This window comes from Alteraurantiacibacter lauratis, assembly GCF_037154155.1.
GTDB lineage: Bacteria > Pseudomonadota > Alphaproteobacteria > Sphingomonadales > Sphingomonadaceae > Alteraurantiacibacter > Alteraurantiacibacter lauratis.
Window position 1 is genome coordinate 56,618 of record NZ_JBANRN010000010.1, and the last position, 54,094, is coordinate 110,711.

The window sequence follows — 54,094 nt, forward strand, 5'->3', positions numbered from 1 at the left end:
TTGGTCTTGCCATAGATGATCGCGCCCGCGCGGCGCAGCGCCGCCACCGCATCGGCATCTTCGGCAGGGCGATGATCGGCCAAAAAGGGAAAGCCGCAACAAGCAGGCATTCCTTCCGCCTCGTAACATTCCTTGATCGTGATCGGCAGCCCCGCCAGCGGAGGGAGCGCCTCACCCCGCGCGCGGGCAGCATCCACTCTTTGCGCCTCGCTCCGCGCCCGTTCCAGATCGAAGGCGACGACTGCGTTGAACCGGGGATTGAGCCGATCCAGCCGGGCCAACATGAGGTCGAGAAGACCTTCCGCGCGGATTGCCCCCGATTGCAGCAGCGCCAGTTGTTCGCCCGCCGAAAGCAGGGCCGTATCCGTGCCAGACATATTCTCTCTCCCCCGATTGCCGCCAATGCGGTCAACCGCACCTCTCAATCCATGTGCTTCAAACCCACCCGCAGATAATCCCAGCCGGTAATCACCGTCAGGATGGCGGCCAGCCACAGCGTGGTAAGGCCCACCGTGTGCGGCAGATTGATGACCTCGCCCCACAGCGCGATGTTCCAGCGCGGCAGGCCCTGCCCCAGAATGAGCGCGCCCAGCGAAACCAGCTGAAAGGTCGTCTTCCATTTGGCCAATTTGCTGACAGGGATCGACACTTGCAGCTGCCCCAGAAATTCGCGCAGACCCGATACCGCAATCTCGCGCATGACGATGATCATGCCGGCAATCACATGCATATCGCCCACATAGGGGCCGCGCAGCACGCCCATCGCCGCCAGCACCAGGATCACGGTGACCACCATGATCTTGTCTGCAATCGGATCGAGGAAGATGCCCAGCTTGCTGACCGCGCCGCTGCTTCGTGCCAGCATCCCGTCAAGGTAATCGGTAAAGCCCATCAGGCAGTAGAGCGCGAAGGCCAGCAGATAGCCTGCTTCCCATCCCGGCCACCACAACAACGCTGCCAGCAGCGGGATCATGGCGATGCGCGACAGGGTGAGGATGTTGGGCAGGCTCAGCATCGCACGCAGCCTTAGGGCACAATCCGCTGGCAAAAAAGCCCGCGGCGAAATTTTGCGCCGGTGCCACTTTTCCGCGCAGTGTTCCTTGTTTGACATGGCAATGCGTCTAAACGCATCAGACACAGGCAATCGCACAAGGCTTTGCACGGCTTTTCATGCTCACTTCCACCCATCTGCTGAAGCAGCGGCGCTTTGCCCCGCTGTTCGTGACCCAGCTGCTCAACGCCTTCAACGACAACCTCTACAAGAACGCGATGGTGCTGTTCGTCGTCTACTCGGTCTACAATTCGGCCGCAGCGGAAACGGTGTTCAGCGGCGTGGCGTCGGCGGTATTCATCCTGCCCTTCTTCCTGCTCTCGGCCATGTCGGGCCAACTGGCCGACATGCGCGACAAGGCACGGATCATCCGCATGGTGAAGGCGGCGGAAATCGGCATCATGACGGTGGGCGCAGCGGGGCTGCTGATGGCCTGGCAGGGGATGCTGACCGAAATGGTCGCGATCCCGCTGATGATGTTGGCGCTGCTGGCGATGGGGGTGCACTCGACCTTCTTCGGGCCGATCAAATACGCGATCCTGCCACAGCATCTGAAGCGCGAGGAAGTGCTGGCGGGCACCGGCCTTGTCGAAGCAGGCACCTATATCGCCATCATGGGCGGAACGATCGTGGCAGGATTCGTCTCGGTTCAGGTGGCCGCCCTGCTGGTGATCGGCATCGCCATCATCGGCTACCTCACCAGCCGGCATGTGCCCCCCGCCCCGCCTTTCGTGGAAGGGCAAGCGATGGATCGCCACATCATCCGCGCCTCGATCGCGCTGGTGCGTAACACGATGCACAACCGCGAAGTGTTCTATGCCATCCTCGCCATCAGCTTCTTCTGGACGATCGGCGCAGTGCTTTTCATCCAGTTCCCGCCGCTGGCCAAGAATGTCCTGATGGCGAGCAAGGAAGTCGCCAGCCTGTTCCTGGTAATCTTTTCCATCGGTGTCGCCATTGGATCGGTGGCGATCAACGCGCTGCTGAAAGGCGCGGTATCGGCGCGCTATTCACCGATGTCGGTGATCTTCATGGGGCTGTTTGTCGCCGCCTTCTACTGGGTGTGCCATCTGTGGGACGGCGTGCCGCATGGCAGCGAATTGATGGACGTCGCCACCTTCATCGCGCAGCCGCTGGCGCCGCTGGTGCTGTTCACCCTGCTGCTGATCGCGATTGCGGGCGGCATGTTCGTGGTGCCGCTCTATGCTTTCCTCACCACCAAGGTCGATCCCTCGCAGGCCAGCCGCGCGGTGGCGGCGAACAATATCGTCAATTCAGGCGCAATGGTGGGCGGTTCGGTGCTGGCGCTGGGTCTCAGCGCGGCAGGGGTGCCGCTGGTGGAGCAGGTGCTGCTGAGTGCGGCGATGTGCCTGATCTCCGCATGGCTTGGCTACCGGCTCTACGCGGCGGAAAAGCTGGCGGCGCTTCCTGCCGAATAGCTCAGGCGAAAAACACTGTCACCGCGAGGAAGCAGGCGACATAGGTGGCGAGAAACTGGCGCGCATCCTCGCCGTCGAGCCCGAAGAAGTTGAGGCGCCAACTGCGCTTGCTCTCCACCTCGTCCAGCATACGCCACAAGGGTGGAAGCGAGGCCCGGAACGGGTGGCGGGCCGATTCATCGGTCAGGACAAGTGCGCGTCTCATGGGGGACTTGTGTTAACCCTTTGCTAACCATCTTCCAGCCGCAAGGTTCCGCCTGTCCACAATCCGGACAGTGGAGAAGATCGCGATACCGCCAACGGCGATTGCGGGGTGCATGGCGAGCGGGTAGAGGATGATTTCATGAGCAACCAAGCCGCCGCCTTGCTGGTCGAATGCCTTGCCGTGCAAGGCTGCGACCGTGTGTTCACCGTGCCGGGGGAGAGCTTTCTTCCCGTGCTCGACGCGCTGAAAGATCATCCGCAGATCCAGACGGTTACGTGCCGGCAGGAAGGCGGCGTCACCTTCATGGCCTGCGCCGACGGGACGATGACAGGCAGGCCCGGCATCGCCTTCGTCACGCGCGGGCCCGGTGCCACCAATGCCAGCATCGGCGTGCATGTCGCGATGCAGGATTCGCAGCCGATGATCCTGTTCGTCGGCGATGTGGGCCGCGAAATGCGCGACCGCGAAGGCTTTCAGGAGGTCGATTTTCCTGCCTTCTTCGCCCCCATCTGCAAGTGGGCCGCGCGAATCGACCGCGCCGAACGGATTCCCGAATATATCGCCCGCGCCTATGCTACCGCGATTGGCGGCAGGCCCGGCCCGGTGGTGCTGGCCCTGCCCGAAGACATGCTGCACGAAAGCGGCGTGCAGGCGGCGGTGCGCCCCTTCGTGCACAAGCCCGCGCAGCCCCCCTGCCCCGATGCGCTGGAAGCGATGATGGCGCTGATCGCGGATGCTGCGGCACCGCTGGCGATCATTGGCGGCGCGGGCTGGCACGCCAAGGCGCGCGACCATTTCACCGCCTTTGCCGAGCGTCTGGGCCTGCCGGTCGCCACCGCATTCCGGCGGCAGGATGCGATATCGCCCGCCTCCCCCGTTTATGCGGGCAATCTGGGATACGGCCCCTCACCCGCCTTGGTGGAAGGCGTAAAGGCGGCCGATCTGCTGCTGGTGGTAGGTGCAAGGCTGGGGGAAGCGACGACCGATGGCTATACGCTCGTCACCCCCGATCACCCCGGCCAGACACTGATTCATGTGCACCCCGATCCGGCGGAGCTGAACCGCGTTTACCGTGCAGACCTTGCGATCTGCGCCGATCCCGATGAATTTGCCGAAAGCGCCGCCCTGTGGGACGATCACGCGATTATCTCCTTTGATGCAGGCGAGGAGGCGCACCGCGAATGGCTCGCATGGTCGACTCCGGGCGCGGCGGATTTCGCGCTCGACCTGAACCGGGTGATGGCAGCGATCCGTTCGCAGGTGCCCGCCAATGCCATCATTTGCAACGGCGCGGGAAATTTTGCGGGCTGGTGGCACCGCTTCTGGCATTACCACGGCGCGCCGGGCCAGCTTGCCCCCACCTGCGGGGCGATGGGTTATGGCATACCCGCAGCGGTGGCCGCCGCATTGCGTTACCCCGACCGCACAGTCATCGCAGCCGCGGGTGACGGCGATTTCCTGATGAACGCGCAGGAACTGGCAACCGCGGTGCAATATGGCGCGGATATGCTGGTGATCGTGTTCGACAATGCGGCCTATGGCACGATCCGGATGCATCAGGAGCGCGAATATCCCGGCCGCGTTTCCTCCACCGATCTGGCCAATCCGGATTTCGCGGCAATGGCCACCGCGTTTGGCGGCTGGGGCGCACGGGTAGAGACGCATGAAGCCTTTGCCGAAACGCTGGGCGACGCCTTGGCGCGAACGGGCGTGCGGCTGATTCACTGCCTGACCGACATTGAACAATTGAGCGCAGGCGGCGCGACGGTAAGCGGGTTGAGGCGCGGGTGATCCCCCATGCAAAAGGGCCACCCGCAAAGGTGGCCCTTGGCATTTTACGTATCCCAAACCGGCAGCCTTCAGATGTTGTTGCCAAGCTTGCCCTTGAGCTCGCCCTTCATCTGCTGGGCCTTGCCTTTCATTTCCTGCGCCGCGCCTTCGGCGCGCGTTTCAGGATCGTTGGAATGCTGCTTGGCCTTGCCGATAGCTTCGTTGATGTTGCCCTTGGCCTTGTCGATAAAATCGCCCATGTCGTGTCTCCTTGATTGTTTTCACGGATGGCGACGTGTTCGCCTTCCTTGCTGAGCCAATGGTTTAACGACCAGGCAGGTTCCCTCTCATCGCGCCGCCAGCGCCAGGATGTGCTCCCATTCGGACGGAGTGATCTCGGCCACGGAAAGGCGCGACAGGCGCACCAGTTCGATCCCTTCCAGCGCGGCATCGCCCTTGATCTCGGCCAGCGTGACGGGGCGTTCCAGCGCACGCACGGGCTTGACCATCACGGTCGCCCACTTGCCTTCGGGATCGGTCGGATCGATTAGGCCCGTGCGGCTTATTTCCACGATGCCGACAATCTCCTTGCCGGTGACCGAATGGTAGAAAAAGGCCTGATCGCCCACCTGCATCGCGCGCATATTGTTGCTGGCGCGGTGATTGCGCACGCCATCCCACACGGTTTCGCCGTCACGCAGCAGCGCGTCCCAGCCATACTTTTCCGGCTCCGACTTCATCAGCCAGTAGCGATGCATAACCCTGTCCCTTTGCCCTGAATGTGCGCGCAGCTGCGCAATTGTGGCCGATGCCGCGGCGGCATTAACCGAAAATTGATCATGCTTTCGCATATGTCGTTTGCACTTTTGGGGGGCAAGCCGTCTTGGCGAAAATCATGGGCCAGAATACGAGCCATAATGCGGGCCAGAATCCGGCCAAGACGGCCGACAACCGCAGCAGGCGGCACGACATCGTCGCCTTTGGTATTGCCGTGGCAGCCATTATCCAGTTCGTGGGCATCGCCGGCACGTTGATGCCGCAGGTTCTGCGCTCGTGGCTGACGGGCGGCGCTCCGCCCGATCCGCTGCTGGTCAACGCGTTGCTGCTCAATATTGCGCTCGTGCTGCTGGGCTGGCGCCGCTATTCCGAAATGCAGCGCGAAGTGGCCACCCGGCGCAAGACCGAGGAAGAGGCGCGCCTGTTGGCCAGTACCGACCCGCTGACCAAATGCCTCAACCGCCTCAGCAGCACCGCCGCGATCGAGGCCTTGCTCGAAACAGGGCGACAGGCGAAGCGCAGGGTCGCGGTGTTCATGATCGACCTCGACAATTTCAAGCAGATCAATGACCTGAACAGCCACCAGACGGGCGATCTGGTGCTGACCGTGGTGGCAGACCGGTTACGCATGCATTTCCCCGCTGGCAGCGTGATCGCCCGCGTGGGCGGCGATGAATTCGTATGCGCGATGATTGTGGATCCGGCGCTGCATAACGACCTTGACCACTTTGCCGCGCTGCTGATCGAACAGGTCGGCCAGCCCGTGGCCGATGGACGGGCGATGATCCTGCCGCGCATTTCCGCTGGCTATGCCCTGAGCGAGCCGCATACCAGCGACAGCGCGGCCTGTGATGCCGCCACGCTGGTGCATCGCGCCGATATTGCGATGTATCACGCCAAGAAGAACGGCCGAAACCGCCATGTAGCCTTCCTCCCCCTGTTGGAGGATGATCTGCGGCTGAAGCGGGATCTGGAAGCCGCTATCCGTGACGGCATTGCCAAGGGCGAGTTCGTGCCGTTCTACGAGCAGCAAGTCGATCTGCAAACAGGCAAGCTGGTGGGCTTCGAGATGCTGGCGCGCTGGCATTCGCCGCATTATGGCCTCGTCAGTCCCGAAGTGTTCATTCCCATTGCCGAGGAAATGGACCTGATTTCGGATCTTTCCGAAAACCTCATCCGGCAGGCGCTGGCCGATGCGCGCGAATGGGATCCGTCGCTGACGCTTTCGGTCAACATCTCGCCGGTGCAGTTTCGTGACGCGTGGTTTGCGCAAAAGCTGCTGCAATTGCTGGTGCAGGCGGGCTTTCCGCCCAGCCGGCTGGAAATCGAGATTACCGAAAGCACGCTGCACGAAAATGTGGGCGCGGTGCGTAATGCAATCAACAGCCTGAAAAACCAGGGCGTGCGCGTCTGCCTCGACGATTTCGGCACGGGCTATTCCAGCCTCAGCCAATTGCGTTCGCTGCCGTTCGACCGGATCAAGATCGACCGCAGCTTCGTGTCGGAAATCGGGCAAGATTCCAAATGTGACGATCTGGTCGCTGCGATCGTCTCGCTGGGGCGCGGGCTTGATCTGCCGGTGACGGCGGAAGGGATCGAAAGCCAACATGTGCGCGACGCGCTGCGCGAACTGGGCGGGATGAAAGGCCAGGGCTACCTGTTCGGAATGCCCGAAGATGCCAATGCGACTCGCGAGAGACTGGCCGGGATGCAGCTACTTTCCGGCGGCACAGGCCACGCCTCCAACCCTGCCGAAACGCCCGAACTGCTTGCCACTCAGAAAAGGCAGGCAAGCTGAGGCACAAAGGCTGACGCAGGCCAGCCGGAGCATCCGGCGAGCATTGCGTGAGCGGGCGCAAGCCTCTAACTGGCGCGGATGCGTGTCGATTTCACCAAAATGCACGGTCTCGGCAATGATTTTGTCGTGCTGGACACGCGCGCGCAGCCCTTGCCCGGCCCCCTGTCGCGGCAGATTGCCGCGGCGCTGGCGCACCGGCACACCGGGATTGGCTGCGACCAGCTGATCGTGCTGGAGCCGAGCGACATCGCCGATTTTGCCATGCGCATCTTCAATGCCGACGGGGGCGAGGTGGAGGCCTGCGGCAACGCCACGCGCGCGGTGGGCCTGCTGGCCGGCGGCGCGGCCCGCATCGCCACGGCCGCCGGGATTCTGGAAACGCAGGCCAGCGCCGGCGGCATTTCGGTCGATATGGGCGAGCCGCGTTTTGACTGGGATGCCATTCCGCTTGCCTATGCGATGGATACGCTGTCCATGCCGGTGGGATGGGAAAACCTCGAAAATCCCGCGGCGGTCAATGTGGGCAATCCCCATGCCGTGTTCTTCGTGCCCGATTGCGACGCGGTCGATCTGGAACGTCTTGGCCCGCTGATCGAGCATGATCCGCTGTTCCCCGCCCGCGTGAATGTGAATGTCGCCACCGTGACCGATCGGCGCCATATTCGCCTGCGCGTGTGGGAACGCGGCGTGGGACTGACGCTGGCCTGCGGCACGGGGGCCTGCGCCACCGCGATTGCCGCGATGCGCCGCAAGCTGGTGGAGCGCGAGGTGGAGGTGGCTCTCCCCGGCGGCACGCTTACCATCTCTTGGGGCGCGGACAACCGCATCACCATGACAGGGCCTGCGACGACAAGTTTTCGCGGGTCGTTCGAATGGGCAGATTACGCGTGAGCGCGGCGGCGCTTGCATCACCCCGCGTCATTTCGCTGGGCTGCCGGCTCAACATCGCCGAGAGCGAGCGCATCCGCGACCTTTTGGGCGACAGCGGCGATGTCGTCGTCATCAACTCGTGCGCAGTGACGGCCGAAGCGGTGCGCCAGACGCGGCAGGCAATCCGCCGCGCCCGCCGCGAACGGCCCGATGCCCGCCTGCTCGTCACCGGCTGCGCCGCCGAGGTGGAGCGCGCGGGGCTTTCCGCCATGGCCGAGGTGGATGGGCTGATCCCCAATGCCGCCAAGCTGGATGCGCGCGCGTGGAATGTGCCCGAACGCGCTGCGCCTTTGCCCCCGGCGCGCACCCGCGCCTTCATCGCGGTGCAGAACGGCTGCGATCATGCCTGCACCTTCTGCGTGATCCCGCAGGGGCGCGGGGCCAGCCGTTCGCTGCCCGTCGCCGCCGTGCTGGCAGAGGTGGAGCGCCATCTGGATCAGGGCGCGGCCGAAGTTGTGCTGACCGGGGTTGACCTCACCAGTTGGGGGCACGATCTGCCCGGCGCCCCGCGTCTGGGCGCGCTGGTGCAGGCGGTGCTCGATGCCTTCCCCATGCTCACGCGGCTGCGCCTCTCCTCGGTGGACGGGGTAGAGATCGACCCGCTGCTGTTCGATCTCGTGGCCGGGGAGGAGCGGGTGATGCCGCATCTTCACCTCTCGCTCCAGCACGGGGCCGACCTGATCCTCAAGCGGATGAAGCGCCGCCATCTGCGCCGCGATGCGCTGGATCTGGTGGCACGGTTAAAGGCGCGGCGGCCCGGCATCGCCGTCGGCGCGGACCTGATTGCAGGCTTTCCGACCGAAACGCCGGCGCACCATGCCGATAATCGCGCCGTCATTGCCGATCTTGCCATCGCGCACGGCCATATCTTTCCCTATTCGCCGCGCCCCGGCACCCCGGCTTCGCGGATGCCGCAGATCGACAAGGCCACCATCCGCCAACGCGCCGCCGAATTGCGGGCCGATGTAGCGCGCGAACACACAGCCTTCCTGCAATCGCTTGTGGGAAGGCCATTGCACGTGCTTACAGAACGGGATGGCAGTGGCTATTCCCCCGAATTCGCGCGGGTGGCCCTGCCCGCCAACACCCCTGCCGGAATGATCATGACCATCACCCCCACAAGCGTTACCGAAGGATTGCTGCAATGAGCGGGCCTAGCTGGACCGAGCGGCTGTTTGGGGGGTTCCGCAAGACCTCGGAACGGCTGACCGAAAACCTCACCGCCGTTGTCGGCACCGCCAAGCTGGATGATGCCACGCTGGACGAGGTCGAAGACGCGCTGATCATGTCCGACCTCGGCCCGCGCGCCGCGCGCCGCATCCGCGACAAGCTGGCCGAGAAGCGCTTTGGCCTGACGCTGACCGAGCGCGAATTGAAGGAGGCGGTGGCCGAGGAAATCGCCGAAATCCTGCGGCCCGTGGCAAAGCCGCTGGAAATCACCGCTTTCCCCCGCCCGCAGGTGATCCTGGTGATCGGCGTCAATGGCAGCGGCAAGACCACCACCATCGCCAAGCTGGCGCATCTGTTTCAGGAGGATGATTACGGCGTGATGCTGGCCGCGGGCGACACTTTCCGCGCCGCCGCCATCGGCCAGCTCAAGGTATGGGCCGATCGCATCGGCGTGCCCATCGTCACCGGTCCCGAAGGGGGCGATCCGGCATCCATTGTGTTCGACGCAGTCAAGCTGGCGACCGATCGAGGGATCGATGCGCTGGTGGTGGACACCGCCGGACGCCTGCAAAACAAGCGCGAACTGATGGACGAGCTGGCGAAAATCCGCCGCGTGCTGGGCCGCCTCAATCCGGAGGCACCGCATGACGTGGTGCTGGTGCTCGATGCCACCAACGGGCAGAACGCACTGGCGCAGATCGACGTGTTCCGCGAAGTGGCGGGCGTGACCGGCCTGATCATGACCAAGCTCGACGGCACCGCGCGCGGCGGTGTGCTGGTGGCCGCGGCCGAACAATACGGCCTGCCCATCCACGCGATCGGCGTGGGCGAGAAGATCGACGATCTGCGGCCCTTCGACCCCGATCTGGTCGCCAAAGTTATCGCAGGAGTGGCGTGATGGCCCCGGACAGCACAGAGAAGAAGCCCGCCAAGTCCGCATCGGGCTGGATCAATGTCGCGGTCGATTACGGCCCGCTGCTGGTGTTCTTCCTGACCTACAAATATTTCTCGCCGGACGAGGCAGGCGACACGGCGGGGGAGATCCTTGCCGTGATCAATGGCACCGGCGCCTTCATCGTCGCCGCTCTGGTGGCGCTGGCGGTATCGCGTATCCGGCTGGGAAAAGTGTCGCCCATGCTGTGGCTGTCCACCGTGCTGATCGTCGGCTTTGGCGGGCTGACGATCTACTTCCATGACGAACGTTTCATCCAGTGGAAGCCGACGATCATCTATGCCGGCTTTGCGGTGATGCTGATCGGCGGATGGTTCAAGGGCAAGGCATTGCTCAAATATCTGCTGGAGGCCGCGTTTGACGGGCTTTCGGACGAGGGATGGCTGAAGCTGTCGATCAACTGGGGCGTGTTCTTTGTGGTGCTGGCGGTGATCAACACCGTTATGATCTACACCATCAGTTTCGAGGCGTGGCTGGCGGCCAAGCTGTGGCTGTTCATGCCGCTGTCCTTCCTGTTCACCTTCACCCAGATCCCCATGCTGCTCAAGCACGGACTGAAGCTGGGCGAGGAGGAGAAGGTGGCACAGAACCCGCCGCACGAATAGGCCGCACCAGACCGGCGGAAGCACCCCGCCACGCGGCCCCCTTGCCCCTTGCGCCCGCTTGCTTCACACTCGCCCCTGTTCAAGAGAACAAGGGGGATAAGGGGATGACTAAATTTTTCGGCAATCTGCACGCCGTGCTGGGCGTGGGTCTGGTCGCGGCGATCGCACTGATCGCGGGCTTTACCGGCTGGACGGGCGAAGGGGGCAAGGAAATCGCCAACGATGCGATGCGCTGGCTGCACACCTTCTTTGGCATTCTGTGGATCGGGCTGCTGTATTACCTGAACTTTGTGCAGGTGCCCACCATGCCCGCCATTCCGGCGGAGATGAAGAAGGCGATCACCGGCCATATCGCGCCCAAGGTGTTCTTCTTCTTCCGGTGGGCCGCGCTGCTGACCGTGCTGACCGGACTCGCGGTAGCGGGGCATAACGGCTATCTCGCCGCCGCGCTGTCGCTGTCGGGCACGGGGGGCGTGCTGCTGATCGGCATCGGAATGTGGCTGGCGCTGATCATGGCTTTCAATGTCTGGTTCATCATCTGGCCTGCGCAGAAGAAGATCCTGGGCATTGTCGAGGCGAGCGACGAGGAAAAGGCCAAGGCGGCGCCGCGCGCGCTGATCGCCAGCCGCACCAACGCGCTGCTCTCGCTGCCGATGCTGTATGCGATGGTCAGCGCCAATCTGGGCTGATCAATTGGACAGGAAAGTAGGGGGGCGCTCTGGCAAAGGCCGGCGCGCCCCGTTCCTTTGTGTTCGCTAGATCTCGACCTGGCTGCCCAGTTCCACCACGCGGTTGGTGGGCAGGCGGAAGAATTCCATCGGCGTTGCCGCATTGCGCATCATCCAGGCAAACAGGCGCTCGCGCCAGATCGCCATGCCCGGCCGTGCGGCAGACAACAGCGTCTGTCGGCTGAGGAAGAAGCTGGTCTGCATCATGTCGAACTTGCCGCCGCAGATTTCGACCTTCTTCAGCGCGGCGGGCACATCGGTTTCCTGCATGAAGCCGTAATGCAGGATCACGCGATAGAAGCCCTCGCCCAGATCGTGCGTCTCGATCCGGTTGGCCTCGTCGACATAAGGCACATCCTCGATCTGCACCGTCAGCACCACCACGCGTTCGTGCAGCACCTTGTTGTGCTTGATATTGTGGAGCAGCGCCGAAGGCGTGCCCGACGAGCCCGAATTCATGAAGATGGCGGTGCCGGGCACGCGCTTGGACGAATTGTGCGCGCTCTTGGCAAAGATATCGAGCGGCAGGCCGATTTCGGTCATCCTCTCGCGCATCAGCTTGCGGCCCTTGGCCCATGTGGTCAGCAGCGTGAACGCCACCGCGCCGATCAGCAGCGGGAACCAGCCGCCATCGGCCACCTTGGTCAGGTTGGCGGCGAAATAGGCGCCATCGACAATCAGGAACAGCAGCACCACCGGCAGCGCGATCCACATCTTCCACTTCCACACGCTGACGAACAGCACGCCCATCAGCAGCGTGTCGAGCGTAACCGCACCTGTCACCGCGATGCCATAGGCGGCGGCAAGGTTCGACGAGTTCTGGAAGGTCAGCACCAGCACGATGACCGAGATCATCAGCGCCCAGTTGATGATGGGGATATAGATCTGGCCCGAATGTTCGCCGCTGGTATGGCGGATCGACAGGCGCGGGATGAAGCCGAGCTGGATCGCTTGATGGGTGATCGAGAACGCGCCCGAAATCACCGCCTGGCTGGCGATGAAGGTGGCCGCGGTGGCGAGGAACACCAGCGCCAGACGCAGGCTTTCGGGTGCCAGGAAGAAGAACGGGTTGTGGATCGCCACTTCGGCATCGGCATCGGGCAGGCCCATGATCATCGCGCCCTGCCCGAAATAGTTGATCAGCAGGCAGGGCATGACAAACCCGAACCACGAAAACCGCATCGGCCCGCGCCCGAAATGGCCCATGTCGGAATACAGCGCCTCTGACCCGGTCACCGCCAGCACCACGCTGCCCAGCGCGAGGAAGGCAAACCACTTGTCGGTGAGGAAGAAGTTCACCGCATACCAGGGGTTGAGGGCATAGAAAATCTGGGGCGTGTGGAAGATCTGCGTCGCACCCAGCACGGCAAGCGTGCAGAAATAGACCAGCATCACCGGGGCAAACAGATTACCCACCTTGGATGTGCCGCGTTTCTGGATAACGAACAGGCCCACCAGCAGGCCCAGCGCGATGGGGATGACGAGCGGACGAAGCCCTTCATTCACCACAGCGAGCCCTTCCACGGCCGACAGCACCGAAATCGCGGGCGTTATCATGCTGTCGCCATAGAACAACGCGGTCGCAAACACGCCCAGCAGCACGATCAGCCAGCTATGCCGCGACTTGCCGACATGGCGCGACAGCAGCGCGACCAGCGCCAGGCTGCCACCCTGCCCCTTGTTGTCGGCCTGCATCAGGATCGCGACATACTGGATCGAGACGACCAGCGTCATCGACCAGAAAATCAGGCTGACAACGCCCAGAATGTGCAGATCGTCGATCGGCAGGTGATGCGCGCCGCGGAAGGTTTCACGAAAGGCGTAAAGCGGGCTGGTGCCGATATCGCCAAAGACGACGCCGATGGCACCGAACGCCAGTTTCGCCTTGGCCGAAAGCGGCTTGTGGCCGGTTGCTGGTGCACTCATCGGGATTTACGCCCCTTGTCCCGCCTTCGCCCCGCCGGAGGCACTATAGCCGGGCGGGAAAGCGCGGCCTCTAGCAGCGCGCCGAAGTCGCCGCAATACGCCGACTCGGCCCGCCTATTCGCCCTGATCGGCCGCAGTTCCGGGCGAAGGCGGCAGCGCGCCCGCCTGCGCCAGCATCGTTTCCAGCCGCGCCACGCGTTCCGCCATGAAGCCTTGCGCGGGCGTGCCCTCCTCGCCCATCCGTTCCAGCGCGCCGCGCCAGATCTGATAGGCTTCCACCATCCGCCCCTGCCGGATCAGCGACAGGCCGAGGAAATAGGACGGTGCCGGATTGTCCGGCGCAATCGCACTTGCTTGCCGGTAAGCGAATAGCGAGGGCTGCGTCAACGCGCCGTCGGCCTGCTCGACCAGCGCATTGCCCAGCGCCAGCCACGCTTCGAAATCCTGCGCGTTTTCCCTGATCGCAATGTCGGCAAAGCCCACCGCATCGGTGAACTGCCCCCGCTGCGCAAAGGCATCGGAGGTGACGATGGCATTGCTGCGCGATTTCAGACTTTCACCCACCAGCAGCACGCGCGCATCGCGCATCTGCCACTCGTCGGTATAGCTGGTCGCCATGTTGGCGCGCGGCGCTCCGGGCAAGCCGGGGCTGGCCTGAAGCGTATATCCCGCAAGGCCGAACAGCAATGCAGCGGCCAGGCTGGTCCATGTGACGCGCGGCAGGCGGAAGGCCGAGACTGCCACGCCAAAGGATACCAGCGCCAGCACAATCACCATGATCCAGCTCATTGCGGCGTGCTCCCCGTATCATCGCCGCCCTTTGCCCGGCCCAGCCGCCCGCGCAATACGAAAACGACCAGCGCCAGCATCAGCAGCGGCAGGGCGAAAAGCGGCCAGGTGCTCGCGCCCAGCTTTGGTTCGTAACTCACATAATCGCCGTAGCGCTCCACCATCCACGCACGGATCTGTTCGGGGCTTTCGCCCGCCGCGATGCGCGTGCGCACCTGGTGACGCATATCGCCCGCCATTGGCGCATCGCTGTCGGCGATCGACTGGCTCTGGCATTTGAGACAGCGCAGCGTGTGCATCAGCGCGGTGGCTTGCGCTTCCTGCTCCGGATCGTCGAGCTGCTGATAGGCATAGGGCGCGGGCGGCAGGCTGTCCTGCGCCAGCGTGGGCGATGCCGCGAGCATGGCCAGCGCCAAGATGATTCCGGTGCTCCTCACGCCCCCGCCTCGCGCAGCTTGGCGAGGATATTCGGCACGTGTTCGGCCCGGATATCACCGATATGCTGATACACGATCACGCCCTTGCCATCGACCACGAAGGTTTCGGGCACTCCCGATGAGCCGAGCGACAACTGCACTTCGCTGATGTCGTCCGCGCCGATCCGGGTGAAGGGATTGCCATAGACCGCCAGAAACGCGGCCACATCCTCCGGCCGGTCGCGGATGGCAATGCCGACGATTTCCGCGCCCTGTTCGCGCAAGGCTTCCAGTTGCGGCGCTTCGGCCCGGCAGGGCAGGCACCAGCTGGCGAAGATATTGACAAGGCGCGGCTTGCCATCGGCCAGATCGGCACTCGAAAGCCCCGGTTGCCCCTCCACCGCCGGACGCAGATCAAAAGGCGGAATGGGTTTGCCCACCATCGCGCTCGCCACGAACTCATCCTTGGGCTGGCGCAGCTGATAGGCGAACAGGCCAAAGGCGAGCGCGGTGACGCCCACCAGCACCCACAGGAATATGCGCAGCCGCCTCATGCCGTCGTCCCCCGCTCCACCTGATCGGCGCGGCGTGCGGCAATCTTGCGCATCGCCACGCGGCGGCGAATATCGACCCACAGCCGCCCCAGCAGCGCCAGCGCGCCGCCGAGAGCGATCAGCAAGCCGCCATACCAGATCCAGGTCACGAACGGCTTCCACCACAGGCGCACCTGCCAGCGGCCATCCTCCGCCTGATTGCCCAGCGCGGCGTAAAGCTGCCCGTTCCAGCGCGTGACAAGCGCGACTTCGCTCGTCTCCGTAGGCGGCGACCAGAAGACGCGCGCCTGCGGATGCGTCATGGTGACGCGGCCCTGACCTTGGCGCACGGTGAGCGATGCCTCGATCGCCTGCCAGTTGGGGCCGGATACGGGCAGCACGCTTTCCAGCCGCGCGGTCCACGGGCCCACCTCGATCACATCGCCGACATTGGCAGCAACCAGCCGCTCCTGCTGGAAGGCGGTATCGGCCGCCATGCCGAACAGCGCCACCGCCACACCCAGATGCGCCATCACCATGCCCCACATGGCGAGCGGCACGCGGGCGAGCTTGCGCCCCTTGAGCGGCAGCACGCTGGCAACCGCCACCACCGCGGCAAGAGAAAGCCCCAGCAACGGCAGAATGCCGATATCGGTCGCCAGCCACACGCCGACAAGCACGCCCGCGCCGATGCCCGACAGGATCAGCACCGGGAGCCGGATGCGCGCGAAACTGTCCCGCCGCCAGTTGAGCAGCGGCCCCACCGCCAGCACCAGCAGCATGGGCAGGAAGAAGATCGCGGAGACCGGGTTGAAATAGGGCGGGCCGACCGACACGCGCACATCGAACGCCTCGGTCAGCAAGGGATACAGCGTGCCCAGAAGGACAATCCCCAAAATGGCGGACAGCGCGACATTGTTCACCACCAGCGCGCCTTCGCGGCTGAGCAGGGCAAAGCGCTCACCCTCCGCCACAGTCCCGGCGCGCAGGGCGAACAGCACCAGCGCCCCGCCGATATAGATCGCCAGTAGCGCCAGGATGAAGGTGCCCCTCTCCGGATCGACGGCGAAGGCGTGCACGCTGGTCAGAATACCCGATCGCACCAGGAATGTGCCCACCATGCTCATCGAAAAAGCCACCACGCCCAGCAGCACCGTCCAGGCGCGCAGCGCGTCGCGCGCGGCGAGAACGCTGGCCGAATGGAGCAGCGCGGTCGCCGCCAGCCACGGCATCAGCGCGGCGTTTTCCACCGGATCCCAGAACCACCAACCGCCCCAGCCCAGCTCGTAATAGGCCCAATAGGAACCGGCGGTAATGCCAATCGTCAGCAGCACCCACGCACCCAGAATCCACGGCCGCATCACGCGCGCAAATTCGGGCGTCACCTGCCGCGTCAGCAGCGCGCCGACGACAAAGCTGAACGCCACCGACAGGCCAACATAGCCGAAATAGAGCGTGGGCGGATGGAAGGCGAGGCCGATATCCTGCAACAGCGGGTTGAGGCCGCTTCCCTGTGCAGGCGCGGGGCTCAGCCGCTCAAACGGGTTCGACGACAGCAGCAGGAAGGCGTAAAAGCCAAGTGCGACAAAGGCCTGCGCGCCCAGCGTTGCCAGCATGGTGCGTTCGGGCAAGCGCTTCTCCACCGCCGCGATCAGCCCGCCCGCCAGCGCCATCACCGTGACCCACAGCAGCATCGAACCTTCGTGATTGCCGAAAGCGCCCGACAGCTTGAAGATCATCGGCTTATCGGAATGCGAATTGGTGGCGACCAGCTTCACCGACAAATCGGTGACCGCAAACAGATACAGCAGGACAAGGAAGGATAGGCCGCAAAGCAGCGCCTGCACCAGCGCGGCCGGACGGGCGAGCACGCCCACCGCCTCGTGCCCCGGACGCAGCGCCAAAAACCCGGCCAGCAATTGCAGGCCCGCCAGCGCAGCGGCCAGCCACAGCGCGGCAAGGCCGAGTTCGGCCATCATTGCAGCGTCGCCTCGATCTGCGCGCGCACATCGTCGGTGCTCATGCCTTCCAGCTCGCGCGGCATGTAATTTTCATCATGCTTGGCAAGCAGGTTGTCGGCAACGAAGACCCCGTCCGCGCCCATGCGCCCTTCCGCGACAACGCCCGACCCTTCGACGAACAGCGCCGGGGCTATCCCGGCAAAGGTCACGGGCACACGCGCGGTGCCATCGCTCACCACGAAGGTGATCGTCACGCCATCGGCCGCCGTCTGGATCGAACCGGTTTCCACCATGCCGCCCAGCCGCACCCCGCGATCGGGATCGGGCGCCTTGGCCACGATTTCGCTGGGCAGGTAGAAATAGCTCGCCTGGCTGCGCAGCGCCCACGCCGCGAGCAGGCCTGCGCCGACGAGCGCGACCAGCGCGATGACCAGCAGCACCAGCCGCTGGTGTTTGGGCTTTACCGACAGGCTCATTTCCCGCGCGTCTCCTCTCGCCGCTTCTCCGCGCGGCGCATCGCGATCCAGCTCCACACCACCATGATCAGCGTGGCCGCAATGCCCACGGCAAAGGCAGCATCGACAAAGGCCATCATATCGGGCGTTTCACGCATGGCCATCATAGCCCTTCTGCCACTTGCATCGCCTTGCGCCTGAGGCGCGCCTCGGCCTGCATGTCGGCCAATATGGTGCGCATCCGCGCCAGCACCACCCCGCCGAACAGCAGCGAGAAACCCGCCACCGCCACCAGCAGCGGCCACAGATAAACCGGATCGATCGCGGAATTGCCCATGGTGATGCTGGGCGGCTGGTGCAGCGAATTCCACCACACCACGCTGCGGTTGATGATGGGAATGTTGATCGCGCCGACAAGGCCGAAAATCGCGGCGATGCGGCTGCTCGCCCCTTCCCGCGCCAGCGCTCCGGACAACGCGATATAGCCGAAATAGAGGAACAGCAGCACCAGCATCGAGGTAAGCCGCCCGTCCCACACCCACCAGGTGCCCCAGGTGGGCCGTCCCCAGATCGAGCCGGTCGCAAGGCAGACAAAGGTGAACACCGCGCCCGGCACGGCAGCGGCACGCGCAGCGATGGCGGCCAGCGGATGCCGCCACACAAGTTCCACAAGACTGGCAATCGCAATCGTCGTCCACCCGCCCATGCCCAGCCACGCGGTGGCCACATGGAGCGGCAGGATCTTGACCGAATCGCCCATCAGCCGGTCGGGCGGCATATTGAAATAGGAATGGATGAGCGAACCGGCGACCAGCACCAGCCCCGCCAGCAGCATCAGCGGGGTGAGCCAGCGGGCAAGCCTCAGGAAACGGGCGGGATTGGCAAAGCCATGCATGGTTACAAAGGGTGGCCTGATGCCGAAAGTCTGCTCGCGAAATTGCGTTTGTCCCTTTGGCAGGTGCAGCGCCCAACCTCAAGCAGAACCGGTGTGAGGAGGCGGCCTGGGCCGCGCATTTTCGCGGGTTTTGGGCCGCTGTGTCGCGCTCAGCCCCTTTGTGTCTCAGCCGCGCCCGATCAGGATTTGCGCCATCCGGTCAGCCACCAGATCGGCGCCCAGCCCGGTCGCCTCGCTTTCCTGCCAGATGGCACGCAGCCGATCCGGAATGGCCGCGATCATCCGCTCGACCTCGGCCAGATCGCCCGACTCACCCTTTTGCCGCGCCAGATACTCGACGCTGACATTGATGATGCCGCCTGCGTTGATGACGTAATCGGGCGCATAGAGGATGCCGCGTTTCGCCAGCGCCACGCCATCTTCCGGCCGGGCGAGCTGGTTGTTCGCCCCGCCTGCCACGATCGCGCAATCGAGCATTTCCACGCCCTGCGCATCAAGCACGGCGCCCAGCGCATTGGGGCTGAAGACATCGCACGGCACCGCCATGACCTGCCGCGCATCCACGACCTGCGCGCCCAGTTCAGCGGCCAGCCGGTTGGCGCGCAAGGGATCGATATCCGCCAGCGTCAGCCGCGCGCCCTCTGCCGCCAGCAAACGGGCAAGACCACCGCCCACGCTGCCACAGCCCTGCAGCGCCACATGGACGCCGGCCAGACTGTCACGACCCAGCCGATGTTCCACCGCCGCCTTCAGACCCAGAAAGATGCCGCGCGCAGTAAACGGGCCGGGATCGCCGCCCGCAACGCCGGGTCCGACGGGAAGGCCACTGACATGGCCAGTGCGCCGGGCGATGGCGACCATGTCCGCCTCGCTCGCCCCCACATCCTCTGCGGTGACATAGCGGCCACCCAGCGCCTCGATCGCATCACCCAGCGCCGCCAGCATGGCCGGCGTGCGGCTGCGTTCGGCGTCGAGCAGCACCACGCCCTTGCCCCCGCCCATCGGCAGGCCCGCCATCGCGTTCTTGTAACTCATCCCGCGCGACAGCCGCAGCGCATCGGTCATCGCATCGGCCGGATCGGCGTAATGCCAGAATCGCACCCCGCCTGCACCGGGGCCGAGATGGGTGGAATGCACCGCGATAATCGCGGTGAGGCCCGATGCGCGGTCGTGCACCAGTTCGACGCGCTCGTGCTCATCCCAATCGGCGCTGGCCCAGAAAGCTGTCATGTCAGATGAAACTGCCGGTTTGCGCGAATCACGCGCGAAAAATCAGGGGGAGATGGGGCGACCAACGGGGTTCGAACCCGTGACCTCCGGTACCACAAACCGGCGCTCTAACCAGCTGAGCTATGATCGCCATATCCCAGCACGCATACCAGGATGCGCGGCTGATAAGCCGCTTTGGCACAAGGTCAAGCCCCTGCCGTGCGGGCGGCTGCCTGTTGCACAAGCCGCCCGCCTTGCAAAGCGAAAAGTGCGAACAAACCCGCCCGCCCTGCCGGAATCTTTCGCGCTTGCCTGCGTGGCCGCGCGGCGTATCAATCGGGCCATGCATTCCGTTCCGCCGAATCCGGGCGAGACATCCGCCGCCTTCCTGCTTGCCCGGCCGGGTGTCCGCCGCGTGCCGACTGACCGGCTGGAACTGTTCGACTGCCCCGGATTCCTGCCGCCTGCGCTGTGCGCCGACCTTGTCGCGTTGATCGAGCAGGAGCGCCGCCCCTCCACCCTGGCCGACAGCAACGGCGATTACGCCTTCCGCACCAGCGAAACCTGCGACCTTTCGCCCGATGCACCTGCGGTGAAAGCGCTGGAGGAACGGCTCGTTGCACTCAACGGCATCGATCCCGCTTACGGCGAGCCCGTGCAGGGCCAGCGTTACGCCGTGGGGCAGGAGTTCAAGGCGCATACCGATTATTTCGAGCCCGACTTCCCCGATTTCGCGCGCTTCTGCTCTGTCGCGGGCAACCGCACCTGGACGTTCATGATCTATCTGAACGAAGTGGACGCCGGCGGCGCCACCCGCTTCAAGGTGATCGGGAAGACCTTCCAGCCCGAAACGGGCAAGCTGGTATGCTGGAACAACAAGCGGCCCGACGGACGGCTCAACCCCAACACGCTGCACCACGGGATGAAGGTGCGCGCCGGGGTCAAATATGTCATCACCAAATGGTACCGCGAACGCCCCTGGGGCTGGGAGTAAACGCATGACAACACGGAGCGGCGGATGCCATTGCGGCGCGGTGCGTTACCGGGCCGAAGTGCCCGAACCCTTGCGTGCGGGTCGCTGCAACTGCTCGATCTGCGCGATGAAGGGCGTGGCGATGGTGCATATCGCGCAAAGCGATCTGGCGATCGAACAGGGGCGCGATGCGCTGGCCTGTTACCAGTTCAACACCCGCGTGGCCGAACACTGGTTCTGCCGCCAGTGCGGCATCCATGTCTATCACCGGCCGCGCTCTGACCCCACGATCTACACGCTCAACGCCGCCACGCTCGACGGAGTGCGCGTATACGAGGATTTTCCCGAAATCCGGGTGAATGACGGGGTGCACCACATGAAGGACCACGGCGGCAAAGCGCGGTTGGCCGGAACGCTGCGGTTCGAGCAGGCGCCAGAGGAACCGGCCGCGGAATAGGGCAGATACGAAAAGGGCGGCCCCGCGAAGAGCCGCCCACTTGGTGATTTCGCAGAAAGAAGGCTTACTTCTTCTTGAGGCTGAGCCCGCCGAAACGCTTGTTGAACTGCGCAACGCGGCCGCCCTGATCGACCTGACGCTGACCGCCGGTCCATGCCGGGTGGCTGGTGGGATCGATTTCCAGCGTCATCACATCGCCTTCCTTGCCCCAGGTGGAACGGGTACGGAATTCGGTGCCGTCGGTCATCTTGACGGTGATGAAGTGGTAATCGGGGTGAGTATCGGCCTTCATGGCGTGTATCCTTGTGCGCGCTGCCGGTTCCGACCGGCTTGCATGGGGTAAATCGGTAAGCGGCGGCCCATAACGGCGGCCCCTCGCAAGATCAAGAGCAAACGGCCAGACAGGCCGTGGGCGCGTGCGGGTCAGGCGGCGGGGGCGTCGGCGATCATGGCGGTGAACTGCACCTCGCAGGTCACCTTGCCATCCACGCTGGCTTTGCCCCAGAACTTGCACACGCGGCTGCGCTGCTGGAGGAAGCCCGCCTTCAGTTCAAGCAGCACGCCCGGTTCGACGGGAGCACGGAACTTCGCCTCCTCGATCGCCATGAAATAGACGAGCTTGCCAGAGCCGGCGAGATCGAGCGTTTCCACCGCCAGAATCCCCGCGGCCTGCGCCAGCGCCTCGATCTGAAGCACGCCTGGCATGATCGGGCGGCCGGGGAAATGGCCCTGAAAAAAGCCCTCGTTGAAGGTCACCGCCTTGATCGCGGTGATTTCCTCGCCCTTCTTCAATTCCGCCACCCTGTCGACCAGCAGCATCGGATAGCGATGCGGCAAGGCCTTAAGGATGCGCGGAATGTCGAAAGGTGCGTCAGCTTCGCTCATCGCCATTTGCCCCGATCAACTGCCGATCCCGCGAATAATCAGCGGCCTTCCACAGCCGGCTGGGCGGCTGCATTGCCAGCCGCCGCCTGCTGCTGCGCGCGGGCCATGGCAAAGACCTGCTGCACCTGCTGATACAGGTTCACCACTGCCTCGTTCGGCTGGAAACCCGCGGGGGGCGTGATGGTGACCGAAGGCACGCGGGCATTCAGCGCAGTGGCGACGAGAGCGGTCACGTCCATGCCATCAGCAGCGTAGACGATGGCTTCGGGCGACAGCATCACCTGAATCCCACGATCCGCGATGACCTGCTGCACGGCGGCGGCATATTGCTGGGCCACCTGACTGACCACATAGAGGCGGGCAAGCTGGATCGGCGCCTGCGCCGTGCTGATCTGTTGATCGATCGTGTTGATCTGCACCACGGTGGGGTTGGTTTCGGTGAGCGCGGCCTGTTCGGCCTCGTCAATCTGGCCATTCCGGTTGGTGTCCAGCGTCTGGAGCAATTGCACCCGCTGCTGGCTCAACTGCTCGATCTGCTGGATCTGCGCGGCATAGGTGGTGCCGACCTGCTGAAAGCCGGTCTGCAGCGCTGTCGAGCTGGCAACAGCCACGGCGGGCTCGGTCACGGCCATGCCGTTGACCTGTGCCGCGGCAGGCGCGGAAAGAGCGGCAACAGGAAGAACGGCAGCGACAAGCGCCGCCTTGAAGGACATCTTGGACATCAGAATGCGGTTCCTACGTTGAAAGACAGGGTCTTGGTTTCATCGCCAACCTGCTTGAGGATGGCGTAGGCAAGGTCGATGCGGAACGGACCGAAGGGCGAGTTCCAGTTGATGCCGGCGCCCACCGAAAGGCGCGGGCTGGGGCTGTTGCCGTAATATTCTTCGACGAAGGGCGGCAGCTGCAACCCGATAGGCGTATTGTTGGCACTGGTCAGGCAGGCCGGCGGATTGGGGTTGACCGGATTGGTGACCTGCGAAACCGCGGTGGGCACGCAATTGCCTGCCGCGTTGACGGTCGCAGCATCGATCTGCGTGAACAACGGCAGGCCGGCCGAATTGCGCTGCGGCACAAACAGGCCATCGGGCGGCGGGCTGATGGTCAGTTGCGGGCTGCGAATGCCGAAGACCGAGCCGATATCGGCGAACAGCGAGGGACGGATACCCATTTCGCGCGCGCCGGTTCCCAGCGGGATTTCCAGTTCGGCCCGGCCGAAATAATAATACCGGCCGCCCAGCGAATCGTCCTGGTTGTTGCGATCGCCCAGCGGACGCAGCACGCGGTTGCCCTCGTCATCGAAGATGTAGAAGCGGCGCACCACGCGCGGGCCGATGCCGCGAATGTCGAACCCGCGGATATCCGGTTCGCCCAGGAAAAAGCGGTCGGTCAGACGCACCTGATCGCCCAGCCCCGTGATCGCCCCCGCTTCGCCCCGCAGCGAGAAAATGAAATTGCTGCCAAGGTTGAAGAATTGCGCCGCGTTCAGGCGGCCGCGGATGTAACGGGTATCACCGCCAAGTCCCGCGAAATCAACCGTGAGGCTGAGCAGATTGCCATTGGTGGGGCGCAAACGCGAATTGAGCGTATCGCGCACCAGCGAGACGCCCAGGATCGAGTTGACCCGGTTGCCGATGGCGTCGCACAGATAACGGCCGGCCAGCAAGGGTTCGCACTGGCGCGTGCCATCGCCGTCGAAATCCGCGAAGAACTGGTTTTCGTCGATCGTGACATTTTCGAAGTTGAGCGTGTAGCGGCCGATCAGCGAGGTGTATTCGGTAAGCGGGATACCGGCCCGCAGCGCAATGCCCGTGGTGCTCTGCTCGTAGGTTGCGTTGCGGCGGTTGAAATAGCCGTTGTTGTAATCCTGCCGGTAAATGTCGATCCCGGCCGAGATATTGCGGTCGAACAGGTAAGGTTCGGCAAAGCTGACCGAGCCCGAACGCGAATAGCGCGAATAGTTCAGTGACAGACCCACCGATTGCCCGCGGCCGCGGAAATTGTTCTGCCGGATCGATCCCTGGAAAATGAAGCTTTCAAGACTGGAGAAGCCTGCCGAGAGCGTCAGTTCCCCGGTGGGCGTTTCCTGCACATTGGCCTGCAGCACCACACGGTCGGGCGTGCTGCCTTCGACCTGCTCGACTTCGAAGTTTTCCTGGAAATAGCCCAGCGAATTGATGCGCGCGGTCGATCGGGAAACCTGCAGCGAGCTGAAGGCATCGCCTTCCACCAGGCGGAATTCGCGGCGGATCACCTTGTCCTGCGTGATCGTGTTGCCGTTGATGTCGATCGATTCGATATAGACGCGCGGCGCATCGGTCAGGGTGAAGCGCACATCCATCGTGCGGTTTTCGCGGTTGGGGGTGAAGGTCGGCCGCACCTGCGCAAAGGCGTAACCGAACGCGCCGGCAGTTTCGGTCAGCAGTTCGATCGTGTTGTCGACCAGTTCGGCGTTGTACCAGTCGCCTTCCTTAATCCGCAGCGACTGGGTCAGGCGGTCGCTGTCGAAATCGCGCAGCTGGCTGACCACATCGACCGTGCCGAAACGGTAGCGTTCGCCTTCTTCCAGCACATAGGTGATGATGAAATCGCGCTTGTCGGGCGTCAGTTCCGCCACCGCCGAAACGACACGGAAATCGGCATAGCCCTGCGTCAGGTAGAACTGGCGCAGCTTCTGCTGGTCGTATTGCAGCCGGTCGGGGTCATAACTGGTGTTCGAGCTGAAGATCTTCAGCAGACCCGATTCCTTGGTGACCATTTCGCTTTTCAGATCGCCATCGGAAAAGGCGTTATTGCCGATGATGTTGATCTGGCGCACCTTGGACTTGGGGCCTTCGTTGATTTCGAAGATCACGTCCACGCGGTTCTGGTCGAGCATCACCATCTGCGGTTCGACCACCGCGGCATAGCGGCCCTGCCGCTTGTACAGCTCGATAATGCGGGCGACATCGGCGCGCACGCGGCTGCGGGTGAAGATCTGGCGCGGGGCGAGCTGGATTTCCTCGCGCAGCTTGTCGTCCTTGATGCGACGGTTGCCTTCGAGCAGCACGCGGTTGATGATCGGGTTTTCAACCACCGTGATCACCACGTTGCCGGCATTGTTGGTGACCGAAAAGTCCGAGAACAGTTCGGTCGCCGCAAGGTCGATCAGCGCCTGGTCCGCGCGGGCGGGGGTATAAACCTGACCGGGGCGCAATTGGATGTAGGACAGGATCGTTTCCGGCTCCAGCCTCTGCGCACCCGACACCGCAATGCTGCGGATCACATCGCCCTGCTCGGCCGGTGCGGCGACGCTCGCCGCTTCGGCTGCGGGGGCAGCATCCTGCGCCACGGCCACAGCAGGCAGACCGGCCAGCATGGTGCAGCCCATCAGGGCCGCGGCAAAGTGCGAGGCTGTCGTGCTGTGTGCGCTTGAAATCTTCATGCGTTCATTCCCTGCGGCCTTTGCGCCTTTACCCGTCAGTGTGGCTGTGCGGTTCCATCCCGAAACCATCCGCCCGTGCCGGAACATTCCGGCCGAAAAGCTGCAACCACATTGGTGAGAGGCGCCCCTTGCCCGATACAGCCAGCTTCATCAAGCGATCAGGCAGGGTTTCGTGTCGCCAGAGCCATCCTTTTCCCCGCCTAGCTGCCGAAGATCGGCAAAGAGGCAATGTCCACGATCGTGACGAACAGCATCAGGCCAAGCACAAGTGCCATCCCGGTGCGGAACGCCCATTCCTGACTGCGCGGGCTGGCAGGCTTCCGGCGGATCGCCTCAGCCGCGTAGAATGCCAGGTGCCCACCGTCGAGAACCGGAATTGGCAGCAGGTTGATGAATGCCAAATTAAGCGAGATGAAGGCGACAAATTCGACAAAGGCCAGCGGCCCCAGGCTCAATTGCTCGCCCGAAAACTTGGCGATCTTGATCGGCCCGCCCAGCTCCTCCACCGAGCGTTCGCCCATGATGATCTGGCTGATGCCCGTCACCATCATTTTCAGCGCATTCCAGCTGCGATCCAGCGCAAAATCCAAGGCGGAAATCGGCCCTGCGGTCTGGAATTCGCCCGCATTGGAATAGACGCCGATAATGCCAAGGCGCGAGGTGTTGCCAAACCGGTCGGTCATCTCCACGCTGTCCACCTTCACCGGAACGGTCGCCTGCACACCTGCGCGTTCGTAAGTCAGCGTGATGGTGCGCCCCGGATAAGGCAGCACGAAGGCGCGCACCTGCTCGAAATCGGTAACGCGCTCGCCATTCACCGCGACGATTCGGTCACCTGCTTCCAGCCCCGCGGCATAGGCAGGCGAATTGTCGGCAAAATCCGCGATGACCGGCGGCACAACGGGGCGGCCATAGACCATGGCGAACCCGGCGAAGATGATGACCGCGATCAGCAGATTGGTCACCGGCCCGGCCGCCACGATCAGCGATTTCTGCCATAGCGGCTTGGCCTGAAAGCATTGTTCCTGCTCATGCTTGGGAAGTGCCAGAAATTCGGGGCTGGGCTGGCTCGCGGGGCTCATATCCCCGGCAAACTGGACATATCCGCCCAGCGGCAGGGCCGAGAGACGCCAGCGTGTGCCGCGCTTGTCGGTAAAGCCCGCCAGTTCCTTGCCGAAACCGACCGAAAACACATTGGCCTTCACGCCGAACCAGCGGCCGACCAGATAATGTCCCAGTTCGTGCAGGGTGACGAGCGGCCCCAGCACCAGCAGGAAGCCGGCAACCATCATCCACAGGGGCACCGATTCGAACGCTTGCGACATGGTATCAGGCAGGCTCCATCAATCGGGACGCAAGCTGGCGTGCCTCGGCGTCCACCGCAAGCACTTCGGCAAGACTGGTGGGCGCTGGCGGCATTCCGGCATCGAGTGTTCTGGCGACAATTGCCGAAATTTTCGTGAATGTGATCTGACCGGCGAGGAACGCGGCCACCGCCACCTCGTTCGCGGCGTTCAGCACGGCAGGCGCTGCACCTCCCGCCTCTGCCGCCGCGCGGGCCAGCCTTGTCGCGGGAAAGCGCTCCTCGTCCGGCTCGAAAAAGCTCAGAGTGCCGATGGCGGGCAGGTCGAGCGGCTTGCACGCCGTATCCATCCGCGCGGGCCAGGCGAGGCACGAGGCAATCGGCACGCGCATATCGCTGGGGCCAAGCTGCGCCAGCGTCGATCCGTCGCGGTATTCGACCATCGAATGGATCACACTTTGCGGGTGGACCACGATCCGCAGGCGATCAAGGCCAACGGGGAAAAGGTGCCACGCCTCGATCAGTTCCAGCCCCTTGTTGAACATGGTGGCGGAATCGATGGTGATCTTGGCGCCCATGTCCCAGTTGGGATGCTTCAGCGCCTGCTCGCGCGTAGCCTTGGCGAGTTGCTCGTGGCTCCATTCGCGGAAGGGGCCGCCGCTGGCCGTCAGCGTGATCCAGCGCACATCCTCGATGGCATTGCCTTGGAGGCACTGGAAAATCGCGTTGTGCTCGCTGTCGGTGGGCAGCAGAGTGGCCCCGTGGCGTGTGACCGCATCCATCAGGATGTCGCCTGCGCTGACAAGCGCCTCCTTGTTGGCGAGCGCGATTGTGCCGCCCTGCTCCACCGCCGCCATGACCGGGGCAAGCCCCGCGCAGCCGACAATGGCGGCAACGGTGACATCCGCGCCGCTGGCGGCTGCTTCGCACAGCGCCTCTGCCCCGCCCATGGCCTTGATCGCGGTGCCGGACAGGGCCTCGCGCAGATCAGGCAGGCAGCTTTCGTCCCCCACCACCGCCATGTCTGCACCGAATTCGATGGCCAGTGCGGCCAGTTCCTTCGCGCTGCAATTGGCGGTGAGTGCGTTTACGCGCCATTTGTCGCGTTCAGCCCGGATCAGGTCGAGCGTGGAGGTGCCGATGGAGCCGGTGGCCCCCAGAATCGTCAGCGAACGGGTCATGGATGGCCGCGATACCACAGTTCCGCCGCCACGATAGCCACCGGCAGCAGGCCATCCACCCGATCAAACACGCCGCCATGCCCCGGAATAAGGCGCGAGGAATCCTTGACCCCGGCCTTGCGCTTCAGCCAGCTTTCGAGAAAATCGCCCGCCTGCGCCAGCACCGCCAGCAGCGCGCCCAGGGCAAAGGCCACCCCGGTCATCACGCGCAGTTCGCCAAGGGCGCGCGCACCGACATTGGAATAGAACAGCGCAACCGTAACCAAGGCTGCCGCCAGCATCCCGCCGCCCAGCCCTGCCCATGTTTTGGATGGGCTTATTTTCGGTGCGATCTTTGGCCCGCCAATGCTGCGGCCGCTGGCATAGGCGCCCACATCGGTCGCGATGACCAGCGCCAGAATACCCACGATCATCTCGCGCTCCAGCATGATGAGCGCACGGGTCGCAAGCGCGACATAGAGCGCGCCCGCCGCGATGCCGGCAATGCGCCAGAGAAGCGATGGCGTTGCCTTCACCACCAGCCGGGCGAGTTCAGCGAAACAGGTGAGCGCGACAAGCGCAACCAGCGTGTCGAACCACCACCCGCCCAGCCACAGCGCCCCGCCCGCCACGGCCAGCATGACCGCTGCGGAGGCCACTCGAAGGGGCAGGTCGGAGACCTTAGCGCCCGCCATAGCGCCGCTCCCGCTTGGCAAATTCTGCGCAGGCCTCGCGCAAATGCTCCTCACCAAAGTCCGGCCACAGCACATCCATGAACAGCATTTCGGCATAGGCCGCCTGCCACAGCAGGAAATTGCTCAGCCGCACCTCGCCGCTGGTGCGGATCAGCAGGTCGAGCGGGGGCAGGTCGGCGGTGTCGAGATGCGCCGCGATGCTTTCCTGCGTGATCGCGCCCGCTTCTGCGGCCTTCGCCGCCGCACGAGCAATTTCCTGCTGCGACCCGTAATTCAGCGCCACCGCCAGCGTGCGCGTGCCGCCCGCTGTTTTTGCCAGCGCGTGCTCCAGCTTGGCGACGATATCGGGCGCAAATCCGCGCCAATCGCCAATCAGCTTCAGCTTCACGCCCTGCGCCACCATGTCATCGAGGTTCGCCTCGATAAAGCGGCGCATCAGCTTCATCAGGTCGGATATCTCCTCCTCGTCACGCTTCCAGTTTTCGGAGCTGAACGCGTAGAGCGTGAGGCATTCAATCCCCAGCACCTTGCACGCCTTCACCGCGCGGCGCACCGCCTCCCCCCCCTCGCGGTGGCCGATGGCGCGCGGCAGATGGCGTTTGGCAGCCCATCGGCCATTGCCGTCCATGATGATGGCGACATGGCGGGGGATGGCGGCGACAGCCGTCATAACTGCATGGTTTCCGGGATATCCCGCCCCTTCACTGGGTCAGGATTTCCTTCTCCTTCGCGGCGGCGGCGGCATCCACCTCGGCCACGAATTTGTCGGTCATCTTCTGGACTTCTTCCTCCAGACGCTTGCGCTCGTCTTCGGAAATGTCCTTCTTCTTCTCGTCTTCCTTCAACGCCTCGTTCGCGTCGCGGCGGACATTGCGGATCGCGATCTTGGCGCCTTCGGCATATTTGCCCGCCAGTTTGGCCAGTTCCTTGCGGCGTTCCTGCGTAAGGTCAGGCAACGGCAGGCGAAGCGTCTGCCCGTCGATAATCGGGTTGAGGCCCAGATTGGCGTGGGCAATCCCCTTTTCCACCGCGATCACATTCGCCCGGTCCCACACCTGCACGCTCAGCATCCGTGGTTCGGGCGCGGACACGGTTGCCACCTGATTGAGCGGCATCATCGCGCCGTAAACCTCGACCACTACCGGATCGAGCAGCGCGGTATTGGCGCGGCCCGTGCGCAGGCCCGACAGATCGCTTTTCAGGCTTTCCACCGCGCCGGCCATGCGGCGCTCGACATCGGCCTTGTCATATTTCGGCATCGCTCAACCTTCCTTCTGTACCAGTGTCTGCACGCCCTCGCCCGCCAGCACGCGCGCCAGATTGCCCTTTTCGCGGATCGAGAAGACCACGATGGGAATGGCGTTATCGCGGCACAGCGCCACGGCGCTTGCATCCATAACTTTCAGATTGTCTGCCAGCACCCGGTCGTAACTGACTGTTTCGAAACGGATGGCAGAGGTGTTCTTCTTGGGGTCGCTGTCATAGACACCATCGACGCTGGTGCCCTTGAACAGCGCGTCGCACTTCATTTCCGCCGCGCGCAAGGCGGCGCCGCTATCGGTGGTGAAATAGGGCGCGCCCACACCTGCGGCAAAGATCACCACGCGGCCCTTTTCCAGATGCCGCTCCGCCCGGCGGCGGATGACGGGTTCGCATACCGCGTCCATCTGGATCGCGCTTTGCACGCGGGTCTGCACGCCCAATTGCTCCAGCGCGTTTTGCATGGCCAGCGCGTTCATCACCGTGGCGAGCATGCCCATGTAATCGGCCTGCGCGCGGTCCATGCCCTGCGCCGCGCCCGCCATGCCGCGAAAGATATTGCCGCCGCCGATGACAAGGCAGATCTGCAGACCGGTTTCCTTGGCCGCTTTCACCTCTGCCGCCAGCGCCGCGACCACCGCCGGGTCGATGCCGAACTGCTGGTCGCCCATCAGAACCTCGCCCGACAGCTTGAGCAGGATACGTTTGGTGTTGGGCAACAGCATGGGGACGGCAAATCCTGTCAGGGCGATTTCGTGATGCGCCCTTATAGTCAGCGGGCCTGCCCTGCCAAGGGGCCGCAAAGGAATACACCAAAGGAAAACCCCCGCTCTGCCAGGGCAAAGCGGGGGTGCGTATCCGGTCGGGAAGTGGGCGAAAGATCAGCCCTTGACCGCAGCAGCCACTTCAGCGGCGAAGTCGGTCACTTCCTTCTCGATGCCTTCGCCAAGCTGGAAGCGGACATAGTCCTTCAGCACGATCGGGGTGCCAGCAGCCTTGCCTGCCTGCGCCACGACCTCGGCGATGGGGGTCTTGTTGTCCATCACGAACACCTGGCTGAGCAGGGCATTTTCCTTGGCATATTTTGCCACGGCGCCTTCAACCATCTTGGCCTGCACTTCGGCGGGCTTGCCGGTTTCGGCGGCCTTTTCGGCGGCGATCTTGCGCTCGCGCGCGATCACGTCGGGATCAAGGCCTTCGGCATTCAGCGCCTGCGGGAAAGCAGCGGCGATATGCATCGCAAGCTGCTTGCCCAGCGGTTCGAGCACGTCGGCGCCCGCTTCGGATTCGAGCGCGACCAGCACGCCAATCTTGCCGAGGTTCGGCGCAGCGGCGTTGTGCATGTAAGGCACGACAAGGCCTTTGGACACGGTCACGGTCTTGACCCGGCGCACCTGCTGGTTTTCGCCGATGGTGGCGACATTGTTGGTCAGCTTGTCGGCCACGGTGCCCCCATCGGGATAGGCAGCGGCCTTCAGCGCGTCGACATCGTCAGAGGAAAGGCCCAGCGCGACCTCGGTCGTCTTGCGCACGAAATCCTGGAACTGGTCATTCTTGGCGACGAAGTCGGTTTCCGAATTGACTTCCACGGCCACGCCCTTGGTTCCGGTAACGGCAATGCCCACCAGACCTTCGGCGGCGGTGCGGCTCGACTTCTTCTGCACGGCGGCCAGACCCTTGGCGCGCAGCGCGTCCACGGCGGCTTCGATATCGCCATTGGTTTCTTCCAGCGCCTTCTTGGCATCCATCATGCCGGCACCGGTCATTTCGCGAAGCTTCTTCACGTCAGCGGCGGTAAAAGCCATCTTTGTGTTCCTTCTTCAAATAGTGAGCCGCGCCGGGCCCCGCTGTTGCAAGGCCCGGCGCGCTAAAGGGGAATTGTGACCGGCGGCTTACGCCTGCGCGGACGCTTCCTCGGCTGCGGGCGCGTCTTCGGCCAGCACGGCTTCGGCCGGCGGGGCATCCATTGCGCCCACATCGGCGCCCGAATCCACCACGCCTTCGCCGCGACCCTTCATCGCCGCCTGCGCGATGGCATCGCAATACAGGCGCACAGCGCGGCTGGCGTCATCATTGCCCGGAACGGGGAAGGCAATGCCATTAGGATCGACATTGGTGTCGAGGATGGCCACGACCGGAATGCCCAGCACATTGGCTTCCTTGATCGCCAGTTCTTCCTTGTTGGCGTCGATCACGAACATCACGTCGGGAATGCCGCCCATGTCGCGGATGCCGCCCAGCGACAGTTCCAGCTTGTCCTTTTCACGGGTGAGTTGGAGCACTTCCTTCTTGGTCAGGCCCGACATCCCGCTCGAAAGCTGCTCTTCCAGTGCCTTCAGGCGCTTGATCGACTGGCTGATGGTCTTCCAGTTGGTGAGCATCCCGCCCAGCCAGCGGTGGTTGACGAAGTGCTGGCCGCAAGCGCGCGCGGCCTGGGCAATCGGCTCCTGCGCCTGGCGCTTGGTACCCACGAACAGCACCTTGCCGCCCGAACGGACAGTGGCCTGCACGAAATCGAGAGCGCGTGCGAAGAGCGGCACGGTCTGCGACAGGTCGATGATGTGAACACCGTTGCGGGCGCCGAAGATATACGGCTTCATCCGCGGGTTCCAGCGGTGGGTCTGGTGGCCGAAATGTGCGCCGGCCTCGATCAGTTGCTGCATGGTGACGACAGGTGCCGCCATAGATAATTCCTTTCCGGTTGTGCCTCTGGAAGACGGGGAACCGCACGCGGCGGGCACAGCGTGTTTTCAGGCCCAATTGCGAACGGCACCGGCGATGTGTGCCTTCCATGCGAATTTGCCGTGCGGGACACATCAGAACGATGCATCCTTCGGGACGCCGCGGCCCTTAGCGGTGACGAACGCCAAAAGCTACCCCCAAAATGCCGGTCCGCCGCGCCACGCCAGATGCGAGCCATCCGAATCGCTTGACACCACGAGAACGAAATGAGAACAGGAGAACATAGAGGGAACTTTGGAACATCTGTTCCGGTTGCACGTTAGATTTCCGTCCGGTTCTTGGGAACCGGGCAGGCTGAAAGAGGTCAGGTTTATGGTGGCTGGGCTTGCAATCTCGTTCTTTTTCACCGTGGCAGGCTTTGTTGCCGCCTTGACGGTGGGTCGCAATGTAATGCTGGGGATTGCCCGCAGCCGGGCCATATTGCGTGAACTGGCGGCTCTGGATGCCGCGCATCGACAGGCGCGGCCTGTTCCGCGAACTGATTTCGCGCCGCGCCGCAGCGCACCGCGCGATCGGATCGGCGTGGCCTATCGCCCCGCCCGCTGCGCGGCAGCTACCGCGGCGTTTTCGGTTTCGGCTATTTCGCGGCCGATTGCCGCAGTCGCCTGACGCGAGCATAACGCATGATGCCCACCGGCATCAGCGCCAAATAGACAACGCTGATCAGTGCCAGCGTCCACCACGGCTCGGTCAGTAAGGCGGCAAAGACAAGCCCGCCCAGCGCGATCACGCCCAGCCGCAAATCCTTGCCCGGCCGGATCGAGGTCCAGCTCAATGTGGCGAGATTGGAAATCATCAGAATCGCGATCACGGCCGTCCAGACCGCCACCAGCAACGGCTCGCGGAACACATCATTGCCGCTCGCCAGCCACAGGAAAATCGGGAGAAACGCCAGGCCCGCCCCTACGGGCGCGGGCACGCCGGTAAGAAATCCGGCCGATTTGTGCGGCTGGTCTTCGGTATCGATCTGTGCATTGAAGCGCGCGAGCCGCAGTGCGCAGCAGATCGCAAAGCCAAGCGCGGCAAACCATCCGAAACGCGGCAGATCCTGCAAGGCCCACAGGAACAGAACAAGTGCGGGCGCCATCCCGAAACTGAGCGAATCGGCCAGACTGTCCAGCTCCGCGCCGAAACGCGATTGCGCGTTGAGCAGGCGGGCGATGCGCCCATCCATCGCATCAAGCACGCCGGCCAGCACGATGGCGAACAACGCCTTTTCCCAATCATCGACGATTGCGAAGCGGATGCCGGTAAGGCCCGAACACAAGGCCGCGGCGGTGATCGCATTGGGTATGATTGCCCGCACCGATAATCCACGCGGTTTCACGCGGCGCGCAAATTGGGGCGGATCATCTTCGCTGGCGCGTGGGCCGATCCAGCCTTCCGCGTCCGCTTGAACCTGCGGCTCGTCAGCCCCTGAACCGGCGAGCCCGCTCACAAGCTCACACCTTCGATCAGGGACTGGCGTCCGATCTCAGCGAGCACCGTCTCGCCCGCAATGACCTTCTGCCCCAACAGGACTTTTGAATCCGTGCCCGCCGGAAGATAGACATCCACCCGACTGCCAAATCGGATGAGGCCGATGCGCTGCCCGCTCGCCACAAGATCGCCCGGCTTGACGAAGGGGATGATACGGCGCGCGACCAGCCCGGCGATCTGCGTGAAACCGATCGCCTGCCCATCCGCCTTTTCGATCAGCAGATGCTGGCGTTCGTTCTCTTCGCTCGCCTTGTCGAGATCGGCGTTGAGAAACCGCCCCGGAATATAGACCACCCGCCGAACGGTGCCCGCCACCGGCGCACGGTTGATGTGCACATCGAACACCGACATGAAGATAGAAACACGCGTCACCGGCTCAACGCCCAGCCCGCGCCCGTTCTCGTCATCGCCTTGCAATTCGGGCGGCGGCGGAACCTGCACGATGAGCGACACAAGCCCGTCAGCCGGCGACACGATCAGGTTGCTTCCCTGCGGCACAACGCGTTCGGGATCGCGGAAAAACGCAAAGGTGAAGATCGCAAGGCCAAGCAGCGGCCAGCCGATGATTTCCCAATCGAGCCACAGCAGCACCAGCAGCGCCAGCGCCACGCCAATCAGCCCGAATTTGCGCCCTTCGGGATGGATGGAGGGCCAGCGCCATTGTGCCTCGCCGCGCCCGCGATTGTCTTTCAGTTCTCCGGCCATGCCCTTGCTCTAGGCATTGCAGCCGTACGGCACAAGGCCGCAACTCTGCAAACTGCCCGGCATGATCGACAGGCCGTTGCGCAATGCGGTGTGGGAAAGGCGGTGGCAGACACGGCTGGATTGGCCGCCGCTTTGCTCTGGTCGCCTGCGCTTCGCGCCGGCCCCGCCCTACCGTGCGTCTGCTCCGCAGCCGCTCGACGCTGGTTCCGCGCAAACGCTGCGCCAAACGATTGGTCCTGGCTTCGCGAATTTGGCGGCGGTGGTGGACAGGGCTGGATTCGAACCAGCGTACGCTCTCGCGGGCAGATTTACAGTCTGCTGCCATTAACCACTCGGCCACCTGTCCACCGGTGCCGGAAGCGGGGTAAACCCGCAAGGGATGGGCCTTGTGATAGAGCCCGTTCCAGCCGAGAGGCGCCCCCATGGCGAAGCTGCGCTTGCCTGTCAATGGTCTGGCTGGCAGGAGCGCGCCAACAGCGAAGGATATCGGGCATGAACAGAAAGGGTGAAGGCCGCAAGGGCGACAAACGCGCTCTGCGCGGCCGTGCGGGCCGCAACCAGGGCGGGCGCGGGTCGGGCCGTGCGGGCGGCGGCGCGGTGCGCCTGTGGGGCCGGCACGCGGTCGAGGCTGCGCTGATGAACCCCGCGCGCCAGCACCGCAAGCTGTGGGCCACGCATGACGGCATCGAATCGCTCGACGGCGAATTGCCTGCCGGTTTCCCGCTTGAATATGCCGGGCCAGAGGATCTGGCGCGCATGGTGCCGCGCGATGCGCCGCATCAGGGGCTGGTGCTCGAATGCGAGCCGCTCGAAGACCTGCACCTGTCCGAAGTGCTCGATGCCGAGGACGGGCGCCCCATCGTCGTGCTCGACCAGGTGACCGATCCGCACAATGTCGGAGCCATCCTGCGCTCTGCCGCGGCCTTTGATGCCGCCGCGATCGTCACGCAGGATCGCCACGCCCCGCCCGAAGGCGGCGCGCTGGCAAAGTCAGCTTCGGGCGCGCTGGAAATCGTGCCCTGGGTGCGCGTGGTCAATCTGGCCCGCGCGCTGGAGGAGATGGCCGAGGCCGGTTATTGGCGCATCGGCCTTGCGGGCGAGGCCGAGGCCACTTTCGCATCCGTCCTGCCGGCCGGCCCCGTGGCAATCGTGCTGGGCGCGGAAGGCGACGGGCTGCGCCACAACATTGCCGCGCATTGCGATACGCTGGCGCGCCTGCCGATCAGCAGCGCGATGGAAAGCCTCAACGTCTCGAACGCGGCCGCCATCGCGCTTTACGCCGTTGCCACCCGCGAAAACTGAACCGTTCGTCTTGCGGGCACACCAAAAAGGCCGCCGCTGCACCCGGTGCCTGCGCGCCATTGTGATTACACCCGGAATTCGGGCAAAGCCCCGCGCGGAATTCAGTTCACCGCATCCTTGAGGCCCTTGCCCGCCTTGAACTTGGGCTGGCTGGAAGCAGGGATTTTCATCGGCGCACCGGTGCGCGGATTGCGGCCGGTGGACGCCTTGCGCCGCGCCACCGAGAACGTCCCGAAACCGACAAGGCGCACTTCGTCGCCCTTGGCCAGCGTAGTGGTGATCGCGTCAAATACGCCTTCCACCGCCTTGGTGGCATCGTTACGTGACAAGCCGCTCAATTCCGCGACGGCGCCGATCAATTCGTTTTTGTTCATGGTCCTGAAAACCCCCCTCAATCGTGTTCTCGTTTGCCTTGCTTGTGCAATCGCTCTGCGATGGGCGGGGAATTGAGCGAGTTTTCACACCGATGTCTAGGGGCTAGACCGCCTGTGGCTGGCAAATACTGCAATTTTGGGGGCAAGCGGAACCTTCGCAGCCCAACTGCCCCCTGCCCGACCTTGCTGGCAACGGGCCGCCGGCGATAGCGCTACCAGACGCCGGACGATTCGCTGCGCCGCAAGACCGGCGGCCGCCGCGCGATCAATGCGCTGTGGTGCCGGTGGCAGCGGCGGGCGCTGGCTGGCTGGCCAGATCGTCTGCCTCGGTCCATTCGATCGGCTGCGGCATGGTGGTCAGCGCATGTTCCAGCACCTGATCGACATGCGAAACCGGAATGATCTGAAGCCCCTGCTTCACATTGTCCGGAATCTCGGCCAGGTCCTTCACATTCTCTTCGGGGATCAGCACCGTGGTGATGCCGCCACGCAGCGCCGCCAGCAGCTTCTCCTTCAGCCCGCCAATCGCCAGCACACGTCCGCGCAGCGTCACTTCGCCGGTCATCGCCACATCGGGCCGCACCGGCACGCCGGTGAGCGTGGACACGATCGAGGTGACCATGCCGATCCCGGCAGAGGGGCCGTCCTTGGGCACCGCGCCTTCGGGCAGGTGGATATGCACATTCTTGCGCTGGAAGAGGGACGGCTTGATGCCATAGGCGGGCGCGCGCGCCTTGACGAAGCTGAAGGCGGCGGCGACGCTTTCGTTCATCACCTCGCCCAGCTTGCCCGTGGTGCGCACTTCGCCCTTGCCCGGCGTGGTCACGCTTTCGATGGTCAGCAATTCGCCGCCCACGCTCGTCCAGGCAAGGCCCGTCACCGCGCCCACCTGCGCTTCGGCTTCGGACACGCCGTGCTTGAACTTGCGTACCCCGGCAAAGTCGGCGAGGTTCTCGCTCGTCACGGTCACGGCCGTGTCCTTGCCTTCCAGAATGCGGCGCAGGCTCTTGCGGCACAGGCGCGCAATCTCGCGTTCCAACGTGCGCACCCCGGCTTCGCGGGTGTAATAACGGATGAGGTCGCGCAGGGCCTCCTCGGTCAGGGTGAATTCGCCCGGCTTCAACCCGTGCGCATCAACCTGCTTGGCGATAAGGTGACGCTGCGCAATCTCGACCTTCTCGTCCTCGGTATAGCCTTCCAGCCGGATGATCTCCATCCGGTCGAGCAAGGGCTGCGGCAAGTTGAGGCTGTTCGCGGTGCAGACGAACATGATGTCCGAGAGATCGAGATCGAGTTCCAGATAATGGTCCTGGAACCTGGCGTTCTGTTCCGGATCAAGCACTTCGAGCAGCGCCGAGGCGGGATCGCCGCGGAAATCCTGCCCCAGCTTGTCAATCTCGTCGAGCAGGAACAGCGGATTGGAGGTGCCCGCCTTTCTCAGGTTCGCCACGATCTTGCCCGGCATCGAGCCGATATAGGTGCGGCGGTGACCGCGGATCTCGGCCTCATCGCGCACCCCGCCCAGCGACTGGCGGATGAATTCGCGGCCCGTGGCCTTGGCAATCGATTTGCCCAGACTGGTCTTGCCCACGCCCGGCGGGCCAACAAGACACAGGATCGGACCCTTAAGCTTGTTGGTGCGCGCCTGCACGGCCAGATATTCGATGATCCGGTCCTTCACCTTGTCGAGCGCATAGTGATCGGCATCGAGGATCGCCTGCGCCTTGGCGATATCCTTCTTCAGCTTGCTCTTCTTGCCCCATGGCAGGCCCAGCAGCACGTCGAGATAGTTGCGCACCACGGTCGCCTCGGCGCTCATCGGCTGCATGGTGCGCAGCTTCTTGATCTCGGCATCGGCCTTGGCGCGTGCTTCCTTGGACAGTTTGAGGCTGTCGATCTTCTTCTGCAGCTCGGCAATCTCGTCGCCCTCGCCGTCGCCGCCGCCCAGCTCGCTCTGGATCGCCTTCAACTGTTCATTGAGGTAATATTCGCGCTGCGTCTTTTCCATCTGCCGCTTCACACGGCCGCGGATCTTGCGCTCTACCTGCAAGACGGAAAGTTCGCCCTCCATCGCGGCATAGACGAGTTCGAGCCGCTTGACCGGGTCGGTCTCCGCAAGGATTTCCTGCTTGGTAGACACCTTGGCAGCGAGGTTTCCGGCAATGGCATCGGCCAGCCGCCCGGCATCCTCGATCTGCGCCAGATCGGCTTCGACATCGTCGGGCAGCTTCTTGTTGTGGCGCGCGTAATCCCCGAACTGTTCCAGCGCGGTGCGCACCAGCGCAGTCGCCTCGCTGCCGATCGCGGCGGTTTCGGCCACGGAGCGCACCTGTGCCAGCACCAGATTTTCACTGGGTCGCAACTCAACCAATTCGGCGCGGCTTGTGCCCTCCACCAGCACGCGCACCGTGCCGTCGGGCAGTTTCAGCATTTGCAGCACCTGCGCGACAACGCCCATGGTGAACAGATCGTCCTTGCCCGGATCGTCGCACGCAGGATCAAGCTGCGCGAGGAGGAAGATGTCCTTGTCCCCCTCCATCGCGGCTTCCAGCGCGGCAACCGACATGTCGCGCCCCACGAACAGCGGCACGACCATGCCGGGAAACACGACAATGTCGCGCAAGGGAAGAAGCGGGAGAACGGCGAGCGGGCTGTCAGGTGTTTGTGTCGTCATGCCCCGAATATGGGGAGGCGCATGCGCGGGTGCAACTCAGCGGCGATGCAAGGGTGTGGATGGTGGTGATGGCGGGCTACCAATGCCCCACCCGAAAGCTTAGCCCGGACCAGAACTTCACGGGACCATCCATTATCCCGCGATCGAAGTCCCGGCTTCTCACATCCCCGGCAGCTTGAAGCCCGGCGGCAAGCCCAGCCCCGCCTGCATCTGCTGCATTTCGGCATTCGCCGCGCGGTCGGCCTTGTCGCGGGCGTCGTTGAAAGCAGCGGTGACGAGGTCTTCGAGGATCTGCTTTTCGCTCGGCACCATCAGGCTGTCGTCAATCGCCACGCCCAGAATGCGGCCCTTGGCAGTCGCGCGGATTTTCACGAGGCCGCCGCCGGAGGAGCCTTCGACTTCCACCGAATCGAGCTTCACCTGCGCTTCGTTCATCTGCTTCTGGATGTTTTCCGCCGCCGCCTGCGCGGCCTTGAGCATTTCTTCCATCGATTGCATGGGGGATTACCTTCTCTGACTGTATCGGTTGACTTCGGCCACCTCGCCATCCTCCACCAGTTCCGCGCCGGGAAAGGCGGCGAGCGTGGCGGTGACGAGCGGATGATTGCGGATGCGCGCCTGTTCGGCAGCGCGGGCAGCGAGTTCGCGCTGGCGCAACGAAGGCAAGGCGTTGCCGCTGCCGCGCTGCACCTGCCACGCCTCACCCGTGGCGCGGCGCAAGGCATCGCGGACATCGGCGGTGATGTCGTCGGTGAAATCGGCAGGCGTGGTGAAGATGAGGCGGCCCTGCGCCAGTTCAATCACCTGCACATAATCGCGCATTACCTGCGTCACGCGCAGCAGGCCTTCCTGCTCCACCCGGTCGCACAGGATGCTCCATTCCATCAGCGCATCGGCGGGATCGGCATTTTGCGTGGCAGCAGGCGCATTACCGGCCGCAGTAGCAGAAGCCCCAGCCACCCCGACCCCGCGCGCGGCGGCATCCTTCAGCAGCTTTTCGAGCGATCCGGGATCGGGCAATTCGGCCGCGTGCAGCACGCGCAGCAGCGCCATCTGCGCCGCCATCAGCGGATCGGGGGCTGCGCGCACTTCGTCATGCCCTTTCAGCAGCAATTGCCACAGGCGGTGCACTTGGCCCACGGAAAGCCGCGCGGCCCAGTCGGCCAGTGCCTGCCGCTCCTCCTCCGAAACGCCCGCCGCCTCGCCCTTGGCAAGCTGCGTCAGCGCCACACGGTGTGTCAGTTCCATCAGAGCGCGCATCAGCGCGAGCGGTTCCACCCCCAGCGCGAACTGGTCTTCCACCGCGTCGAGCAGGCCCGCCGGATCGGCATTGAGCAGGCAGGCGAACAGCCGCCTTTGCGCGCCCTTGTCGGCAAGGCCGAGCATTTCGCGCACCTTCGCGGCGGTGACCTGCGTTTGCCCTTCACCGCCATCCATATCGGCATGGGCAATCGCCTGGTCGAGGATGGAAAGCCCGTCGCGCGCAGACCCTTCGGCGGCGGACGCGATCATCGCCAGCGCTTCCGCCTCTGCCCAGACGCCTTCCGCCGTGCAGATGCGGCCGAAATGCTCCGCCAGCAGCGCGGCAGGTATGCGGCGCAGGTCGAACCGCTGGCAGCGCGAGAGGACCGTGACCGGCAGCTTGTCGACTTCGGTGGTGGCAAAGAGGAACTTCACATGCGGCGGCGGTTCCTCAAGAGTCTTGAGCAAGGCGTTGAAAGCATTGCGCGACAGCATGTGCACTTCGTCGATGATGTAGATCTTGAAGCGCGCCGATACGGCGGCATAGCGCACCGCCTCGATAATCTCGCGCACATCGTCGACGCCGGTATTGCTGGCCGCGTCCATCTCGATCACGTCGATATGGCGTCCCTCGGCAATCGCACGGCACGGCTCGCATTGCCCGCACGGATCGATGGTGGGGCCGCCCTGCCCGTCTGGCCCGATGCAGTTCAGCGCCTTGGCAATCAGCCGCGCGGTCGAGGTCTTGCCCACCCCGCGCACCCCCGTCATCAGGAACGCGTGCGCCAGCCGGTCGCGCGCAATCGCATTGGCCAGCGTGCGCACCATCGGTTCCTGCCCCAGAAGCTGGGAGAAGGTTTGCGGACGGTATTTGCGCGCCAGCACGCGGTAGGGCTGTGCGGCGGAATCGGCCGTCTGCGCCAGCTTCGCCGCGGGCACCGAAGCGGCCCCTACCGGAACGGAAGGTGCCGGAATGTCCCCGAACAACGCCGATTGGCCCGCCGCCTCCAGTTCGGCGGCGGAAGGCTGGCTTGCCTCATCTTCCCCCTCGCCCGAAAGCCACGGCGGAGTGTCTTCGTCCGGTGAATCACCCATGCCCATCTAGGTAGGGGAACGCGCCGCGAATGTCATGGCCCCGCGGCGTGAAGGAAACCGGCGATGTGGATGAAATAGGAGCCGGGCGACCCGCTGCCATCTACCTGGGCTGCTGCCTTCCGGCCCTGACCCGGTGAGCAGACGCGAACGTCCACCCGACTCCCGCTTGCGCCTATGGCGCGAAAATGCGGGGAGTTCAACCACCAAGGGGCGCAAAGGCCCGCTTCAGCCAGCCTTACCGGAAATTATCGGCGTAGGCCTGAATCTTCAGGCGCTTGGGCGGCACGATATGCACTACCGCATCAATGCCGTGCTTGGACGCATAGGCTTCTGCCGCCTCACGCGTCGGAAACTTCAGCTGCACCTGCGCCTGCGTGTCGCCGCTGCCCGCCCAGCCCATCAGCGGATCGGGCCGCTTGGCCTGCGCCGGGGCGAAATCGAGAATCCACTGCTCCGTCAGAGCCTTTCCGCTCTGCATGGCGTTTTTCGGGCGTTGATAGATGCGTGCCTGCATGATGGTTCCTTTGCTGATTTCGGGCGCGCAAATCAAGTGCGGTTGAAGGCGTTTTTCGTCTTGAGGCTGGGCTTTTCCGCCCATGGCTCATCGGGCCAACGGTGCTTGGGATAGCGGCCCTTGCCGTCCTTTTGCACATCGCGCCACGATCCGCGCCAGAAACCGGGCAGATCGCGCGTGGCCTGCATAGGCTTGCCGCCCGGATCGGTCAGCTTGAGCAGCAGCGGCGTGGTGCCGATCATCGGATGCGCCTCCAGCCCGAACACCGCCTGCACGCGCACTTCGACGCTGGGCGCATCGTCGCCTTCGTAATCGATGGGGTGATGCGTGCCTGCGGGGCTGGCAAAATCGCGCGGGGCCAGCCGGTCGAGCGTCTGGCGTTCATCCCACGAAAGGCGGTTCAACAGCGCCTCTACCAGCGCGCCCTTTGGCACATCCAGATCGCGCCGCCCGGTGAACAGGGGGGCCAGCCATTCCGCCGCCTCTGCCGCCAGCCGATCGAGCGACAGCGCCTCCAGCCCGGCAAAGCGCGCACGGGCAATCAGACTCCGGGGCAGAAATTCCCCCAAGCGTTCCACCGCCTTGTCCACAAGGATATCCACAATCGCCTTGGCATCGGGCTGCGGATCGGGCCCGCTCGCCAGCGTGATTGCGCCCAGCCGCCTTTCGAGCCGCGCCTCCACCCGGCCTTCGGCGGCGTTCCAGCGTGCGGTATGGCGGCGCTCAATCCTGTGTCCCAGCCATTGCTCAACCTCGGCGGTTTCCAAGGCAATCGCTGCCGTGATCCGCGCCGCGCCTGCGCGCCCTTGCGCATCGCCAATCGCCAGCCATTCGGCGCGGGCCAGTGGCGAAGCGGGATCGAGCGCATAGCCGCGTCCGCCCGCTGAGAGCCAGCTTTCGCCCGACGCGTCGCGCCGCCGTGCCAGATTGTCAGGCAAAGCATGGGCGAGCAGGATGCCGAGCGGCGGTGCATCGCCGCTTCGCCTGCCGACCAGCCCCTCTGCCCGAAGCGCCCAGCCATCCGCCAGCTTCCGCGCGGCATCGGCCCGGCCCGACCGATCGCCATCCCAACGTTGCAGCCGCGCGGCCAGATCCTCGCCGCGCCCGCCCAGCCCGCGTTCCTGCAACAGCAGCGCCAGCCGCGCCGCTTGCCTGCCTGCGCCATATTGCGCGCCGAACAGCAGCATCGCGGCCTGCCACGGCTCCATCGGCAGGCTGGCGATCTGCCGCCCTGTTGCCGTTATGCGCCCGGCTTGGTCGATCGCATCCAGCGCGTGCAGCCGCTCGCGCGCCGCAGCCAGTGCAGGCGCGGGCGGCGGGTCGATCCACGGCAGGCTGCCCGCATCCTCCACCCCCCATTGCGCCAGCGCCAGCACCAGCGGGGCAAGGTCACTCGTCAACATTTCGGGCGGATCGAACGCCTCGCGCCCGGCATGGCCGGCCTCTTCCCACAGGCGATAGGCGACCCCTGGCCCCTGCCGCGCGGCGCGGCCTGCCCTTTGCGCCGCGCTCGCCTGGCTGGCACGGGTGGTGACCAGATGCGTGACGCCCGCCGCCACATCGAACTGCGCCCGCCGCGACAGGCCGCTGTCCACGACGACGCTCACCCCGTCGAGCGTGATCGAGGTTTCGGCAATGCTTGTCGCCAGCACGATGCGGCGCTGGCCCTGCGCATCGCGGCGGATCGCGCGGCGCTGATCGGCGGGTGGCATCTGCCCGTGCAGCGGCAGGATCGGCACATCAGGCAGGCGTTCGCCCAGCCGTTCGCGCACCCGCTCGATCTCCCCCACGCCGGGCAGGAAGGCGAGGACATCGCCCGCCTCTTCCCGCCACGCTGTGAGGATGGCGCTGGCCATCGCCTCATCCAGCCGCTTTTCGGGCGCACTGCCCAGCCAACGGATCGCCAGCGGATAGGCCTTGCCTTCGCTTTCGATCACGGGGGCATTCTCGCCCAGCAGCCGGGCAAAACGCGCGCCGTCCAGCGTGGCGGACATCACCAGCAGCCGCAGATCCTCGCGCAGCACGCCTTGCGATTCCAGCGCCAGCGCAAGGCCCAGATCGCTTTCGAGATGCCGTTCGTGCGCCTCGTCAAACAGCACGGCGGACACGCCCGTCAGCTCCTGATCGGCAAGAATACGGGCAACGAAAATCGCCTCTGTGACCACCAGCAGGCGGGTTTTTGCGGACGTTTTGCTGTCCAGCCGGGTGAGGTAGCCGACCGTGCCGCCCACCTCCTCGCCCAGCATTTCGGCAATGCGTTCCGCCGCTGCACGCGCCGCCACCCGGCGGGGGGAGAGCAGGATGACCTGCCCGCTGCACCATTCCTCGCCCAGCAAGGCCGGCGCTACGCTGGTCGTCTTGCCTGCGCCCGGCGGCGCGATCAGCACGGCGGAATTGCGCGTGCGCAGCGCCGCCAGCAGATCGGGTAGCACAGCTTTGATGGGCAGGTCGGTCACGCCCGCACCCCTCTTGCGGGAATCAGATCAATAACCCCGCGCCACCGCGAATTGCGCGGCTTCCACCATGGCCCGGCGCGCCTCGCTGTCGGGGAAGATCGCCAGCGCATCGCAGGCGCGCTGCGCGAAATGGCGCGCGCGTTCGCGGGTGGCGGCGACCGTGTCATGCTTGTGGATCAGTTCGATTGCATGGGCCAAATCTTCATCCGAATTGGAGAACCCGGCCACGGCGTCACGCCAGAAACGGCGCTCCTCCTCATTCCCGCGCGCATAGGCGAGGATCACCGGCAGCGTCATCTTGCCTTCGCGGAAATCGTCGCCCCGTTCCTTGCCCATTTCGGCAGCGGAGGAATCGTAATCGATCGCATCGTCGACCAGCTGGAACGCCACGCCCAGATTGCGGCCGTAATCGTCAAGCGCGCGCTCCTCCTCCTCGCCGCGTTCGGCCACCACGGCAGCGATGCGGCTGGCAGCGGCAAACAAGGCGGCGGTTTTCGCGCCGATGATGTGGAGATAGCGTTCTTCGCTGGTCTCGATCCGGCGCTGGCTGACCAGTTGATCCACTTCGCCCTGCGCGATGATGGCGCTGGCGCTGGAGAGGATTTTCAGCACTTTCAGGCTGCCATCCTCCACCATCAGTTCAAACGCGCGCGAAAACAGGAAATCGCCCACCAGCACGGTCGCCGGATTGCCGAACACGATATTGGCCGTTTCCCGGCCCCGGCGCGTTTCGCTGCCGTCCACCACATCGTCGTGCAGCAGCGTGGCGGTGTGGATGAATTCAACCGCCGCGGCCAGCTTGTGATGGCGCGTGCCCTGATATCCGATCACCTCCGCCCCGGCGAGCGTGAGCATGGGGCGCATCCGCTTGCCGCCGCCGCTGATGAGATGCCCGGCCAGCGCCGGGATCAGCGGGATTTCGCTCTGCATCCGGTCGAGGATGACCTGGTTGACGCTGTTCATGGCCGCCTGCGTCAGCGACAGGATCGGGGCCAGGCTGGGTGTCGCGGGCGCAGAGCCGCGCGTCAGGGGGACGACATTGCCGTTCATGATGCACAAACCCATGGGCAAAGCGACCCGTCTTGGCAAGTTTGCATTTGCTGCTAGTCAGGGCAGCATGACGCAATCGCCCACCAGCATCCCCCCCAGCAATCGCCCGGCCGCGGCGCCCGATCCGGTTCTGGCCGGATACCGCAAGAGCATCGACAATATCGACGCGGCGCTGATTCACATGCTGGCTGAACGGTTCCGCATCACGCAGGCGGTGGGGGCGCACAAGGCGGCGCACAACCTGCCGCCCAGCGATCCGGGGCGCGAGGCGCGGCAGATCGAACGGCTCCGCGCGCTGGCGGTGGAGGCCGAGCTGGACCCGGAATTCAGCGAAAAGTTCATCCGTTTCGTAATCGACGAGGTGATCCGCCACCACCAGCAGGCGCAGGGGAAATAGGATGCGCGAGGCACAACTGATCGGCGGCTGCCTGTGCGGCGACATCCGCTACGAAATCACCCCGCCTGCGCTATTCGTCAGCCAGTGCTGTTGCAAGGATTGCCAGAAGGCGACCGGCACCGGCCACACCACGATCATCGGCATCCACAAGGACCAGCTGCGCCTGCACGGAACGCCCGCCACCTTCACCAATACGGGCGAGACCGGCGGCAAGGTGACCCGCCATTTCTGCGGGCGCTGCGCGGGGCGGCTCTACACATCGGGCGATTTGCCCGGCGATCACATCATGGTGCAGGCGGGCAGTCTGGATGATCCGGGGCAGGTTTCCCCGCAGAACATCATCTATGTGAAAGACCGCGTGCACTGGGACAAGCTCGACGATACCCTGCCCCAGTTCGAAGGGCTGCCCGACCGGGTGCTGTAACGCCTATTCCGCTTGCGCCCGCGGCAGGCGCAATTTGACGAGCAATCCACCCAGATCCTCGCTCTCGGCCAGTTCCACGCTGCCCTGATAGATTTCCGCCACATCACGCACGATGGCAAGGCCAAGGCCGGTGCCGGGCTTTTCGGTATCGAGCCGCGCGCCGCGACTGAACAATTCGCCGCGTTTTTCGGGCGGGATTCCCATCCCGTCATCCTCCACCCAGATGGTGACAAGGTCGCTGTCCGCGCCCTCCCCCGTCTCCGCATCGACCGTAACGAACACGCTGCCGCCGCCATATTTCGCGGCGTTCTCGATCAGATTGCCGAGAATTTCCTCCAGATCCTGCCGCTCGATCACCACGGCGGCCTCGGCCGAACCGTCAATGTCGAACCGCACCTCAGGATACAGGCGCGATACGGCGCGCTGCACCGCCACCGCGCTGTCCATCACATTGCTGCGCGCAAGGCCCACCGCGCGCCGCCCCGCCGCCCGCGCGCGCGCCAAATGGTGATCGACCTGCCGGCGCATCACCGCCACTTCGCGCAGCACCGTCTCGTCCAGATCAGGCGAGTGGGCGCTGGCTGCGTTGGTCAATACGGTCAGCGGGGTTTTGAGCGCGTGCGCCAGATTGCCCGCATGGGTGCGCGCTTCCTCGGCCTGCCGTTCGGAATGGGCAAGCAGCGCGTTCAGTTCCTCCACCATCGGCTGCACTTCGAGCGGCAGAGGATCGGTCACCCGGTTGACGCCCGATGTGCGGATGCGCGCAATCGCCCGGCGGATGCGGCGCAAGGGGCCAAGGCCATACCAGGTCTGCAGCATCGCCATCAGCAGCAGGCCGATGCCCAGCACCGCGAAAGACCAGGCAAGAATGGCGCGGATTTCGTTCAGGCGCGCATCCAGCTCCTCACGCGATCCGGCCACCACGAATTGCCAGCGCACATCGCTGCCCGGCAGCTGCACCGTGCGCTGGGCGATGCGCAGGCGTTCTTCGGGGAACTGGTCGGAATCGTAGAATATGGGTTCGGCAGCGTTGACATCTTCGCGGATATCCAGCGTGCTGTCCCACAGCGACCGCGAAAGATAGGGCTGATAACCGCCGCCCGAAATCTGCCAGTAAAATCCGCTGTTCGGCTCCAGAAAGCGCTGATCGCCCAGGATGCGGTTGAAGAACACCTCGCCCAGCGGGTCGATCTCGGCCGAGGCGATCATCGCGGTGAGCGATTGCTCCAGCTCGGCATCGAACTGATCGGACACCAGCCGGGTCAATGCGCGATCCAACGCCACCCCGCCAAGGCTCAGCAGGATAAAAATCCACCCCGCCGCGATCAGCATCATGCGGCGCGAAATGCTGCCCGTATGCGGCAAGGGCGCGATCGAAGGCTCGATCACGCCCGGATTGCCATCGCTGGCAGGAGCCTCAGGCCGGATCGTCGAGGCTGTAGCCAAGGCCGCGGATCGTGGTGATGACATCAGCGCCCAGCTTCTTGCGGATGCGCGTCACGAAAACTTCGATCGTGTTCGAATCGCGATCAAAATCCTGATCGTAGATATGCTCGATCAATTCGGTGCGGCTGACCACCTTGCCCTTGTGATGCATCAGATAGGACAGCAGCTTGTATTCCTGCGCGGTCAGTTTCACCGGCTCGCCCGCCTTGGTCACGCGCCCACTGCGCGTGTCGAGCCGCACATCCCCTGCCGTCAGCTCGCTGCTGGCATTGCCCGATGCGCGGCGGATCAGCGCGCGCAGGCGGGCGATCAGCTCCTCTGTCTGGAACGGCTTGGCAAGGTAATCGTCCGCGCCGGCATCGAGGCCCGCGACCTTGTCGCTCCAGCTGTCGCGCGCGGTCAGCACCAGCACGGGGAAATTGCGCTTTTCCCGCCGCCACATGCCCAGCACGGTCAGCCCGTCAATCTCCGGCAGGCCCAGATCGAGCACGACGGCGTCGTAATCCTCGGTCGAGCCCAGGAAGTGCCCGTCCTCGCCATCGGTGGACAGGTCCACCGCATAGCCGTTCTGTTCCAGCGTGTTTTTCAGCTGCTGGCCCAGCGTCGGTTCATCCTCAACAATCAGGATGCGCATCCATTATTCCCCTGTCTTGCGTGCGTGGGATCAATCATCCTGCGCAGCGCCCCAAAACCTTTACCGCGACACGCGCAAAATACGCGCCGTGCGGGCATCCACATCCACCCAGATCACCCGTCCTTCACGAATGAACTTGAGCCGGTAAGCAAGTGCCGCCGGATCATATTCGAAACCGATATATTCGTCGTCCCGCTCCATCTGCGGGATAATGCGGCGTTCGATATCACGAATGGGCATATTGCGCCCGGCCTGCATCTGTTCGCGCGCCCGCGCCTGTTCAGCCCCCGGTCCGTTGGGATTGGGTTGCAGCGAACGCGCCTGCGCCAGGGCGTCCGCGCTGCCCAGCGAACCCAAAGCCGGCCCGGCCAGCAGCGCCACAGCGGCAAGAGATGCGAGAATCCGGTTCATAAGGGCCTTTTGCCTAGTGGCGCTGCTTTGAACAAGGAGTGAATGTAAGCTCCATTGTTCAGAAAGCTTGGGATAAAGCTTAACGGGTCATTTCGTACTTCACGGTCACGGTCACGCCCGATTGCACCTGGCCGGGGCGAACCGGCGTGGTGTCCGCCTCGCTGCGCGCCTGTGCCGTCACCATGATCGGCTGCGGGTAGAAGGGCTGCACATTCTCGCTCACTTCGAGCAGGCGAAGGCCGGTGTATCCGGCAAGCCCTGCATAGCGCATCGCGCGTTCCTGCGCGGTCGCCATTGCCCGCTCACGCGCCTGATCCTGCGCGGCCGCCGGATCGGAGAGGGCAAAGGTGATGCCGCCCAGATCGGTCGCACCCGCCGCCACAAGCGCATCGAGCACTTCGCCCGTGCGATCAATCGCACGCAGTTTTACCTGCACCCGGTTGGTGACGCGGTAACCGGTGAAGCGCTGGAGGCGCGTTGCCTCGTCCCACTCATATTCGGGCTGGAGCGATATGCCGCTGGTCTGGACATCGTCACGCGCCACGCCCGCTGCCTCGATCCGGGCGATCACCGCGTTCATGGCGCGGGCATTGGCGGCCATTGCGGCGGTGGCGCTGCTATTCTGCGTGGTCACACCTGCGTCCAGCAGCACCATGTCGGGGGCGGAAGGCACGGCTTCGGTCACGGCAAGTTCCACCACGGGGCCGTTTACCTGCATCTGCACCTCTGCCGCGGCGGCGGGGACAGCGCCCAGCGAAGCGGCAATGGCGGCGGCGGCAAGCGGATGAGTCATTCGGGTCATGCAAAATCTCCTGCAATCATGGGCGGCGAATGGCCCTCACCGCATTACGCAGGGCTGAACCCTGCGGTTCCTTGCCAGCAACGTTTGCTGCCACTAGGTGCAGCGCCATCATGGCGGAACCACCGATACTTTCCTGGGAAGGTCTGGGCTTGCAGCAAGGCGGCGGCTGGCTGTTCGGCGTGCCGCCGGGGCCGGGGCTGGACCTGCATATCGGCCCGCGTGACCGGCTGGCGCTGATCGGGCGCAACGGCGCTGGCAAGACTACGCTGCTGCGCCTGATTACGGGGCAGATCGAGGGCGACCGCGGCCTGCGCAAGGTGAAGCCGGGCACCAATATCGTCTGGCTTGAGCAGGAACCCGATTTTTCCGCGCACGCGACGCTGATGGACTTCGCGCTCGCGGGCAAGGATGCGCCCGCGCGGCACGAGGTGGAGGCAATTGCCGGGCAGATGGGCATCGCGATGGACACGCCCTCTGCCACGGCCAGCGGCGGGGAGAAACGCCGCGCCGCGCTTGCCCGCGCCTTGGCGCAGGATCCCGATCTGTTGCTGCTTGACGAGCCGACCAACCACCTTGATCTGGCCGCGATCGAATGGCTGGAAAGCTGGCTGGAACGCTTTCGCGGCGCTTTCATCGTCATCAGCCACGACCGCACCTTTCTGAAACGGCTGACGCGCGCGACGCTCTGGCTCGACCGGGGCAATCTGCGGCGCAAGGAAGTCGGCTTTGGCGGCTATGAGGCGTGGGAAGAACAGGTCTATGCCGAAGAAGCGCGCAATGCCGACCGGCTGGACGCCAAGCTGAAGATCGAGGCGCATTGGCTGCAACGCGGCGTGACCGCGCGGCGCAAGCGCAACCAGGGGCGTCTGGCCAAGCTGGGCGAAATGCGCGCGCAGCGCGCCGCGATGATCAACCCGGCGGGCGCGGCCAAGCTCAATCTGGCGAGCGACAGCGAGTTCAAATCCAAATCGGTGATCGTGGCGGAGAATATCTCCAAGAGCTTTGGCGACCGCACCATTATCAAACCCTTCTCGTTGCGCATCCAGCGCGGCGACCGGATCGGCATTGTCGGCAGCAATGGCGCGGGCAAGACCACGCTGCTCAAGATGCTCACCGGCGAGCTTGCGCCCGATAGCGGCAGCGTCACACTGGCCAAGACGCTGTCGGGCGTGATGATCGACCAGCAGAGAAAGCTGCTCGACCCGCAAAAGACCGTGCGGCAGGTGCTGGCCGAAGGCGGCGACTGGATCGATGTGCGCGGGGTGCGCAAGCATGTGCAGGGCTACCTCAAGGATTTCCTGTTCGACCCCTCGGTGGTGGACGCCAAGATCGGGACGTTCTCCGGCGGGGAACGCAGCCGTATCCTGCTGGCGCGCGAATTTGCCCGCACATCCAACCTCTTGGTGCTGGACGAGCCGACCAACGATCTCGACCTTGAAACGCTCGACCTGTTGCAGGAAGTGATTGCAGATTACGACGGCACGGTGCTGATCGTCAGCCACGACCGTGATTTTCTCGACCGCACGGTAACGGTGACGCTGGGCCTTGATGGCAGCGGCACGGTGGATGTCGTCGCCGGCGGTTACGAGGATTGGGCGGCCCGTCGCAAGGAACGCCATGCGGCGGCGGCGAAGGCGAAGAATACCCCCCTCCCGCCTGCAGGAGGGGCCGGGGGTGGGCCTGCACCCGCGCCGCCGCCCCCCCGATCGACCAAGCTCTCCTACAAGGACCAGCGCGATTACGAGCTGCTGCCCGCCCGCATTGAGGAATTGGAGCGACTGATCGCCAATGGCGAAGCCGCGCTGGCCGACCCTGCGTTTTACACCAGCGACCCGAACAAGTTTGCGCGCATTACCAAAAGCCTCGAACTGGCACGCGCCGAAAAGGACGCCGCCGAAGAACGCTGGCTGGAACTGGCGGAAATGGTGGAGGGTTAATCCCCCGTCAGGTGATGCGGTAGAAATCCGCCACCCGGTCGAGCGCCAGTTTCAGCACCAGCTTGCCGCTGCGCGCGGGCCATTCGAGCGATTTTTCCGCCACCGGCAGGCTCTCGCCTGCGCAGACCACGCGCCAGAGAATATCTTCCAGCCCGCGCCCCGCCTGCGCCAGCGCGCCGTGAAAGCGGGTGCGCGCAGCGATAACCCGTTCGGTTACCGACAGCCCCTGATCCGCGCTGCCCTTGATGCGCACCGGATCCCAGCGCATCGTCACATTGGGGCCAAGCTGCGCACGCTCGTAATCGGCGCGCAGCCGCTCGCCCGCATCGAAAAGGCGATCATCGATGTGGCCATGCGCGTGCAGCCACGAGAGCGGGCTTTCGGCAATATTGACGGTGACGCGGCGGTGCCGGCTTGGCCCCGTAGCCCCCGCCCGGCGGCGCGGGCCTTCGGCGGTCAGTTCCCGTTCGACCAGATGCTGTTTCATGGCGGCGAATCTCCCCTGCTGCGATGAAGGCGGGGCTTGCCAGATGGAACAATTTGTAGGAAAGAGGAAACCGTTTCGGTTAAAGGAAAAGACGTCGGCATGATCAATCGCATCCGCGACATCCGCAAGGAAAAGGGTATGACGCTTGCCGAAGTGGCGGCCGCCTGCTCACCGCCCACCACGGCGCAGACGATCGGGCGGCTGGAAACCGGAATGCGCAATCTTTCGCTCGTCTGGATGAACCGGATTGGTGCGGCCTTGGGTGTCGATCCCGAACTTCTGGTGAAGGGCGGCGATGAAACCACGCCCAAGGTCGTTGCCCGGCTGACCGATCAGGGGGCCGAGCCGCTCAGCCAGACGCGCGATGCCATCCTGCCCACGCAATTGGTCGATGACGCGCAGCTTGTCTGCCTGGTGGTCGAATCCCCGCAGGGCGAATACCGCAGCGGCGACCAACTGTGGATGCGGCAGGTGCCGCCCGAACAGGCCGCCGCCATTCTCAACCGCGATGTGCTCGCCCCGCGCAGCGGCGGGCGTTATGCCTTTGGCCGCCTGATCGACCGGCAAGGCAGCATGGTGGCGCTGCTGCCACCCGGCATCGGCCAGCGCCAGATCGTGATCGACCGCCCCGCATGGCTGGCGGTGGCCGAAATGCTGGTGCGCAAGCTCTGACCGCTGGAACGCGACGCCCCGTGAAGCGCCTGCTCTCCATCGCCACGCTCTATCCCAATGCGCATAACCCGCGTTTCGGGACCTTTGTCGCCCGCCAACTGGAGGCCTTGGCTGCGCGCGGGGACTGGGCAGTCGATGTGATCAATCCCATCGGCCTGCCGCCCATTGCCATGGGCCGCTATGCCCCGCTGCTCGATGCCCTGATCAGCGGGGAGGAGAACGGGGTCACGGTTCACCGTCCGCGTTTCACGCTGATCCCGGCGGTGGGCGGGCCGTTCAATCCGCGCATGATCTGCCGCGCCGCGCTGCCGATTGCGGAGCGCTTGCACGCCGCGCAGCCTTTCGATCTGGTGGACGCGCAATTCTTTTACCCCGATGGCCCCGCCGCTGCCGCCATCGCCCGCGCGCTGGGCCTGCCGCTGTCGATCAAGGCGCGCGGCGCGGATATCTCGCACTGGGGGGCCAAACCCTATGCCTTGCGCAAGATGCGCAGCGCCGCCGATCAAGCTGCGGGCCTGCTCGCGGTGAGCCGCGCGCTGGGCAATGACATGGCGACAATCGGACTGCCGGCGGAGAAGATTACCGTCCACTACACCGGGCTTGATCGCAGCCGCTTTCGCCCGCTGGGCCGTGCCGCCTGCCGCACCCGGCTGGCGCGGGAACGCGGCATCCCGGCCGAAGGGCCGCTGCTCGCCAGCGTGGGCGCGCTGATCCCGCGCAAGGGACAGCGCTTTGTCATCGAAGCTCTGCCCGCGCTGCCCGGTGCGCAACTGGCGCTGGTGGGGACGGGGACGGACAAGGTCATGCTGGAGCAATTGGCCCGCAATCTGGGCGTGGCGCAGCGCGTGCATTTCCTCGGCTCGCTTGACCATGCAAGCCTGCCGGTGGTCTTGAGCGCGGCCGATGCCATGGTGCTGCCTTCGGCCAGCGAAGGGCTGGCCAATGCCTGGGTGGAGGCGCTTGCCTGCGGGACCCCGCTGGTCATCACCGACGCAGGCGGCGCGCGCGAATTGGTTGCCGATGACAGCGCAGGCCGGATCGTGGAACGCAATGCCCCCGCAATTGTGCAGGGCGTGCGCGAGGTGCTGGCCGCGGCCATCCCCGCCGAAAAGGTCGCCGCCAACGCTGCACGCTTCAGCTGGGAAGCGAATGCGGCAGCGCTGGCGGAATATTACGCAGGACTTTTGGGTTAGGCCTGGCCGCGCGCCTTCTTTTCCTGCACGTCCACAGCGTCTTCCTTGGGCACGAAGCTGTCCGAGGTGACGCGCAGCCAGATCAGGATTGGCGCAGCCATGTAGATCGAACTGTAGGTGCCGACAAAGATGCCCAGCGTGATGCACGCGGTCAGGCCGAACAGCGTGGAGGGGCCGAAGATCAGCAGCGGGAACAGGGCCGCCAGCAGCGTCAGCGAGGTCATCACCGTGCGCGCCAGCGTCTCGTTCACCGACAGGTCGAGCAGTTCGGGCAGCGGCATCTTGCGGTATTTCT

At 64.5% G+C, this 54,094-nt stretch carries 58 protein-coding genes, 2 tRNA genes and 1 other RNA gene (2 of these 61 cut by a window edge); 17 read left to right on the forward strand and 44 right to left on the reverse strand.

The genetic code is table 11. The features are described from left to right. Positions 1-377: the start of an amidase family protein gene (locus tag WFP39_RS10245; protein WP_336919455.1), read on the reverse strand. It extends 1,063 nt beyond the left edge of the window; the window shows 377 of its 1,440 coding nt (coding positions 1-377); it begins with the start codon at positions 375-377; its stop codon lies off the left edge, out of view. A 44-nt stretch (positions 378-421) separates the two neighbouring features. Continuing rightward, positions 422-1,015 (reverse strand): CDP-diacylglycerol--glycerol-3-phosphate 3-phosphatidyltransferase, encoded by a 594-nt coding sequence (gene pgsA, locus WFP39_RS10250; protein ID WP_336919456.1) that lies wholly within the window; start codon positions 1,013-1,015, stop codon positions 422-424. 155 nt (positions 1,016-1,170) lie between these two features. Here pgsA and WFP39_RS10255 point away from each other — a divergent pair, with 155 nt between their 5' ends. After that, entirely contained in the window at positions 1,171-2,490 is a 1,320-nt protein-coding gene (locus WFP39_RS10255) for an MFS transporter (protein ID WP_336919457.1), read from the forward strand. 1 nt (position 2,491) lies between these two features. On the opposite strand, the gene WFP39_RS10260 is transcribed toward WFP39_RS10255, so the two are convergent. Continuing rightward, positions 2,492-2,695 carry a hypothetical protein gene (locus tag WFP39_RS10260; protein ID WP_336919458.1) on the reverse strand — a complete coding sequence of 68 codons (204 nt, stop codon included), beginning with the start codon at positions 2,693-2,695 and terminating at the stop codon, positions 2,492-2,494. A gap of 138 nt (positions 2,696-2,833) precedes the next feature. Between WFP39_RS10260 and WFP39_RS10265 the strand changes: the two genes are divergently transcribed. Continuing rightward, complete coding sequence (locus WFP39_RS10265; RefSeq protein WP_336919459.1) at positions 2,834-4,486, forward strand: thiamine pyrophosphate-binding protein; 1,653 nt, start codon at positions 2,834-2,836, stop codon at positions 4,484-4,486. Between the two features lie 68 nt (positions 4,487-4,554). On the opposite strand, the gene WFP39_RS10270 is transcribed toward WFP39_RS10265, so the two are convergent. After that, on the reverse strand, positions 4,555-4,725 hold the full coding sequence (locus WFP39_RS10270) for a CsbD family protein (protein ID WP_336919460.1): 171 nt from the start codon (positions 4,723-4,725) through the stop codon (positions 4,555-4,557). Between the two features lie 87 nt (positions 4,726-4,812). Further along, a complete protein-coding gene (locus WFP39_RS10275; RefSeq protein WP_336919461.1) occupies positions 4,813-5,223 on the reverse strand; it encodes an EVE domain-containing protein in 411 nt (136 codons plus the stop codon). 137 nt (positions 5,224-5,360) lie between these two features. Here WFP39_RS10275 and WFP39_RS10280 point away from each other — a divergent pair, with 137 nt between their 5' ends. The 6 genes from WFP39_RS10280 (at position 5,361) to WFP39_RS10305 (ending at position 11,386) form a co-directional block, all read left to right on the forward strand. Continuing rightward, positions 5,361-7,040 (forward strand): putative bifunctional diguanylate cyclase/phosphodiesterase, encoded by a 1,680-nt coding sequence (locus WFP39_RS10280; RefSeq protein WP_336919462.1) that lies wholly within the window; start codon positions 5,361-5,363, stop codon positions 7,038-7,040. 78 nt (positions 7,041-7,118) lie between these two features. Beyond that, positions 7,119-7,931 (forward strand): diaminopimelate epimerase, encoded by an 813-nt coding sequence (dapF, locus tag WFP39_RS10285; protein ID WP_336919463.1) that lies wholly within the window; start codon positions 7,119-7,121, stop codon positions 7,929-7,931. Then, positions 7,913-9,118 (forward strand): MiaB/RimO family radical SAM methylthiotransferase, encoded by a 1,206-nt coding sequence (locus WFP39_RS10290; protein WP_336919464.1) that lies wholly within the window; start codon positions 7,913-7,915, stop codon positions 9,116-9,118. Before dapF ends, WFP39_RS10290 begins: the two co-directional genes overlap by 19 nt. Beyond that, positions 9,115-10,038, forward strand: a complete 924-nt coding sequence (ftsY, locus tag WFP39_RS10295) for a signal recognition particle-docking protein FtsY (RefSeq protein WP_336919465.1) — start codon at positions 9,115-9,117, stop codon at positions 10,036-10,038. Before WFP39_RS10290 ends, ftsY begins: the two co-directional genes overlap by 4 nt. Continuing rightward, positions 10,038-10,697 carry an inner membrane-spanning protein YciB gene (locus WFP39_RS10300; protein WP_336919467.1) on the forward strand — a complete coding sequence of 220 codons (660 nt, stop codon included), beginning with the start codon at positions 10,038-10,040 and terminating at the stop codon, positions 10,695-10,697. Before ftsY ends, WFP39_RS10300 begins: the two co-directional genes overlap by 1 nt. A 104-nt stretch (positions 10,698-10,801) precedes the next feature. Beyond that, entirely contained in the window at positions 10,802-11,386 is a 585-nt protein-coding gene (locus WFP39_RS10305; RefSeq protein ID WP_336919468.1) for a urate hydroxylase PuuD, read from the forward strand. Between the two features lie 66 nt (positions 11,387-11,452). Here WFP39_RS10305 and WFP39_RS10310 read toward each other — a convergent pair whose 3' ends face one another. The 10 genes from WFP39_RS10310 to WFP39_RS10355 form a co-directional block, all read right to left on the reverse strand. Further along, positions 11,453-13,351 (reverse strand): potassium transporter Kup, encoded by a 1,899-nt coding sequence (locus WFP39_RS10310; RefSeq protein ID WP_336919469.1) that lies wholly within the window; start codon positions 13,349-13,351, stop codon positions 11,453-11,455. A gap of 114 nt (positions 13,352-13,465) precedes the next feature. After that, positions 13,466-14,140: a tetratricopeptide repeat protein gene (locus WFP39_RS10315; RefSeq protein WP_336919470.1), complete on the reverse strand. Its 675-nt coding sequence runs from the start codon at positions 14,138-14,140 to the stop codon at positions 13,466-13,468. Beyond that, complete coding sequence (locus tag WFP39_RS10320; protein WP_336919543.1) at positions 14,137-14,544, reverse strand: cytochrome c-type biogenesis protein; 408 nt, start codon at positions 14,542-14,544, stop codon at positions 14,137-14,139. Before WFP39_RS10320 ends, WFP39_RS10315 begins: the two co-directional genes overlap by 4 nt. 29 nt (positions 14,545-14,573) lie before the next feature. Beyond that, positions 14,574-15,110 (reverse strand): DsbE family thiol:disulfide interchange protein, encoded by a 537-nt coding sequence (locus tag WFP39_RS10325; RefSeq protein WP_336919471.1) that lies wholly within the window; start codon positions 15,108-15,110, stop codon positions 14,574-14,576. Continuing rightward, a complete protein-coding gene (locus tag WFP39_RS10330) occupies positions 15,107-17,068 on the reverse strand; it encodes a heme lyase CcmF/NrfE family subunit (RefSeq protein WP_336919472.1) in 1,962 nt (653 codons plus the stop codon). The genes WFP39_RS10325 and WFP39_RS10330 overlap by 4 nt, the downstream gene beginning before the upstream one ends. After that, positions 17,065-17,526 (reverse strand): cytochrome c maturation protein CcmE, encoded by a 462-nt coding sequence (gene ccmE, locus WFP39_RS10335; protein ID WP_336919474.1) that lies wholly within the window; start codon positions 17,524-17,526, stop codon positions 17,065-17,067. Before ccmE ends, WFP39_RS10330 begins: the two co-directional genes overlap by 4 nt. Beyond that, the gene (locus tag WFP39_RS10340) at positions 17,523-17,672 is read right to left on the reverse strand and encodes a hypothetical protein (protein WP_336919475.1); all 150 of its coding nucleotides are present in this window, start codon (positions 17,670-17,672) and stop codon (positions 17,523-17,525) included. The genes ccmE and WFP39_RS10340 overlap by 4 nt, the downstream gene beginning before the upstream one ends. Continuing rightward, complete coding sequence (ccmC, locus tag WFP39_RS10345; protein WP_336919476.1) at positions 17,669-18,400, reverse strand: heme ABC transporter permease CcmC; 732 nt, start codon at positions 18,398-18,400, stop codon at positions 17,669-17,671. Before ccmC ends, WFP39_RS10340 begins: the two co-directional genes overlap by 4 nt. A 165-nt stretch (positions 18,401-18,565) precedes the next feature. Further along, a complete protein-coding gene (locus WFP39_RS10350; RefSeq protein ID WP_336919477.1) occupies positions 18,566-19,630 on the reverse strand; it encodes a Glu/Leu/Phe/Val family dehydrogenase in 1,065 nt (354 codons plus the stop codon). A 53-nt stretch (positions 19,631-19,683) separates the two neighbouring features. Further along, positions 19,684-19,760 (reverse strand) — tRNA-His (locus WFP39_RS10355). 192 nt (positions 19,761-19,952) lie between these two features. Between WFP39_RS10355 and WFP39_RS10360 the strand changes: the two genes are divergently transcribed. Both WFP39_RS10360 and WFP39_RS10365 read left to right on the forward strand, forming a co-directional pair. After that, positions 19,953-20,603 carry a prolyl hydroxylase family protein gene (locus WFP39_RS10360; RefSeq protein WP_336919479.1) on the forward strand — a complete coding sequence of 217 codons (651 nt, stop codon included), beginning with the start codon at positions 19,953-19,955 and terminating at the stop codon, positions 20,601-20,603. Positions 20,604-20,607: 4 nt separating this feature from the next. After that, the gene (locus tag WFP39_RS10365) at positions 20,608-21,039 is read left to right on the forward strand and encodes a GFA family protein (protein WP_336919480.1); all 432 of its coding nucleotides are present in this window, start codon (positions 20,608-20,610) and stop codon (positions 21,037-21,039) included. A gap of 64 nt (positions 21,040-21,103) precedes the next feature. Here WFP39_RS10365 and rpmE read toward each other — a convergent pair whose 3' ends face one another. The 12 genes from rpmE to rpsB form a co-directional block, all read right to left on the reverse strand. Beyond that, entirely contained in the window at positions 21,104-21,331 is a 228-nt protein-coding gene (gene rpmE / locus WFP39_RS10370) for a 50S ribosomal protein L31 (RefSeq protein WP_336919481.1), read from the reverse strand. Positions 21,332-21,462: 131 nt separating this feature from the next. Beyond that, entirely contained in the window at positions 21,463-21,924 is a 462-nt protein-coding gene (gene fabZ / locus WFP39_RS10375) for a 3-hydroxyacyl-ACP dehydratase FabZ (protein WP_336919482.1), read from the reverse strand. A gap of 38 nt (positions 21,925-21,962) precedes the next feature. After that, positions 21,963-22,646: an OmpH family outer membrane protein gene (locus tag WFP39_RS10380; RefSeq protein WP_336919483.1), complete on the reverse strand. Its 684-nt coding sequence runs from the start codon at positions 22,644-22,646 to the stop codon at positions 21,963-21,965. Continuing rightward, positions 22,646-25,345: an outer membrane protein assembly factor BamA gene (bamA, locus tag WFP39_RS10385; RefSeq protein WP_336919484.1), complete on the reverse strand. Its 2,700-nt coding sequence runs from the start codon at positions 25,343-25,345 to the stop codon at positions 22,646-22,648. Before bamA ends, WFP39_RS10380 begins: the two co-directional genes overlap by 1 nt. 200 nt (positions 25,346-25,545) lie before the next feature. Beyond that, positions 25,546-26,670, reverse strand: coding sequence for an RIP metalloprotease RseP (gene rseP / locus WFP39_RS10390; RefSeq protein WP_336919485.1), 1,125 nt, complete (start codon positions 26,668-26,670; stop codon positions 25,546-25,548). Positions 26,671-26,674: 4 nt separating this feature from the next. Then, positions 26,675-27,829 carry a 1-deoxy-D-xylulose-5-phosphate reductoisomerase gene (locus WFP39_RS10395; RefSeq protein WP_336919486.1) on the reverse strand — a complete coding sequence of 385 codons (1,155 nt, stop codon included), beginning with the start codon at positions 27,827-27,829 and terminating at the stop codon, positions 26,675-26,677. Next, positions 27,826-28,503, reverse strand: a complete 678-nt coding sequence (locus WFP39_RS10400) for a phosphatidate cytidylyltransferase (RefSeq protein ID WP_336919487.1) — start codon at positions 28,501-28,503, stop codon at positions 27,826-27,828. The genes WFP39_RS10395 and WFP39_RS10400 overlap by 4 nt, the downstream gene beginning before the upstream one ends. Then, complete coding sequence (gene uppS, locus WFP39_RS10405; protein WP_336919488.1) at positions 28,490-29,173, reverse strand: polyprenyl diphosphate synthase; 684 nt, start codon at positions 29,171-29,173, stop codon at positions 28,490-28,492. Before uppS ends, WFP39_RS10400 begins: the two co-directional genes overlap by 14 nt. A gap of 31 nt (positions 29,174-29,204) precedes the next feature. Then, entirely contained in the window at positions 29,205-29,762 is a 558-nt protein-coding gene (gene frr / locus WFP39_RS10410) for a ribosome recycling factor (RefSeq protein WP_336919489.1), read from the reverse strand. Positions 29,763-29,765: 3 nt separating this feature from the next. Continuing rightward, a complete protein-coding gene (gene pyrH, locus WFP39_RS10415) occupies positions 29,766-30,488 on the reverse strand; it encodes a UMP kinase (protein WP_336919490.1) in 723 nt (240 codons plus the stop codon). A 156-nt stretch (positions 30,489-30,644) separates the two neighbouring features. Beyond that, a complete protein-coding gene (gene tsf, locus WFP39_RS10420; RefSeq protein ID WP_336919491.1) occupies positions 30,645-31,568 on the reverse strand; it encodes a translation elongation factor Ts in 924 nt (307 codons plus the stop codon). A gap of 87 nt (positions 31,569-31,655) precedes the next feature. Further along, positions 31,656-32,447 (reverse strand): 30S ribosomal protein S2, encoded by a 792-nt coding sequence (gene rpsB / locus WFP39_RS10425; RefSeq protein ID WP_336919493.1) that lies wholly within the window; start codon positions 32,445-32,447, stop codon positions 31,656-31,658. A 370-nt stretch (positions 32,448-32,817) separates the two neighbouring features. Here rpsB and WFP39_RS10430 point away from each other — a divergent pair, with 370 nt between their 5' ends. After that, entirely contained in the window at positions 32,818-33,114 is a 297-nt protein-coding gene (locus WFP39_RS10430) for a hypothetical protein (protein ID WP_336919494.1), read from the forward strand. On the opposite strand, the gene WFP39_RS10435 is transcribed toward WFP39_RS10430, so the two are convergent. The 3 genes from WFP39_RS10435 to WFP39_RS10445 form a co-directional block, all read right to left on the reverse strand. Further along, complete coding sequence (locus WFP39_RS10435) at positions 33,083-33,880, reverse strand: CDP-alcohol phosphatidyltransferase family protein (protein WP_336919544.1); 798 nt, start codon at positions 33,878-33,880, stop codon at positions 33,083-33,085. The genes WFP39_RS10430 and WFP39_RS10435 overlap by 32 nt on opposite strands. Positions 33,881-33,939: 59 nt before the next feature. Further along, positions 33,940-34,689 (reverse strand): phosphatidylserine decarboxylase, encoded by a 750-nt coding sequence (locus tag WFP39_RS10440; RefSeq protein WP_336919495.1) that lies wholly within the window; start codon positions 34,687-34,689, stop codon positions 33,940-33,942. 260 nt (positions 34,690-34,949) lie between these two features. Further along, positions 34,950-35,035 (reverse strand) — tRNA-Tyr (locus WFP39_RS10445). 146 nt (positions 35,036-35,181) lie between these two features. Here WFP39_RS10445 and WFP39_RS10450 point away from each other — a divergent pair. Beyond that, on the forward strand, positions 35,182-35,991 hold the full coding sequence (locus WFP39_RS10450) for a TrmH family RNA methyltransferase (RefSeq protein WP_336919496.1): 810 nt from the start codon (positions 35,182-35,184) through the stop codon (positions 35,989-35,991). A 101-nt stretch (positions 35,992-36,092) separates the two neighbouring features. On the opposite strand, the gene WFP39_RS10455 is transcribed toward WFP39_RS10450, so the two are convergent. The 8 genes from WFP39_RS10455 to WFP39_RS10490 form a co-directional block, all read right to left on the reverse strand. Beyond that, entirely contained in the window at positions 36,093-36,365 is a 273-nt protein-coding gene (locus WFP39_RS10455) for an HU family DNA-binding protein (protein WP_336919497.1), read from the reverse strand. Between the two features lie 265 nt (positions 36,366-36,630). Beyond that, positions 36,631-39,039 (reverse strand): endopeptidase La, encoded by a 2,409-nt coding sequence (lon, locus tag WFP39_RS10460; protein ID WP_336919498.1) that lies wholly within the window; start codon positions 39,037-39,039, stop codon positions 36,631-36,633. Positions 39,040-39,198: 159 nt separating this feature from the next. Further along, complete coding sequence (locus WFP39_RS10465) at positions 39,199-39,537, reverse strand: YbaB/EbfC family nucleoid-associated protein (RefSeq protein ID WP_336919499.1); 339 nt, start codon at positions 39,535-39,537, stop codon at positions 39,199-39,201. 6 nt (positions 39,538-39,543) lie between these two features. Then, a complete protein-coding gene (locus WFP39_RS10470; RefSeq protein WP_336919500.1) occupies positions 39,544-41,376 on the reverse strand; it encodes a DNA polymerase III subunit gamma/tau in 1,833 nt (610 codons plus the stop codon). 71 nt (positions 41,377-41,447) lie between these two features. Next, positions 41,448-41,542, reverse strand: an RNA gene (gene ffs / locus WFP39_RS10475) — signal recognition particle sRNA small type. Between the two features lie 69 nt (positions 41,543-41,611). Further along, positions 41,612-41,890: an ETC complex I subunit gene (locus WFP39_RS10480; protein ID WP_336919501.1), complete on the reverse strand. Its 279-nt coding sequence runs from the start codon at positions 41,888-41,890 to the stop codon at positions 41,612-41,614. A 32-nt stretch (positions 41,891-41,922) separates the two neighbouring features. Further along, entirely contained in the window at positions 41,923-44,346 is a 2,424-nt protein-coding gene (hrpB, locus tag WFP39_RS10485) for an ATP-dependent helicase HrpB (protein WP_336919502.1), read from the reverse strand. Between the two features lie 27 nt (positions 44,347-44,373). Then, positions 44,374-45,396 carry a polyprenyl synthetase family protein gene (locus WFP39_RS10490; protein ID WP_336919545.1) on the reverse strand — a complete coding sequence of 341 codons (1,023 nt, stop codon included), beginning with the start codon at positions 45,394-45,396 and terminating at the stop codon, positions 44,374-44,376. 67 nt (positions 45,397-45,463) lie between these two features. Here WFP39_RS10490 and WFP39_RS10495 point away from each other — a divergent pair, with 67 nt between their 5' ends. Both WFP39_RS10495 and WFP39_RS10500 read left to right on the forward strand, forming a co-directional pair. After that, positions 45,464-45,793 carry a chorismate mutase gene (locus WFP39_RS10495; protein ID WP_336919504.1) on the forward strand — a complete coding sequence of 110 codons (330 nt, stop codon included), beginning with the start codon at positions 45,464-45,466 and terminating at the stop codon, positions 45,791-45,793. A gap of 1 nt (position 45,794) precedes the next feature. Continuing rightward, entirely contained in the window at positions 45,795-46,217 is a 423-nt protein-coding gene (locus WFP39_RS10500; protein WP_336919505.1) for a GFA family protein, read from the forward strand. A gap of 3 nt (positions 46,218-46,220) precedes the next feature. Here WFP39_RS10500 and WFP39_RS10505 read toward each other — a convergent pair whose 3' ends face one another. The 4 genes from WFP39_RS10505 to WFP39_RS10520 form a co-directional block, all read right to left on the reverse strand. After that, positions 46,221-47,687 carry a sensor histidine kinase gene (locus WFP39_RS10505; protein WP_377923294.1) on the reverse strand — a complete coding sequence of 489 codons (1,467 nt, stop codon included), beginning with the start codon at positions 47,685-47,687 and terminating at the stop codon, positions 46,221-46,223. Continuing rightward, positions 47,635-48,297, reverse strand: coding sequence for a response regulator transcription factor (locus WFP39_RS10510; protein ID WP_336919506.1), 663 nt, complete (start codon positions 48,295-48,297; stop codon positions 47,635-47,637). The genes WFP39_RS10505 and WFP39_RS10510 overlap by 53 nt, the downstream gene beginning before the upstream one ends. 60 nt (positions 48,298-48,357) lie before the next feature. After that, positions 48,358-48,708 (reverse strand): hypothetical protein, encoded by a 351-nt coding sequence (locus WFP39_RS10515; protein WP_336919507.1) that lies wholly within the window; start codon positions 48,706-48,708, stop codon positions 48,358-48,360. A gap of 79 nt (positions 48,709-48,787) precedes the next feature. Continuing rightward, complete coding sequence (locus WFP39_RS10520) at positions 48,788-49,510, reverse strand: SIMPL domain-containing protein (RefSeq protein WP_336919508.1); 723 nt, start codon at positions 49,508-49,510, stop codon at positions 48,788-48,790. 110 nt (positions 49,511-49,620) lie between these two features. Here WFP39_RS10520 and WFP39_RS10525 point away from each other — a divergent pair, with 110 nt between their 5' ends. Continuing rightward, a complete protein-coding gene (locus WFP39_RS10525) occupies positions 49,621-51,447 on the forward strand; it encodes an ABC-F family ATP-binding cassette domain-containing protein (protein ID WP_336919509.1) in 1,827 nt (608 codons plus the stop codon). 7 nt (positions 51,448-51,454) lie between these two features. Here WFP39_RS10525 and WFP39_RS10530 read toward each other — a convergent pair whose 3' ends face one another. Continuing rightward, a complete protein-coding gene (locus WFP39_RS10530) occupies positions 51,455-51,934 on the reverse strand; it encodes a DUF6456 domain-containing protein (RefSeq protein WP_336919510.1) in 480 nt (159 codons plus the stop codon). A 99-nt stretch (positions 51,935-52,033) separates the two neighbouring features. Between WFP39_RS10530 and WFP39_RS10535 the strand changes: the two genes are divergently transcribed. After that, positions 52,034-52,606: a helix-turn-helix domain-containing protein gene (locus tag WFP39_RS10535; RefSeq protein ID WP_336919511.1), complete on the forward strand. Its 573-nt coding sequence runs from the start codon at positions 52,034-52,036 to the stop codon at positions 52,604-52,606. A 20-nt stretch (positions 52,607-52,626) separates the two neighbouring features. After that, complete coding sequence (locus tag WFP39_RS10540) at positions 52,627-53,799, forward strand: glycosyltransferase (RefSeq protein ID WP_336919513.1); 1,173 nt, start codon at positions 52,627-52,629, stop codon at positions 53,797-53,799. Here the strand turns inward: WFP39_RS10540 and secF are convergent. Beyond that, positions 53,796-54,094, reverse strand: partial view of a protein translocase subunit SecF gene (gene secF / locus WFP39_RS10545; RefSeq protein ID WP_336919515.1) — the final stretch only. 679 nt of this gene lie beyond the right edge of the window; the window shows 299 of its 978 coding nt (coding positions 680-978); its start codon lies off the right edge, out of view; it ends in the stop codon at positions 53,796-53,798. The two genes, WFP39_RS10540 and secF, sit on opposite strands and share 4 nt — an antisense overlap.

Bases quoted from the DNA above. Each gene is read 5' to 3' on its own strand.
- WFP39_RS10495 (WP_336919504.1), top strand. From the start codon at position 45,464: ATGACGCAATCGCCCACCAGCATCCCCCCCAGCAATCGCCCGGCCGCG.
- WFP39_RS10265 (WP_336919459.1), top strand. From the start codon at position 2,834: ATGAGCAACCAAGCCGCCGCCTTGCTGGTCGAATGCCTTGCCGTGCAA.
- dapF (WP_336919463.1), top strand. From the start codon at position 7,119: ATGCGTGTCGATTTCACCAAAATGCACGGTCTCGGCAATGATTTTGTC.
- WFP39_RS10505 (WP_377923294.1), bottom strand. From the start codon at position 47,687: ATGTCATCACCACGATCCGCGGCCTTGGCTACAGCCTCGACGATCCGG.
- WFP39_RS10520 (WP_336919508.1), bottom strand. From the start codon at position 49,510: ATGACCCGAATGACTCATCCGCTTGCCGCCGCCGCCATTGCCGCTTCG.
- uppS (WP_336919488.1), bottom strand. From the start codon at position 29,173: ATGACGGCTGTCGCCGCCATCCCCCGCCATGTCGCCATCATCATGGAC.
- WFP39_RS10340 (WP_336919475.1), bottom strand. From the start codon at position 17,672: ATGATGGCCATGCGTGAAACGCCCGATATGATGGCCTTTGTCGATGCT.
- WFP39_RS10490 (WP_336919545.1), bottom strand. From the start codon at position 45,396: ATGAACGGCAATGTCGTCCCCCTGACGCGCGGCTCTGCGCCCGCGACA.
- WFP39_RS10515 (WP_336919507.1), bottom strand. From the start codon at position 48,708: ATGAACCGGATTCTCGCATCTCTTGCCGCTGTGGCGCTGCTGGCCGGG.
- WFP39_RS10465 (WP_336919499.1), bottom strand. From the start codon at position 39,537: ATGCAATCGATGGAAGAAATGCTCAAGGCCGCGCAGGCGGCGGCGGAA.
- WFP39_RS10450 (WP_336919496.1), top strand. From the start codon at position 35,182: ATGAACAGAAAGGGTGAAGGCCGCAAGGGCGACAAACGCGCTCTGCGC.
- WFP39_RS10525 (WP_336919509.1), top strand. From the start codon at position 49,621: ATGGCGGAACCACCGATACTTTCCTGGGAAGGTCTGGGCTTGCAGCAA.
- WFP39_RS10330 (WP_336919472.1), bottom strand. From the start codon at position 17,068: ATGATGGCCGAACTCGGCCTTGCCGCGCTGTGGCTGGCCGCTGCGCTG.
- WFP39_RS10455 (WP_336919497.1), bottom strand. From the start codon at position 36,365: ATGAACAAAAACGAATTGATCGGCGCCGTCGCGGAATTGAGCGGCTTG.
- WFP39_RS10535 (WP_336919511.1), top strand. From the start codon at position 52,034: ATGATCAATCGCATCCGCGACATCCGCAAGGAAAAGGGTATGACGCTT.
- WFP39_RS10530 (WP_336919510.1), bottom strand. From the start codon at position 51,934: ATGAAACAGCATCTGGTCGAACGGGAACTGACCGCCGAAGGCCCGCGC.
- WFP39_RS10320 (WP_336919543.1), bottom strand. From the start codon at position 14,544: ATGCTCGCGGCATCGCCCACGCTGGCGCAGGACAGCCTGCCGCCCGCG.
- WFP39_RS10395 (WP_336919486.1), bottom strand. From the start codon at position 27,829: ATGACCCGTTCGCTGACGATTCTGGGGGCCACCGGCTCCATCGGCACC.
- WFP39_RS10430 (WP_336919494.1), top strand. From the start codon at position 32,818: ATGGTGGCTGGGCTTGCAATCTCGTTCTTTTTCACCGTGGCAGGCTTT.
- pyrH (WP_336919490.1), bottom strand. From the start codon at position 30,488: ATGCTGTTGCCCAACACCAAACGTATCCTGCTCAAGCTGTCGGGCGAG.
- lon (WP_336919498.1), bottom strand. From the start codon at position 39,039: ATGACGACACAAACACCTGACAGCCCGCTCGCCGTTCTCCCGCTTCTT.
- ccmC (WP_336919476.1), bottom strand. From the start codon at position 18,400: ATGCATGGCTTTGCCAATCCCGCCCGTTTCCTGAGGCTTGCCCGCTGG.
- rpmE (WP_336919481.1), bottom strand. From the start codon at position 21,331: ATGAAGGCCGATACTCACCCCGATTACCACTTCATCACCGTCAAGATG.
- WFP39_RS10275 (WP_336919461.1), bottom strand. From the start codon at position 5,223: ATGCATCGCTACTGGCTGATGAAGTCGGAGCCGGAAAAGTATGGCTGG.
- ccmE (WP_336919474.1), bottom strand. From the start codon at position 17,526: ATGAGCCTGTCGGTAAAGCCCAAACACCAGCGGCTGGTGCTGCTGGTC.
- WFP39_RS10400 (WP_336919487.1), bottom strand. From the start codon at position 28,503: ATGGCGGGCGCTAAGGTCTCCGACCTGCCCCTTCGAGTGGCCTCCGCA.
- WFP39_RS10365 (WP_336919480.1), top strand. From the start codon at position 20,608: ATGACAACACGGAGCGGCGGATGCCATTGCGGCGCGGTGCGTTACCGG.
- WFP39_RS10315 (WP_336919470.1), bottom strand. From the start codon at position 14,140: ATGAGCTGGATCATGGTGATTGTGCTGGCGCTGGTATCCTTTGGCGTG.
- WFP39_RS10470 (WP_336919500.1), bottom strand. From the start codon at position 41,376: ATGGGTGATTCACCGGACGAAGACACTCCGCCGTGGCTTTCGGGCGAG.
- WFP39_RS10260 (WP_336919458.1), bottom strand. From the start codon at position 2,695: ATGAGACGCGCACTTGTCCTGACCGATGAATCGGCCCGCCACCCGTTC.
- WFP39_RS10255 (WP_336919457.1), top strand. From the start codon at position 1,171: ATGCTCACTTCCACCCATCTGCTGAAGCAGCGGCGCTTTGCCCCGCTG.
- bamA (WP_336919484.1), bottom strand. From the start codon at position 25,345: ATGAAGATTTCAAGCGCACACAGCACGACAGCCTCGCACTTTGCCGCG.
- WFP39_RS10280 (WP_336919462.1), top strand. From the start codon at position 5,361: ATGGGCCAGAATACGAGCCATAATGCGGGCCAGAATCCGGCCAAGACG.
- WFP39_RS10440 (WP_336919495.1), bottom strand. From the start codon at position 34,689: ATGGCCGGAGAACTGAAAGACAATCGCGGGCGCGGCGAGGCACAATGG.
- WFP39_RS10360 (WP_336919479.1), top strand. From the start codon at position 19,953: ATGCATTCCGTTCCGCCGAATCCGGGCGAGACATCCGCCGCCTTCCTG.
- rseP (WP_336919485.1), bottom strand. From the start codon at position 26,670: ATGTCGCAAGCGTTCGAATCGGTGCCCCTGTGGATGATGGTTGCCGGC.
- WFP39_RS10480 (WP_336919501.1), bottom strand. From the start codon at position 41,890: ATGCAGGCACGCATCTATCAACGCCCGAAAAACGCCATGCAGAGCGGA.
- WFP39_RS10500 (WP_336919505.1), top strand. From the start codon at position 45,795: ATGCGCGAGGCACAACTGATCGGCGGCTGCCTGTGCGGCGACATCCGC.
- WFP39_RS10510 (WP_336919506.1), bottom strand. From the start codon at position 48,297: ATGCGCATCCTGATTGTTGAGGATGAACCGACGCTGGGCCAGCAGCTG.
- WFP39_RS10305 (WP_336919468.1), top strand. From the start codon at position 10,802: ATGACTAAATTTTTCGGCAATCTGCACGCCGTGCTGGGCGTGGGTCTG.
- WFP39_RS10290 (WP_336919464.1), top strand. From the start codon at position 7,913: ATGGGCAGATTACGCGTGAGCGCGGCGGCGCTTGCATCACCCCGCGTC.
- ftsY (WP_336919465.1), top strand. From the start codon at position 9,115: ATGAGCGGGCCTAGCTGGACCGAGCGGCTGTTTGGGGGGTTCCGCAAG.
- tsf (WP_336919491.1), bottom strand. From the start codon at position 31,568: ATGGCTTTTACCGCCGCTGACGTGAAGAAGCTTCGCGAAATGACCGGT.
- WFP39_RS10310 (WP_336919469.1), bottom strand. From the start codon at position 13,351: ATGAGTGCACCAGCAACCGGCCACAAGCCGCTTTCGGCCAAGGCGAAA.
- WFP39_RS10350 (WP_336919477.1), bottom strand. From the start codon at position 19,630: ATGACAGCTTTCTGGGCCAGCGCCGATTGGGATGAGCACGAGCGCGTC.
- WFP39_RS10325 (WP_336919471.1), bottom strand. From the start codon at position 15,110: ATGAGGCGGCTGCGCATATTCCTGTGGGTGCTGGTGGGCGTCACCGCG.
- pgsA (WP_336919456.1), bottom strand. From the start codon at position 1,015: ATGCTGAGCCTGCCCAACATCCTCACCCTGTCGCGCATCGCCATGATC.
- WFP39_RS10380 (WP_336919483.1), bottom strand. From the start codon at position 22,646: ATGTCCAAGATGTCCTTCAAGGCGGCGCTTGTCGCTGCCGTTCTTCCT.
- WFP39_RS10270 (WP_336919460.1), bottom strand. From the start codon at position 4,725: ATGGGCGATTTTATCGACAAGGCCAAGGGCAACATCAACGAAGCTATC.
- rpsB (WP_336919493.1), bottom strand. From the start codon at position 32,447: ATGGCGGCACCTGTCGTCACCATGCAGCAACTGATCGAGGCCGGCGCA.
- frr (WP_336919489.1), bottom strand. From the start codon at position 29,762: ATGCCGAAATATGACAAGGCCGATGTCGAGCGCCGCATGGCCGGCGCG.
- fabZ (WP_336919482.1), bottom strand. From the start codon at position 21,924: ATGAGCGAAGCTGACGCACCTTTCGACATTCCGCGCATCCTTAAGGCC.
- WFP39_RS10300 (WP_336919467.1), top strand. From the start codon at position 10,038: ATGGCCCCGGACAGCACAGAGAAGAAGCCCGCCAAGTCCGCATCGGGC.